Origin of the sequence: Mycobacterium sp. E3251, assembly GCF_001666835.1 — a bacterium.
GTDB lineage: Bacteria > Actinomycetota > Actinomycetes > Mycobacteriales > Mycobacteriaceae > Mycobacterium.
Genome location: NZ_LZJF01000122.1, coordinates 1 through 54,130 on the forward strand (window position 1 = coordinate 1; position 54,130 = coordinate 54,130).

62 protein-coding genes, 1 tRNA gene and 1 other RNA gene (1 of these 64 cut by a window edge) are annotated in these 54,130 nt (G+C 65.7%); 28 read left to right on the top strand and 36 right to left on the bottom strand.

Annotation, left to right across the window (positions count from 1 at the left end; genetic code table 11):
* Positions 1–1,076: iron-containing alcohol dehydrogenase (locus A5697_RS14825; protein ID WP_156673309.1), on the top strand; the 1,076-nt coding region annotated here is incomplete at its 5' end.
* Here A5697_RS14825 and A5697_RS14830 read toward each other — a convergent pair.
* The 3 genes from A5697_RS14830 to A5697_RS14840 all read right to left on the bottom strand — a co-directional run bounded on the left by A5697_RS14830 (position 1,061) and on the right by A5697_RS14840 (position 3,665).
* Entirely contained in the window at positions 1,061–2,017 is a 957-nt protein-coding gene (locus A5697_RS14830; protein ID WP_068011194.1) for an LLM class F420-dependent oxidoreductase, read from the bottom strand. The two genes, A5697_RS14825 and A5697_RS14830, sit on opposite strands and share 16 nt — an antisense overlap.
* A 135-nt stretch (positions 2,018–2,152) precedes the next feature.
* Positions 2,153–2,755, bottom strand: coding sequence for a sensor domain-containing protein (locus A5697_RS14835; RefSeq protein WP_231972072.1), 603 nt, complete (start codon positions 2,753–2,755; stop codon positions 2,153–2,155).
* A 211-nt stretch (positions 2,756–2,966) separates the two neighbouring features.
* Positions 2,967–3,665 carry an MspA family porin gene (locus tag A5697_RS14840; protein WP_197501014.1) on the bottom strand — a complete coding sequence of 233 codons (699 nt, stop codon included), beginning with the start codon at positions 3,663–3,665 and terminating at the stop codon, positions 2,967–2,969.
* A gap of 216 nt (positions 3,666–3,881) precedes the next feature.
* On the opposite strand from A5697_RS14840, the gene A5697_RS14845 reads away from it, so the two are divergent.
* Complete coding sequence (locus A5697_RS14845) at positions 3,882–4,097, top strand: hypothetical protein (protein WP_231972073.1); 216 nt, start codon at positions 3,882–3,884, stop codon at positions 4,095–4,097.
* A gap of 19 nt (positions 4,098–4,116) precedes the next feature.
* Here A5697_RS14845 and A5697_RS14850 read toward each other — a convergent pair whose 3' ends face one another.
* Both A5697_RS14850 and A5697_RS14855 read right to left on the bottom strand, forming a co-directional pair.
* A complete protein-coding gene (locus A5697_RS14850; RefSeq protein ID WP_068011198.1) occupies positions 4,117–4,545 on the bottom strand; it encodes a DoxX family protein in 429 nt (142 codons plus the stop codon).
* On the bottom strand, positions 4,542–5,465 hold the full coding sequence (locus A5697_RS14855) for an alpha/beta fold hydrolase (protein WP_082953404.1): 924 nt from the start codon (positions 5,463–5,465) through the stop codon (positions 4,542–4,544). Before A5697_RS14855 ends, A5697_RS14850 begins: the two co-directional genes overlap by 4 nt.
* Positions 5,466–5,532: 67 nt before the next feature.
* Between A5697_RS14855 and A5697_RS14860 the strand changes: the two genes are divergently transcribed.
* Positions 5,533–5,856, top strand: a complete 324-nt coding sequence (locus A5697_RS14860) for a multidrug efflux SMR transporter (protein WP_082953410.1) — start codon at positions 5,533–5,535, stop codon at positions 5,854–5,856.
* A 2-nt stretch (positions 5,857–5,858) separates the two neighbouring features.
* Here A5697_RS14860 and A5697_RS14865 read toward each other — a convergent pair whose 3' ends face one another.
* Positions 5,859–6,692, bottom strand: a complete 834-nt coding sequence (locus A5697_RS14865) for an alpha/beta fold hydrolase (RefSeq protein WP_068011201.1) — start codon at positions 6,690–6,692, stop codon at positions 5,859–5,861.
* A 241-nt stretch (positions 6,693–6,933) separates the two neighbouring features.
* Here A5697_RS14865 and A5697_RS14870 point away from each other — a divergent pair, with 241 nt between their 5' ends.
* The 6 genes from A5697_RS14870 (at position 6,934) to A5697_RS14895 (ending at position 15,668) form a co-directional block, all read left to right on the top strand.
* Positions 6,934–9,447, top strand: coding sequence for a glycogen/starch/alpha-glucan phosphorylase (locus A5697_RS14870; protein ID WP_068011203.1), 2,514 nt, complete (start codon positions 6,934–6,936; stop codon positions 9,445–9,447).
* 44 nt (positions 9,448–9,491) lie between these two features.
* Complete coding sequence (locus A5697_RS14875) at positions 9,492–10,109, top strand: hypothetical protein (RefSeq protein WP_068011204.1); 618 nt, start codon at positions 9,492–9,494, stop codon at positions 10,107–10,109.
* A 106-nt stretch (positions 10,110–10,215) separates the two neighbouring features.
* A complete protein-coding gene (locus tag A5697_RS14880; protein WP_068011205.1) occupies positions 10,216–11,688 on the top strand; it encodes a hypothetical protein in 1,473 nt (490 codons plus the stop codon).
* Positions 11,689–11,791: 103 nt separating this feature from the next.
* The gene (locus A5697_RS14885) at positions 11,792–12,226 is read left to right on the top strand and encodes a hypothetical protein (protein WP_068011206.1); all 435 of its coding nucleotides are present in this window, start codon (positions 11,792–11,794) and stop codon (positions 12,224–12,226) included.
* Between the two features lie 218 nt (positions 12,227–12,444).
* Complete coding sequence (locus tag A5697_RS14890; RefSeq protein ID WP_067945558.1) at positions 12,445–12,843, top strand: MmpS family transport accessory protein; 399 nt, start codon at positions 12,445–12,447, stop codon at positions 12,841–12,843.
* Complete coding sequence (locus A5697_RS14895) at positions 12,840–15,668, top strand: RND family transporter (protein WP_068011207.1); 2,829 nt, start codon at positions 12,840–12,842, stop codon at positions 15,666–15,668. Before A5697_RS14890 ends, A5697_RS14895 begins: the two co-directional genes overlap by 4 nt.
* Here the strand turns inward: A5697_RS14895 and A5697_RS14900 are convergent.
* The 3 genes from A5697_RS14900 to A5697_RS14910 form a co-directional block, all read right to left on the bottom strand.
* Entirely contained in the window at positions 15,665–16,405 is a 741-nt protein-coding gene (locus A5697_RS14900) for an SDR family NAD(P)-dependent oxidoreductase (RefSeq protein WP_068011209.1), read from the bottom strand. The two genes, A5697_RS14895 and A5697_RS14900, sit on opposite strands and share 4 nt — an antisense overlap.
* A gap of 9 nt (positions 16,406–16,414) precedes the next feature.
* Positions 16,415–16,657 carry a hypothetical protein gene (locus tag A5697_RS14905; protein WP_068011211.1) on the bottom strand — a complete coding sequence of 81 codons (243 nt, stop codon included), beginning with the start codon at positions 16,655–16,657 and terminating at the stop codon, positions 16,415–16,417.
* An 84-nt stretch (positions 16,658–16,741) separates the two neighbouring features.
* Positions 16,742–16,936, bottom strand: coding sequence for a long chain fatty acid-CoA synthetase Faa4p (locus A5697_RS14910; protein WP_067945713.1), 195 nt, complete (start codon positions 16,934–16,936; stop codon positions 16,742–16,744).
* Between the two features lie 224 nt (positions 16,937–17,160).
* On the opposite strand from A5697_RS14910, the gene A5697_RS14915 reads away from it, so the two are divergent.
* Entirely contained in the window at positions 17,161–17,490 is a 330-nt protein-coding gene (locus tag A5697_RS14915) for a hypothetical protein (protein WP_067945549.1), read from the top strand.
* A 2-nt stretch (positions 17,491–17,492) separates the two neighbouring features.
* On the opposite strand, the gene A5697_RS14920 is transcribed toward A5697_RS14915, so the two are convergent.
* Positions 17,493–17,978 carry a MarR family winged helix-turn-helix transcriptional regulator gene (locus A5697_RS14920; RefSeq protein ID WP_067945711.1) on the bottom strand — a complete coding sequence of 162 codons (486 nt, stop codon included), beginning with the start codon at positions 17,976–17,978 and terminating at the stop codon, positions 17,493–17,495.
* 135 nt (positions 17,979–18,113) lie between these two features.
* Here A5697_RS14920 and A5697_RS14925 point away from each other — a divergent pair, with 135 nt between their 5' ends.
* Positions 18,114–19,058 (top strand): NADP-dependent oxidoreductase, encoded by a 945-nt coding sequence (locus A5697_RS14925; protein ID WP_067945547.1) that lies wholly within the window; start codon positions 18,114–18,116, stop codon positions 19,056–19,058.
* A gap of 44 nt (positions 19,059–19,102) precedes the next feature.
* Here A5697_RS14925 and A5697_RS14930 read toward each other — a convergent pair whose 3' ends face one another.
* From A5697_RS14930 to A5697_RS14940, 3 genes are read right to left on the bottom strand one after another with little or no spacing between them, the layout of a single operon-like run.
* Positions 19,103–20,311: an NAD(P)/FAD-dependent oxidoreductase gene (locus A5697_RS14930; RefSeq protein ID WP_067945545.1), complete on the bottom strand. Its 1,209-nt coding sequence runs from the start codon at positions 20,309–20,311 to the stop codon at positions 19,103–19,105.
* A gap of 3 nt (positions 20,312–20,314) precedes the next feature.
* A complete protein-coding gene (locus A5697_RS14935) occupies positions 20,315–20,503 on the bottom strand; it encodes a ferredoxin (protein ID WP_067945543.1) in 189 nt (62 codons plus the stop codon).
* Positions 20,500–21,465 carry a metal-dependent hydrolase gene (locus A5697_RS14940; protein ID WP_068011213.1) on the bottom strand — a complete coding sequence of 322 codons (966 nt, stop codon included), beginning with the start codon at positions 21,463–21,465 and terminating at the stop codon, positions 20,500–20,502. The genes A5697_RS14935 and A5697_RS14940 overlap by 4 nt, the downstream gene beginning before the upstream one ends.
* Positions 21,466–21,717: 252 nt before the next feature.
* On the opposite strand from A5697_RS14940, the gene A5697_RS14945 reads away from it, so the two are divergent.
* Positions 21,718–22,545 (top strand): DUF1906 domain-containing protein, encoded by an 828-nt coding sequence (locus A5697_RS14945; protein ID WP_067945539.1) that lies wholly within the window; start codon positions 21,718–21,720, stop codon positions 22,543–22,545.
* Positions 22,546–22,576: 31 nt separating this feature from the next.
* On the opposite strand, the gene A5697_RS14950 is transcribed toward A5697_RS14945, so the two are convergent.
* From A5697_RS14950 to pgm, 3 genes are all read right to left on the bottom strand, one after another.
* Positions 22,577–22,649, bottom strand: a tRNA-Ala gene (locus A5697_RS14950).
* Between the two features lie 53 nt (positions 22,650–22,702).
* The gene (locus A5697_RS14955; protein ID WP_068011215.1) at positions 22,703–23,872 is read right to left on the bottom strand and encodes an MFS transporter; all 1,170 of its coding nucleotides are present in this window, start codon (positions 23,870–23,872) and stop codon (positions 22,703–22,705) included.
* 92 nt (positions 23,873–23,964) lie between these two features.
* Entirely contained in the window at positions 23,965–25,593 is a 1,629-nt protein-coding gene (gene pgm, locus A5697_RS14960; protein WP_068011217.1) for a phosphoglucomutase (alpha-D-glucose-1,6-bisphosphate-dependent), read from the bottom strand.
* 104 nt (positions 25,594–25,697) lie between these two features.
* On the opposite strand from pgm, the gene crcB (A5697_RS14965) reads away from it, so the two are divergent.
* Both crcB (A5697_RS14965) and crcB (A5697_RS14970) read left to right on the top strand, forming a co-directional pair.
* Complete coding sequence (crcB, locus tag A5697_RS14965; RefSeq protein ID WP_068011219.1) at positions 25,698–26,093, top strand: fluoride efflux transporter CrcB; 396 nt, start codon at positions 25,698–25,700, stop codon at positions 26,091–26,093.
* Positions 26,090–26,473: a fluoride efflux transporter CrcB gene (gene crcB / locus A5697_RS14970; RefSeq protein ID WP_067945532.1), complete on the top strand. Its 384-nt coding sequence runs from the start codon at positions 26,090–26,092 to the stop codon at positions 26,471–26,473. Before crcB (A5697_RS14965) ends, crcB (A5697_RS14970) begins: the two co-directional genes overlap by 4 nt.
* A gap of 1 nt (position 26,474) precedes the next feature.
* Here the strand turns inward: crcB (A5697_RS14970) and A5697_RS14975 are convergent, their stop codons facing one another.
* Genes A5697_RS14975 through A5697_RS14985 form a run of 3 tightly spaced genes read right to left on the bottom strand, consistent with a single transcriptional unit; the run spans position 26,475 to position 28,341 of the window.
* Positions 26,475–27,092 (bottom strand): GNAT family N-acetyltransferase, encoded by a 618-nt coding sequence (locus A5697_RS14975; RefSeq protein WP_067945709.1) that lies wholly within the window; start codon positions 27,090–27,092, stop codon positions 26,475–26,477.
* Positions 27,089–27,964: an LLM class F420-dependent oxidoreductase gene (locus A5697_RS14980; RefSeq protein ID WP_067945530.1), complete on the bottom strand. Its 876-nt coding sequence runs from the start codon at positions 27,962–27,964 to the stop codon at positions 27,089–27,091. Before A5697_RS14980 ends, A5697_RS14975 begins: the two co-directional genes overlap by 4 nt.
* A gap of 20 nt (positions 27,965–27,984) precedes the next feature.
* Positions 27,985–28,341, bottom strand: a complete 357-nt coding sequence (locus A5697_RS14985) for a DUF488 domain-containing protein (protein ID WP_067945528.1) — start codon at positions 28,339–28,341, stop codon at positions 27,985–27,987.
* Between the two features lie 55 nt (positions 28,342–28,396).
* On the opposite strand from A5697_RS14985, the gene A5697_RS14990 reads away from it, so the two are divergent.
* Entirely contained in the window at positions 28,397–29,671 is a 1,275-nt protein-coding gene (locus A5697_RS14990; RefSeq protein ID WP_067945526.1) for an HNH endonuclease signature motif containing protein, read from the top strand.
* Here the strand turns inward: A5697_RS14990 and A5697_RS14995 are convergent.
* The 3 genes from A5697_RS14995 to A5697_RS15005 all read right to left on the bottom strand — a co-directional run bounded on the left by A5697_RS14995 (position 29,668) and on the right by A5697_RS15005 (position 32,508).
* Entirely contained in the window at positions 29,668–30,366 is a 699-nt protein-coding gene (locus A5697_RS14995) for a DsbA family protein (protein WP_068011220.1), read from the bottom strand. The two genes, A5697_RS14990 and A5697_RS14995, sit on opposite strands and share 4 nt — an antisense overlap.
* Before the next feature lie 19 nt (positions 30,367–30,385).
* Positions 30,386–31,309: a CoA ester lyase gene (locus A5697_RS15000; protein ID WP_067945522.1), complete on the bottom strand. Its 924-nt coding sequence runs from the start codon at positions 31,307–31,309 to the stop codon at positions 30,386–30,388.
* Positions 31,310–31,545: 236 nt separating this feature from the next.
* On the bottom strand, positions 31,546–32,508 hold the full coding sequence (locus tag A5697_RS15005; protein ID WP_068011222.1) for a hypothetical protein: 963 nt from the start codon (positions 32,506–32,508) through the stop codon (positions 31,546–31,548).
* Positions 32,509–32,838: 330 nt separating this feature from the next.
* Between A5697_RS15005 and A5697_RS15010 the strand changes: the two genes are divergently transcribed.
* From A5697_RS15010 to A5697_RS15020, 3 genes are all read left to right on the top strand, one after another.
* Positions 32,839–33,117 (top strand): WGxxGxxG family protein, encoded by a 279-nt coding sequence (locus A5697_RS15010; protein ID WP_067945518.1) that lies wholly within the window; start codon positions 32,839–32,841, stop codon positions 33,115–33,117.
* 217 nt (positions 33,118–33,334) lie between these two features.
* Positions 33,335–33,904 (top strand): hemerythrin domain-containing protein, encoded by a 570-nt coding sequence (locus A5697_RS15015; protein WP_067945516.1) that lies wholly within the window; start codon positions 33,335–33,337, stop codon positions 33,902–33,904.
* 39 nt (positions 33,905–33,943) lie between these two features.
* Positions 33,944–35,389, top strand: coding sequence for a YdiU family protein (locus A5697_RS15020; protein ID WP_197501015.1), 1,446 nt, complete (start codon positions 33,944–33,946; stop codon positions 35,387–35,389).
* Positions 35,390–35,391: 2 nt separating this feature from the next.
* On the opposite strand, the gene A5697_RS15025 is transcribed toward A5697_RS15020, so the two are convergent.
* From A5697_RS15025 to A5697_RS15045, 5 genes are all read right to left on the bottom strand, one after another.
* Positions 35,392–36,219 carry an LLM class F420-dependent oxidoreductase gene (locus A5697_RS15025; protein ID WP_068011226.1) on the bottom strand — a complete coding sequence of 276 codons (828 nt, stop codon included), beginning with the start codon at positions 36,217–36,219 and terminating at the stop codon, positions 35,392–35,394.
* A gap of 4 nt (positions 36,220–36,223) precedes the next feature.
* Positions 36,224–36,628 carry a DUF4267 domain-containing protein gene (locus A5697_RS15030; protein WP_068011227.1) on the bottom strand — a complete coding sequence of 135 codons (405 nt, stop codon included), beginning with the start codon at positions 36,626–36,628 and terminating at the stop codon, positions 36,224–36,226.
* A 57-nt stretch (positions 36,629–36,685) separates the two neighbouring features.
* Positions 36,686–36,937: a hypothetical protein gene (locus tag A5697_RS15035; protein ID WP_067950054.1), complete on the bottom strand. Its 252-nt coding sequence runs from the start codon at positions 36,935–36,937 to the stop codon at positions 36,686–36,688.
* 24 nt (positions 36,938–36,961) lie between these two features.
* The gene (locus A5697_RS15040) at positions 36,962–37,363 is read right to left on the bottom strand and encodes a YkvA family protein (protein ID WP_231972074.1); all 402 of its coding nucleotides are present in this window, start codon (positions 37,361–37,363) and stop codon (positions 36,962–36,964) included.
* 69 nt (positions 37,364–37,432) lie between these two features.
* Complete coding sequence (locus A5697_RS15045) at positions 37,433–37,822, bottom strand: DUF732 domain-containing protein (protein ID WP_067950050.1); 390 nt, start codon at positions 37,820–37,822, stop codon at positions 37,433–37,435.
* Positions 37,823–37,912: 90 nt separating this feature from the next.
* On the opposite strand from A5697_RS15045, the gene A5697_RS15050 reads away from it, so the two are divergent.
* On the top strand, positions 37,913–38,770 hold the full coding sequence (locus A5697_RS15050) for a phytanoyl-CoA dioxygenase family protein (RefSeq protein ID WP_067950048.1): 858 nt from the start codon (positions 37,913–37,915) through the stop codon (positions 38,768–38,770).
* A 3-nt stretch (positions 38,771–38,773) separates the two neighbouring features.
* Here A5697_RS15050 and A5697_RS15055 read toward each other — a convergent pair whose 3' ends face one another.
* Positions 38,774–39,706: a DMT family transporter gene (locus A5697_RS15055; RefSeq protein WP_068011229.1), complete on the bottom strand. Its 933-nt coding sequence runs from the start codon at positions 39,704–39,706 to the stop codon at positions 38,774–38,776.
* A 139-nt stretch (positions 39,707–39,845) separates the two neighbouring features.
* Here A5697_RS15055 and A5697_RS15060 point away from each other — a divergent pair, with 139 nt between their 5' ends.
* Positions 39,846–40,061 carry a hypothetical protein gene (locus A5697_RS15060; RefSeq protein WP_067950044.1) on the top strand — a complete coding sequence of 72 codons (216 nt, stop codon included), beginning with the start codon at positions 39,846–39,848 and terminating at the stop codon, positions 40,059–40,061.
* 94 nt (positions 40,062–40,155) lie between these two features.
* Here A5697_RS15060 and A5697_RS15065 read toward each other — a convergent pair whose 3' ends face one another.
* Complete coding sequence (locus A5697_RS15065; protein WP_231972075.1) at positions 40,156–40,500, bottom strand: hypothetical protein; 345 nt, start codon at positions 40,498–40,500, stop codon at positions 40,156–40,158.
* A gap of 197 nt (positions 40,501–40,697) precedes the next feature.
* Here A5697_RS15065 and A5697_RS15070 point away from each other — a divergent pair, with 197 nt between their 5' ends.
* Both A5697_RS15070 and A5697_RS15075 read left to right on the top strand, forming a co-directional pair.
* Positions 40,698–41,651 carry a UDP-glucuronic acid decarboxylase family protein gene (locus tag A5697_RS15070; RefSeq protein ID WP_068011231.1) on the top strand — a complete coding sequence of 318 codons (954 nt, stop codon included), beginning with the start codon at positions 40,698–40,700 and terminating at the stop codon, positions 41,649–41,651.
* Positions 41,652–41,858: 207 nt separating this feature from the next.
* On the top strand, positions 41,859–43,082 hold the full coding sequence (locus tag A5697_RS15075) for a glycosyltransferase (protein ID WP_067950042.1): 1,224 nt from the start codon (positions 41,859–41,861) through the stop codon (positions 43,080–43,082).
* Here A5697_RS15075 and A5697_RS15080 read toward each other — a convergent pair.
* On the bottom strand, positions 43,065–43,823 hold the full coding sequence (locus A5697_RS15080) for a class I SAM-dependent methyltransferase (protein WP_068011232.1): 759 nt from the start codon (positions 43,821–43,823) through the stop codon (positions 43,065–43,067). The genes A5697_RS15075 and A5697_RS15080 overlap by 18 nt on opposite strands.
* 194 nt (positions 43,824–44,017) lie before the next feature.
* Between A5697_RS15080 and A5697_RS15085 the strand changes: the two genes are divergently transcribed.
* Entirely contained in the window at positions 44,018–44,911 is an 894-nt protein-coding gene (locus A5697_RS15085) for a universal stress protein (protein ID WP_067950038.1), read from the top strand.
* Between the two features lie 62 nt (positions 44,912–44,973).
* Entirely contained in the window at positions 44,974–45,690 is a 717-nt protein-coding gene (locus tag A5697_RS15090) for a M15 family metallopeptidase (RefSeq protein ID WP_067950036.1), read from the top strand.
* Here A5697_RS15090 and A5697_RS15095 read toward each other — a convergent pair.
* The gene (locus tag A5697_RS15095) at positions 45,687–47,189 is read right to left on the bottom strand and encodes a serine hydrolase (RefSeq protein WP_082953405.1); all 1,503 of its coding nucleotides are present in this window, start codon (positions 47,187–47,189) and stop codon (positions 45,687–45,689) included. The two genes, A5697_RS15090 and A5697_RS15095, sit on opposite strands and share 4 nt — an antisense overlap.
* 320 nt (positions 47,190–47,509) lie before the next feature.
* On the opposite strand from A5697_RS15095, the gene A5697_RS15100 reads away from it, so the two are divergent.
* The 3 genes from A5697_RS15100 (at position 47,510) to A5697_RS15105 (ending at position 48,859) form a co-directional block, all read left to right on the top strand.
* Positions 47,510–48,085, top strand: coding sequence for an N-acetylmuramoyl-L-alanine amidase (locus A5697_RS15100; RefSeq protein WP_255395914.1), 576 nt, complete (start codon positions 47,510–47,512; stop codon positions 48,083–48,085).
* A 337-nt stretch (positions 48,086–48,422) separates the two neighbouring features.
* Complete coding sequence (locus A5697_RS27775) at positions 48,423–48,575, top strand: hypothetical protein (RefSeq protein ID WP_156673310.1); 153 nt, start codon at positions 48,423–48,425, stop codon at positions 48,573–48,575.
* A 5-nt stretch (positions 48,576–48,580) separates the two neighbouring features.
* On the top strand, positions 48,581–48,859 hold the full coding sequence (locus tag A5697_RS15105) for an ANTAR domain-containing protein (RefSeq protein ID WP_068011237.1): 279 nt from the start codon (positions 48,581–48,583) through the stop codon (positions 48,857–48,859).
* A gap of 648 nt (positions 48,860–49,507) precedes the next feature.
* Here the strand turns inward: A5697_RS15105 and A5697_RS15110 are convergent.
* A complete protein-coding gene (locus tag A5697_RS15110; RefSeq protein ID WP_369806121.1) occupies positions 49,508–50,152 on the bottom strand; it encodes a cutinase family protein in 645 nt (214 codons plus the stop codon).
* Positions 50,153–50,358: 206 nt separating this feature from the next.
* Here A5697_RS15110 and A5697_RS27780 point away from each other — a divergent pair, with 206 nt between their 5' ends.
* On the top strand, positions 50,359–50,511 hold the full coding sequence (locus tag A5697_RS27780) for a hypothetical protein (RefSeq protein ID WP_156673311.1): 153 nt from the start codon (positions 50,359–50,361) through the stop codon (positions 50,509–50,511).
* 306 nt (positions 50,512–50,817) lie between these two features.
* Here A5697_RS27780 and A5697_RS15115 read toward each other — a convergent pair whose 3' ends face one another.
* The 4 genes from A5697_RS15115 to A5697_RS15130 form a co-directional block, all read right to left on the bottom strand.
* Positions 50,818–52,011 carry an aldose epimerase family protein gene (locus A5697_RS15115; RefSeq protein ID WP_068011242.1) on the bottom strand — a complete coding sequence of 398 codons (1,194 nt, stop codon included), beginning with the start codon at positions 52,009–52,011 and terminating at the stop codon, positions 50,818–50,820.
* Positions 52,012–52,162: 151 nt separating this feature from the next.
* Positions 52,163–52,530: a transfer-messenger RNA gene (gene ssrA / locus A5697_RS15120) on the bottom strand.
* 99 nt (positions 52,531–52,629) lie between these two features.
* The gene (locus A5697_RS15125) at positions 52,630–53,475 is read right to left on the bottom strand and encodes a maleylpyruvate isomerase family mycothiol-dependent enzyme (protein WP_068011246.1); all 846 of its coding nucleotides are present in this window, start codon (positions 53,473–53,475) and stop codon (positions 52,630–52,632) included.
* A 46-nt stretch (positions 53,476–53,521) separates the two neighbouring features.
* On the bottom strand, positions 53,522–54,130 hold the 3' portion of the coding sequence (locus A5697_RS15130; RefSeq protein WP_197501016.1) for an EamA family transporter. The gene runs 141 nt beyond the window's last position; only the last 609 of its 750 coding nucleotides appear in the window; its start codon lies off the right edge, out of view; the stop codon is at positions 53,522–53,524.

The following is a 54,130-nucleotide window of genomic DNA, read 5'->3' on the forward strand; positions in this document are numbered from 1 at the left end:
TGCAGGTGTTCAGCGAGGTGACACCGGAGCCCGACGAAAAGACCATCCGCCGCGGTGTCGCGATGCTGGCGCGGGTCCAACCCGATCTGCTGGTCGCCGTCGGCGGCGGCTCGGTGCTGGACGCCGGCAAGGCGATCCGCCTGTTCTACGAACACCCGGAGAAGAGCCTCGATGAGCTGACGATGCCGTTCCTCGACCCGCGCAAGCGCGTGGCCGACTATCCGGTCGACCGCCATCGCGTCCAATTGGTTGCCGTCCCAACCACATCGGGCACCGGATCAGAAGTCTCACCGGCGGCGGTGTTGACGGTGCGCGGCAAGAAGGAGACGCTCGTCGACTACAGCCTGGTGCCCGACCTCGCGGTCGTCGACCCGGTCCTCACCTCGTCGATGCCGCGGACACTGACCGCCGACACCGGCGTCGACGCGCTGACCCATGCCCTGGAGGCGGCCGTCTCGATCTTCGCGTCGCCGTATACGGACGCGTTGTGCGCCCAGGCGGCGCGACTGATCTTCGATGCGTTGCCGAGGGCGTACGACGATCCCAACGACCTATCGGCGCGCACTGACATGTCCAATGCGGCAACGCTTGCCGGACTTGCCTTTTCGAATGCGTTCGTCGGGACCAATCATGCGCTCGCCCATGCGGTCGGCGCTAGATTCGGGATTCCGCACGGCCGGGCGAACGGTATCTTCCTGCCGCACGTGCTGCGTTACAACGCAAGTCTGCCCAGCAAGTTCATGCCCGCGCCGGGTTATTCCGCCTACGTCGCCCCGGACAAATACGCACAGCTCGGTCAACTGATCTTCGGCGGCCATGAGCCAGACGAGTGCCGCGCCCGGTTGTTCCATGGGGTCGATGATCTGCTGAACCGACTGAACATGCCCCGATCGGTGCGCGAGTGCGGCATCGACGAGAAGCAATACCTGGGGGCGCTCCCGGCGTTGGCGATGACGGCGTTCGAGGACCTCAGCAACCGCACAAATCCGCGGATGCCCTTGGTGAGCGAGATCTCCGCTTTGCTTCGGGCGGCCTTCTACGGCGACGCCGAAGCTCAACCTCAACCCCGCAGCTGAGGCAGCACATCACGCTCGTACGCCGCGAAGAACCCGTCCATGTCCGGGCCCACCTGCTGGACATACACCTCGTCGATGTCGGCGTCGAGGTACTCCCGCACCTTCGCGACGTGCGTGTCGGGGTCCGGTCCGCACGTGACCGCCTCGGCAACCTGGTCCGGCGTGACGAGAGACATCAGGGCGGCGAAGTCCTTGGGGCGCGGCAGGGTCTGCGCGGTTTGCCCGGGCAGCGCGTCGTTGCCCCACAGCCGGTGTGCCGCCTTCAGTGCGGTGTCGGCGTCCTTGTCCCAGCTGACTTTGGCGCCGGCCTGCACGGGTTTGTCACCGCCGCCGGACTCGCGGAACGTCTTGACGAGGTCGGCCTCCGGCATCACCAGGACGAAGCCGTCCCCGATGCGTCCGGCCAGCTCCGCCCCCTGCGGGCCGAAACCGGAAACGTAGATCGGCACCGGCTGCTCGGGCCGTGTGTAGATGCGCGCTTCCTGCACCTCATAGTGCTTGCCGTGGTGACTCACCTCGTCGCCGCGGTGCAACAGGCGGATGACGTCGACCGCCTCCTCCAGCATCTCCTGGCGCACGCCGACCGACGGCCAAGGGTCGCCGAGGATGTGTTCGTTCAGCGCCTCGCCGCTGCCCACCCCGAGCACGAAGCGGCCGTCGAGTTGAACGGCGGCGGTGGCGGATGCCTGCGCGATGATCGCCGGGTGCGTCCGGACCGTCGGGCACGTGACGGCGGTGCTGACGGGCAGCGACGTCACCTCGGAGAGCGCCCCGATGACGCCCCACACGAAGGGGCTCTGGCCCTGCTCGTCGTTCCAAGGGTGGAAATGATCGGAGATCCACAGCGCGTCAAACCCGGCCGCTTCCGCACGCTTAGCCTGGTCCACGAGTTCCTTGGGGCTGTACTGCTCGCAGGACAGAAAGTATCCGATCTTGGTCATGCCGTGCGGGCTACCCGCTGCGCGCCCCGTTATGCACCGTCTTCGCCGTTATTCGGCGCCGAACGGCACGCTTCTCCAAAACCTTTGTGCCGCAAACACTTTCCGAAGCGTTGTCGCCGAGGGTGGCTCTGCCCACTACGGGATCTTCTTTGCGATCCGTTTGGCGATCTCAATTCCCCGATCGTCGATGTGGTCGGCGCAGGCGCTTACATCGACGACAACGTTGTTCGCGGTTGTCAACGCCCGCTGGCACGCCCAGCCCTCCACGCCTTCCTCTTGGACCCGAGTGATCGCCAAAACGCCATCCGCGACGCTGGCCTTACTCAGCGACCAGTAATGGGGGCTCGCGTCGCCCGGGTCATGCAGATCGACACGCCGGTTATCGCAATTGGCCCAGCCGGTCACCTGGCTTGCGTAGAAGTCATGGGCGGCCATAGCCCCCGGAAACGACACCACCGCCTGGTAGGCGATGTGGTCCGCACGATCGCGGTGGTCCTTGAGTTCCTGAACGCGCACAGCTGTCCAGCCGCTGCCTTGGTATGAGTATTCCTGCGCTTCGGCCCAAACCAAGCATCCATCCTCGAGGGGACGATTGGTGTACATCGTGTCGGCGGAAGCCACGACCTCCATGTGAGCATCCATGATGGAGCCGACATCGCCGGTATCGAGCAGCAATCCGGACAGCGCACCGGGCGGCAGCGGTTGCGGCGCATGACCCAACGTCGGAGCCGCAACCACCCTTCCGCCGGTAGTCACGGTGCATCCCGCTGTTAGCGCGGACAACACCAGGATCGACAGCGCATGCCGCTTGCCCGCTAACCTCATCGGCCTATTTCACCGCACTGCCGCATGGTCACCAAGCCTGTGCCGGGGCGCGCGCGAATCGCTTCACTGACTTGGAGACTGGAATTCTCCAGAGCTCCCGCCCAGACCTGTCGATCCCGTGCGATTAAACGGATTTGGTGACTCCGACGTACGACAGCACCACGTCGGACAGGTCGCTCATCCGGGTCAACACCGCATAGGAACGGATGAACGACTGGCCCACGCATCCGTCGATCTTGATGTGGAAGTTGCTGATCATGACCCAGGGGTTCGCTCCCTTGAATTGCTTCTTTATCACCGGCACCGTGAGGACGAGGCCGGGTTTCATTCCGATGCTCATCACGCCATTCATCGGGGTCGAAACAAACGGCAGCAGGGGCGGCAATGTACCGGTGGTGTCGAAGGTGGGGCTGACGCCCGGAATGATGCCGGCACCGCCCTCCATGATCACGCCGTTGGATGTACTCATATCGATGCCACAACCGATCTGGTAACCGACTTCCAGGATGCCGTGAGGCTCTTCCGGTCCCTTCAGCGAGCCGACGTAGATACCGCTGGCCATGTATTCGCGCGACGCTACAGAGGTGGTCAGCGGTGCCACGGGGACCTGCGCCTCGTCCTTCGCGCCCAGACCCAAGACCCAGCCGTCGGGAGTGTTGAGGATCACCGGGGGATTCGAGGGCACCGCTCCCCCGGCCGGCGCCGAAGTCGCAGCGGCAGGCTCGATCTCGGGACCGTCATCGGGATCGGCGATCGCCGTCGGCGTCGTGACCACAGACAAAACGAGGCAAGCGGCGACCACCAGCGCGCGACGAACGACCACGGCAACCGGCCTCACGCACGACAACGTACGCACTTGCCATTTCGAGTCGCGAAATTTGCTGGGCGGCCAATCGAAGTTGTTGTGTGTTTGTGACGCTTATGCGATATCGACACCGAAGGTAGAATTAAATTCTGTTAGCCGGCAGTCGAGGCAAACAATGGAAGGGTCACGATGATGAATCGTAGGTGGGCGACTCTAATTGTCGCAGGTTCGGTCGTGGCCGCAGCTTTGACCGGTGGAGCCGGAATGGCGGTCGGGGTAGCGCTCGCGTCTCCGGATCCGGGCCAGGTTGACGACATCCCGACGATCGACGAATGGCAGATCCAGTATCCGACCACCATGACGAACCCATATGAAGATTCGGTCGGTTCGTCAGGCGACTGGGGTGGCGTCGGGATGTGGTGCCAGAATCTCCACGCCAACTGCAGCTGATTAGCTACGCCCAATGCCATTATCCCCCGGCGAGGGGAAGTGCCGTCCTGCGCAAGGCGTCGATCGAGTAGTTCCCGCCGCCCGTGAAGACCAGCAGCAGGAACGCGAAGCAGAACAGGATCGCCAACCCGCCGCCGTTGCCCGCCGGCGGATCGGCGACGGGCCAGAGCGCTTGCGGCTGATGGATCCAGAAATAGGCGACCGCCATTTCGCCCGAGGCCACGAACGCGACGGCCCGGGTGAACAGGCCGGTCGCGATCAACAAGCCCGCGACGACTTCGATCAAACCGGCGTACCACCCGGGCCAGGACCCGAACTCGACGCGAACGGGCGAAGGGACGGGCCAATCGAACAGGCTCCTCGAGCCGTAGGCGGCGAACAGCAACCCGTAGACGGCCCGAAACACACTCAGCACGGCCGGGGCGTAGCGGCTCAGATCCTTTGTCACGATCCAAAGGTTACGGTCGCGGCCCAGTCGAGCAGGCGCCGCCAAAGCCGATGCCGACCCGACGCCATGTTGTGGCAGTGTGCGCTGTCGCCCAGCACCAGGGTGGTGATGTCCGGGCAGCTGCGATAGAGACCGGCCTCGGCGCGTGGGTCCGGTGAGACGTCGACGACGCCATACCCGAGCAACACGGGGACGTCGATCAGCGCGGCGTCTTCCGCGACGACCCCGGGAATCATGGCGGTGCCGAACACGCGCGGCACCATCGATTTTGCGACGACGCAGTCCGCGGCCACGACGTCGGCGGGGACATCGGCAAGGTGGAACCAACTCTGCAAGTGCTCGCGCGGACCCTCGAAGTAGGGCTGCTCCAAGGCGGACAGGATCTCCCGGGCGAGCTCGGCGCGTCCCTGCGCGGTCGCCGACCGGGCGATGAATACGGGATCGAGGTTCAGTGGTGCCACGTGTTGGTTGGTGCACCCGAGTAGGGCCAATGCGGCGAAGCTGGAGAACAGCGCTTGTTGGGTTATCGCGAGATAGCCGCCGAGGGAATGGGCCATTGCCACGGGGCGTGCGTGGATTCCGGTTACTTCGGGCAACGCGGAGACCGCATGGGCGAGCGCGGCGGCGATGTCGGCGAAGCCGAAATCGCTTGCGGGCTGGGAGCTTTCGCCGGTACCCAGGGGGTCGACGGTGACGACGGCGTAGCCGTTCGCGGTGGCGAAATCGGCGAAGCTGTACCCGTGCTGGCCGGGGATGTGCAGGTCCCAATAGTCGCGACTGTAGGTACCACCAGGCAGACAGACCAATAGTGCCTGCGCCTCCGCGCCGGTGCGCGTGGGATAGTACGTCGCCGCCAGCGACGCTTCCTCGCCGATAACGTCGCCGACATCGAACTTCACTGGCCGCGCGGGAAACGTCATACGCCGCAATCCTTCCACGACATGTCCTGTACACACATACATGTACGTCCGCACGCAAGGAGGCGCCTTGACTTATGTGTTTCTCCTCTGCGCCATCTTCGCAGAGGTGATAGCGACCAGCCTGCTCAAGAGCACGGAAGGCTTCACCCGCCTGTGGCCGACCGTGATATGCCTGAGCGGCTATGCCGTCTCTTTCGCGCTCTTGGCGGTGTCCATTTCACGCGGCATGCAGACCGACGTCGCCTACGCGTTGTGGTCGGCAATCGGCACCGCGCTCATCGTGCTGATCGCCGTGCTGTTTCTCGGCTCAACGGTGTCGGTCGCCAAGGTGGTCGGGGTCGGGTTGATCATCGCCGGCGTGGTCACGCTGAACTTGTCCGGTGCCCATTGAGGCTATGCGCTGGCCACCAGCGGTGCACTCAGCAGATCGAGTAGCGCGGCGGTCACCTCGCGCGGGCGTTCCTCCATGACATAGTGGTCGGCGCCGCGCAGCCGGGTCAGGTTGGCGTTCGGAATGGACGCGGCCAACTCGCGTGCGGAGCTGAACGGGATATAGGGATCGCGGTCACCCCAAATTACCGCGGCCGGGCACCGAATCGTCCCGAGTCCGTCCGCGAGCCACGGGACGGCCGCGACCGGGTAATGAGCGAAGAAATTCCAGAACGTGCGCTTTCCCTCGGGCGAATTCATCCAGCCCAGATACTCGGCTTCCAGCGCGGTGTCGAAACAGCCGAGTCTTCGGTAGCGGGCAAGAGCTAGATGGTGCAGCGTGGCCAACGGAAGGTGTTGCGCGGCACGAGACAGCGGCGGGCGGGTGGCTATCCAGTGTTGGCCCCGCGAGAAGCGGTAGAACCACGGGCGAAAGATGCCATGTGCGCGGGTGTTCAACAGTGCGAGTCGCAGCACCCGCTCGGGATGACGGATGGCATAGCCGAGTCCGATGAAGCCACCGTAGTCGTGGGCGCACAGGTTGAACCGTTGCCACCCCAACTCCTCCACGAATCGTTCGATCCGCTCTACTTCGTTGTCGTAGGTCGGTCCGGTCGCCGGCGGATCGGACCGGCCGAAGCCTGGCCAGTCCGGCGCTACGACAAGATGGCTGTCGGACAGCGCCTTGATCTGATGGCGCCAGCAGGACGCGCTCTGCGGATATCCGTGCAGCAGTAGCACCGGCTCTCCCCTGCCAACGGCCTCGCCGAACACGTTGCATCCATCGATGTTCCACATGGTCGAAACGTATTCGGATCCATGCTCGCGCTACCCCTCGCATCAAGACACGCGGCGCTCCATTCCCGCCACCGCAGGCTCTCCTACGGCCAACGCCGTTTCGTCGCCGGCCCGTGAGCTGGTGTTTACGCAACAGCCTTCAACTGCGCGCCCGGTGTGCAAGCATCGCTGCCAGACTGACGGTCTGCCGCCCGCGGGCGATCAGGTTGATTGCGGCAACCTCGAGGAAGTAGGACCCACCATGACCGATGTCGAGCAGACGCCCTCCGACGGGCTCGCCCCCGCCAGGGCCGATCTGGTTGAGCACTCCCGCACCGGGATGAGTGCGGCCGCGCTGCAGCGGGCCATCAACGATCACCTGCGCTACTCGATCGGCCGCCCGGCGGCGGCCCGGCGGCCCGAGCACTACTACCGGGCGCTGGCACTGGCCGTGCGCGACCGCATGCAGGACCGCCGCGTGGTCTCGACGCAGACCTCACTCGATCTCGGCCGCAAGGTGACCTGCTACCTGTCGGCCGAGTTCCTGATGGGTCCGCAGCTGGGCAACAACCTGCTGAATCTCGGCATGGAGCGGGCGGCCCGTGAAGCGCTGTCGGCGATGGGTCAGAACCTCGACACGGTCCTGGCCTGCGAAGAGGAGCCGGGCCTTGGCAACGGCGGCCTCGGCCGGCTGGCCGCGTGCTACCTGGATTCGCTGGCCACCCTGGAGCGACCAGCGATCGGCTACGGAATCCGTTATGAGTTCGGCATTTTCGACCAGGAGATCCACGACGGCTGGCAGGTTGAGCAGACCGACAACTGGCTGGACCACGGAAACCCTTGGGAGATAGCAAAACCCGACGTTAACTACCTGGTCAAGTGGGGCGGCTACGCCGCTCACTACACGGACAACGCCGGCCACGACCGCGTCCAGTGGATACCGGGGCGGGTGCTCAAGGGCGTCGCCTATGACACGCCCATCCAGGGTTACGGCGTCAACACCTGCAACGTGCTGACGTTGTGGAGCGCGCGGGCCGTCAAGTCATTCGCCCTGGAGGCCTTCAACACCGGCGACTACTACGGGGCGGTCGAGGACGAGGTCATGTCGGAGACCGTCACCAAAGTGCTCTATCCGAACGACGAGCCGGAGGCCGGTAAACAGCTGCGCCTGCTGCAGCAGTACTTCTTCGTGTCCTGCTCCTTGCAGCACGTGCTGCACATCATGGACGATCTGGCCGACGTTTCCGTCAAGGAGCTCCCCCAGCGTTTTGCCATGCAGCTCAACGACACCCATCCATCGATCGGCGTCGCCGAGCTCATGCGGTTGCTGGTCGACGAACGCCACCTGGACTGGGATGAGGCGTGGGAAATCACGGTGGCGACGTTCGGCTACACCAACCACACCCTGCTGCCCGAGGCACTGGAGACCTGGCCGCTGGAACTGTTCGCCGAGTCACTGCCGCGCCATCTCGAGATCATCTACGAGATCAACCGCCGATTCCTCGACGAGGTGCGCGCCCGATTCCCGGGTGACGAGGACCGAGTCAGCCGGATGTCGCTCATCGGCGAGAACGGCGGCAAGAACGTCCGGATGGCGCACCTGGCCACCGTCGGCAGCCACGCCATCAACGGTGTCGCCGCGTTACACTCCGAGTTGCTGAAAAGCAGTGTGCTCAAAGACTTCTACCAGATGTGGCCGGAGCGGTTCAGCAACAAGACCAACGGTGTGACGCCGCGCCGCTTCCTGGCGCTGGCCAATCCCGGGCTGCGGGAATTGCTGGACCGCACCGTCGGGGACGGGTGGCTGACCGACCTGGGCCGCCTGCGCGGACTCGAGCCATTCGTCGACGACGCCGCCTTCCGCCGGGAATGGCGCGACATCAAGCGCAACAACAAAGCGCGCCTCGCCAAATACATCCACTCGGTGGCAGGCGTCGACCTCAACCCCGACTGGATGTTCGACGTACAGGTCAAACGCATCCACGAGTACAAGCGTCAGCATCTCAACGTCCTGCACATCGTGGCCCTGTATCACCGGCTCAAGCAGGATCCGGGCCTGTCGGTTCCGCAGCGCGCCTTCATCTTCGGCGGCAAGGCGGCGCCCGGGTACTTCATGGCCAAGCGGATCATCAAGTTGATCACCGCCGTTGGGGAAACCGTCAACGCCGACCCGGATGTCAGCCGGTTCCTCAAGGTGGCGTTCGTGCCGAACTTCAACGTGCAGAACGCCCACATGATTTACCCGGCAGCCGACCTGTCCGAGCAGATCTCCACCGCGGGCAAGGAAGCGTCCGGGACCGGCAACATGAAGTTCATGATCAACGGCGCCCTGACCGTCGGCACGCTCGACGGCGCGAACGTGGAGATGCGCGACGAGGTGGGCCCGGAGAACTTCTTCCTGTTCGGGCTGACCGAGCAGGAGGTCGAGGCGGTCAAGGCGGGCGGGTACCGCCCGGCCGACTACATCGAAGGCAACGACGAACTGCGCGCGGTGCTCGACCTGATTGCCGGCGGTACGTTCTCACGAGGCGACACCGAGGTGTTCCGGCCGCTGGTGGACAACCTGCGCCATGAAGACCCGTTCCTGGTGTGCGCCGACTATGCGGCCTACGTGAAGTGCCAGGAGCAGGTGAGCGCCGCGTGGCAGGACAGGGAGTCGTGGACGAAGATGTCCATCCTGAACACCGCCCGCAGCGGCAAGTTCTCATCGGATCGCGCCATCGCCGAGTACTGCGACGACATCTGGAACGTGTGGCCGCTGACCGTCAAGATGTGAGAAAAGCGGCTGATAATCGCGGTGCCCGGGCCTAGGATCTCGCCATGCCGATTCTGGGCAATGCAACGGTCGTCGTCGCGCGCGTGACGAGGTCGACATCCAACGCGTTGCGCGTCGCGCTCGCCACCCCCGATGGCACCGAACTGGCGCATGCCCAGCAAAAGGGCGGCGCCGCAGTGCTGTTCGGTTTCAAGAACGGGGGCAAGAGCGACTACACGTTGTCCGCGGCCAGCGGTGACGAACTCAAGATCGCGGTGGCCGCAACGACCACCATCACCAGCGGCGGCGTGCCCGTGGGAAAAATCGTCCCAGCCGACGGCGCGGCACGCCTGGAAGACGGTGGCGGCACCGTGCTGGCGGTGGTGCGGCCGCACACCGGGCACAAGGCCGACGGCGCCTGGCATCATCGCTTGTTCTCGCCGTCCGGCGAGGCGCTCGGCGTGCTCACGCTGATGACCGTTCACACCGGTTGGAGTGACATTGAATCCGATGCGATCCAGCTGCTGACCAACCGCAACGTCGCCACCCTGAAGGCACCATCGGCCGGCGCGATGCTGACCCTCGCCGCACCGGTCGAGCCGCACCTGGGCGACGTCCTGACCGCAGCATGCGTTGACTTCTCGGTGCTCCCCCGCGGGTACATCGATCAAAGCCAGACCTAGCGACGGCCGAGGAGGTCCGCCCAGAACGGCACCAGACCGGGGGCGACAGTGGACGTTTTCAAGGTCCACAGCAAGGATCGACACCGTGACCCCTGGCAGGAGGAAAGTGACCCGACGATTCCGTGGGCTTGTCCTGGCCGCGCTAACCGCGATGCTGGCGGTGCTCCTCGCGCCGGCCGCCTCGGCCGACACCTACACAGATCAGCTGGTGGGCAAGTTCAACGCCCAGACCCACGTGGTGGCCGACCCGGCGGCGAATCCGCCGTTGCGGGACCCGGACCGGCTCAACGACCAGATCCTCACCAGCCGCTGGACGTGGAGTTCCACGCCACCGATCTGGGTGGCGTCGGTGGCGCCCCGTCAGACCGGGGTGACCACCCCGGATGCCATCCACAACGTCGTCCTAGGGCGCAATCCGGCTTTCAGCGGGATCATTCTGGTCATCGACTCCAAGGGCTATCACGTGCGCGCCTACAACGTGCCCAAGGCGGTCGCAGACAGCGTCGACCCGTTCATGAGCCAGTCGGCCAGGATCCACCGGAACGACCCGCAGGGCGCGACGAGTGAATTCGTCAACAAATTGACCAGGTTGGACGTGTCTTCTGGGGGGCCGGCGGCCACCACCTCCCCCGTCGTGCACCAGAACCCCGACCGCTGGGCATGGCTGTGGACCATGCTCGTCTTCATTGCCGTCGCATTGAGCGTGGTCGCCTTGGTCTCATTCGCTGTCAGCCGAAATCGCAAGCGCCGCAAGGCTGCACAGGAGCGTGAACAGATCAAACAAGAATTGATCACCGCCGAATCCGGTGTCGGGGACATCGACAACGCGGTGCTCACCAACAGCGAAACGGACGTCAGCGCGGAGTCGACCAAGGCCAACGCCAGCCTCTACGACGCCCGAAAGGCTTACGAGACAGGCGACTACGGCGCGGCGCGGGCACACCTGCGAGTAGTGGAGTCCACGGTGGCCAGGGCCAACCAGAAGCTCGGACGCCCCGCGCCCAATGTTGCCGCTGTCGGCTCGGTGCCCGAGGACGAGCGCAAACAGGCCTCGGTGCGGGCGAAGAATCCCGACACCGGTGAGTACGTGACGATCAACAACAACAACTACAGCACCACCCCGCAGCCCGGCTATCCGCACTACTACGGCGGCGGCTACTACAACGGAATGTTCTTCTACCCCGGCTATTACCCATACGCGTTCTGGGGGGCGGGTTGGGGTTGGGCGCTCACCGACGTCCTGCTGATGGATGCGCTGCTGGACGACCATTGGGGTGGCAGCTACGACCGCGGCTTCGAGGCCGGCCGTGACTCGGCGTATGCGGACGCGAACTACGACGGCGGCCAAAGCGCCGGCTACGACAGCCAGCAAGGCGACGTCGGGTTCGGCGGCGGCTATGACTCCGGCGGCGACACCAGCTTCGCGGGTAGCGACGGCTCGTATTCCGGCGGTGGCGACGTGGACTTCGGCGGCGGCTGGGACTCCGGCGGCGGATCCGACTTCGGCGGCGGATCCGATTTCGGCGGCTCCGATTTCGGCGGTGGGTCGGACTCCAGCGGCGGCGACTTCGGGTTCTGATGCCCCAGAAGTAAGGTTTCCCGATGAGTACCGACAAGGTCAACCGCGGCATCCTGCCCGCCACGGTGACGATCGGAAGCGGTGACTCAGAAGGGATTCGATCGTGACTGAGAGTTTGTTCGGTCTGCTGACCGTAGTCGCGTTAGGGCTGGCGTTGACGCTGGCCGGCATCGCCACCGTATTCGTACGGCGGATGGAGAGGCGACCAACCACCCCGGTGAGCGAGCAAATCGGGAGCGCCAAAGAGGTCGTGCGCAAACTGCGCAAGCGCGAACCGATGTCGTCCGAAGAACTGGATTACGCGAAGCAAATCGTCGCCGATCGCAGCTCCTTCATGGCGCTCTGCATCCCGGGCGCGTTGTTCATGTTGGGCTGCTTCTACGTATTCGGCAGCCTTTACCACCTGCACGGAGCGACGCCGTCCGAGCGCACATTTCTCGGGGTGATCCCGATGCTGACCTCCACTAACCTGGCCCTTCGCCTGCTCGGCAGCGCACGGTTGAAAAGGCGCCTGCGCAGCGCGACCACCGCATCGTAAGCGGTCCGCATGACGAGATCCGGCACGCCGGGATCGCGCCTGCGGCCCGGTTGCAGTAGTCTCTTTACCGTGACATATCAAGCAGGTTGATATGTCATCTGGTCTTGCCGCACGCGGACGGCGGTCGGGGATGGCACGAACACAAGGTCAGGAGGGGTCGGGGAGATGAACGAGTGAGTCCTCGTTCAGTCAGCAGGACTGTCTTGGAGCGAGCCTGGATGCCGTTGGTCACCGTGGTAGCGGTCGGTGTCGGTCTGCTCTGCATGTACAAGGTGCACCAGTTCTCGGAACCTGAGCCGGTCATCACCGTCAACGGCCCACAGGCGCCCGAGCAGTTCAACGTCAAACGGATCACCTATGAGGTGTTCGGCTCCGCCGCTCAGGGCGGAAAACTCGTCTACATCGACATCGACGGCCATCCGCATCAGGTCGAAATCACGACTCTGCCGTGGTCCCACACGGAGACCACCACGCTCTCGGTAGCCTCCGGCAGCATCTCGGTGCATGTCCACGGCGGTCAGGTGGGTTGCCGAATGCTCGTGGACGGCGTGATCCGCGACGAACAGACGGACGACCATCAGGACGCCGACGTCGAGTGCAGGGTCAAGTCGGCATGAGCGAGCATCGTTTTGACGAGCCCCGGGTCAAGCGCCCGTTCATCCCCAGGATGGTCCGGGCTTTCGCGATACCGATCATCTTGTTCTGGGGCCTGCTCGCGGTCAGCACGAACACCTTTATGCCCCAAGTGGAACGGGTCGCCGAAGAGCTCGCCGGACCGATGGTCCCGCACTACGCGCCCTCACAACGGGCGCTGCTGCACATCGGCGAAAAGTTCCACGAATCCAACTCGACCAACCTGACCATGGTGGTGTTCGAGGCGAATCGACCACTGGGAGACCAAGACCACCGGTACTACGACGATCTGATGCGCCGCCTCCAGCACGACACCCGGCACGTGCAATACGTGATGGATCTGTGGGGCAAGCCTTTCACCGCGGCGGGGGCACAGAGCGTGGACGGCAAGTGCACGTATGTGCTGCTGCGACTCGCCGGCGACATCGGCCAGATTCAAGCCAACCAATCCGTGGACGCGGTCCGCGACATCATCAAAAAGGACCCGCCGCCGCCCGGCCTCAAGGTCTACGTCAGCGGCGCGGCTCCGCTGGCCTCCGACACGCTTTCCATCGCCAATGCCAGCCTGAACAACGTCACGATCGTCACGATCTGCCTCATCGTGGTGATGCTGCTGCTGGTGTATCGCGCTCCTTCAACCCTGTTGGTGCCTTTGCTCGGGGTGCTCATCGAGATGCTCGTCGCCAAGGGTGTCGTGTCAACGCTCGGTCACCTCGGGTACATCGAACTCTCGTCGTTCGCGGTGAACATCGTCATCGCGCTGACCCTGGGAGCGGGAACCGATTACGGCATCTTCCTGATGGGTCGATATCACGAGGCGCGACAGGCGGGCGAAAGCCGGGAGGACAGTTTCTACATCGCGTACAAGGGTGTCGCGCCGATCATCATCGGCTCGGGCCTGACGATCGCCGGTGCGTGTTATTGCTTGACGTTCGCGCGCCTCAACTACTTCCACACCATGGGGCCGGCCGTCGCGATCACCATGCTGTTCACCATCGCGGCGGCGATGACGCTGGGCCCGGCGGCGCTGACCGTCGGCAGTCTGTTCGGGATGTTCGATCCGAGAACCGAGGCCAAAGGGCGTCTCTATCGCCGCATCGGGGCGAGCGTGGTGCGCTGGCCGGTGCCGATCCTGGCGGCCAGTTCTGCCGTCGTCATGATCGGGGCGATCTTCGTACCGACGTACCGGCAGAACTACGACGATCGCCAGTACCAGCCGGCCAGTGCGCCCGCCAATCTCGGTTTCCAGGCGGCGGATCGGCACTTTCCCAAGAGCAAGCTGTTCTCCGAGATGCTGATGGTCGAAACCGATCACGACATGCGCAACTCGGCCGACTTCATCTCGCTGGACCGCGTCGCGAAGGCTCTGATTCGCCTGCACGGTGTGGCGATGGTGCAAGGCATGACGCGGCCCTTGGGCCGGGCGCTCGAGCACGCCAGCATTCCGTACCTATTCACCACGCAGGGCAGCGGCAACGGTCAACAACTCCCGTTCAACAGGGAGCAGAACGCCAACACCGACGCGCAGGCCGAGATCCAGGCGCACTCCGTCGCGGTCTTGCGCAAAGAGGTCGGCTTCTTCCAAAAGGTTTCCGACGAACTGCATCAGACGGTACTCACCGTCGAGGACCTGCAAAGGGTCAGCGACGACATCAGGGACGAGGTCTCGAACGTCGACGATTTCTTCCGTCCGATCAAGAGCTACTTCTATTGGGAGAGGCACTGTTTCGACATCCCGATCTGCTGGACGTTTCGGTCGCTGTTCGAGACCATCGATCAAATCGACAAGTTGGCCGACGACATTGCGGACGCGAAGGTGTCTCTGCAGGAGGTGGACAAAACCTTCCCGCAGATCATCGCCCAACTGAAAGCCACCGCCGACGATACCGAGGCACTGCAGTCGAAGTTGGTCAACAGTTACGGATCCGCTGATCTGCAATCCGTGCAAACGGAGCAGACTTTCGATGATCTGATCAACGTCGGGAACGACTTCGACAAGTCCCGCAGCGACGACTTCTTCTACATCCCGCACGAGGGCTTCGACAACGAGGACGTCAAGACGGGCATGAAGTTGATGATGTCGCCGGACGGCAAGGCGGCCCGGTTCATCGTCACCCACGAGGGCGATGCGATGGGCCCCGAGGGCGTGGAACACGTCGAACAGTTCCCCGACGCGATAAAGACGATCCTGAAAGAGACCTCGTTGGCCGGCGCGCGAATCTACATCGGCGGTTCGGGCTCCAACGACAAGGACATCAAGCAATACGCGATGTCCGATCTCATGATCGCCGCGATCGCCGCCTTCGTGCTGATCTTCTTGATCATGATGTTCATCACGCGAAGTCTGGTGGCGGCCTTGGTGATTCCCGGCACCGTGGCCTTCTCCTACGCCGGCGCGTTCGGCCTGTCCATACTTGTCTGGCAGCACCTGATCGGCCTGCACCTGCACTGGCTCGTGCTACCGCTGACGTTCATCATCCTGGTGGCGGTCGGGTCGGACTACAACCTGCTGCTGATCAACAGGGTCAAAGAGGAGCTGCACGGCGGGATCCACACCGGTCTGATCCGCGCGCTGGGCAGCACGGGCGGCGTGGTGACATCCGCGGGTCTGGTCTTCGCGTTCACCATGCTGGCCATGCTCACCAGTGATCTCAGGACGATCGGCCAGGTGGGTTCGACCGTGTGCATCGGCCTGCTGCTCGACACGCTGATCGTGCGTTCATTCGTCGTACCGTGCATCCTGCGAATCCTCGGGCCGTGGTTCTGGTGGCCCACGCTGGTCCGCAGCCGCCCGGCGGTCGCGCGCTAGCCGGCGCCCTTGCCGTTGTCGACGCGATAGACGGCGCCGTGCACGGCGGCCGCGGCATCGCTGGCCAGGAAGGCGATCACGTTCGCCACATCGAGGGGCTGCATCATCCCGCGCGGGGAGGCGGTGCGCATGATCAGTTCGTAGTTGGGATTGTCCGGCGCACTGAAATGTTCGATCTGCGGCGTGAGCATGCCGCCCGGGCAGATCGCGTTGACGCGCAAGCGATCCGCGGTGTACTCCACCGCCAGAGCGCGGGTGAGTCCGATCAGGCCATGCTTGGCGGCGCAGTAGCCGGCCGAGTACGCCTGGCCCTCAACACCGGCGATGGAGCCCACGTTGACGATGTTGCCGCCCCGCTCCAGCAGGTGCGGCAGCGCGGCCCGGCACAGGTAGAACGGCCCGTTCAGATTCACCGCGAGGTCATGCGCCCAGTCCTCATCGGTCATCGACTCCGTCCGGCGCATCTGGTGGTGGCCCGCCACGTTGACCAGGACGTCAAGCCCGCCCAACTCGCGCACGCACTGCTCGACCGCGCCGCGGCAGGCCTGCGCGGAGGAAACGTCGACCGATGCGTAAGAACCATTCTGGACATCCGCGAACACCTCGGCCAAGCGTGCGGTACCCCGGCCGATGCCGAAAACCGTTGCGCCCTCACGGGAAAAGAGCCGGGCCGTCTCGGCGCCCAGGCCTGACGACGCTCCGGTCACCAGGGCGACCTTGCCCTCTAGCGTTGCCATATCAGTCGCTCAATACCGCATCCGCGCAACGCCACCCCGCAGCAGCCCGAGGGGAGCACCGAATCTGGGCCCCCACAAGGTCATCGCACGGCGCGCGGTCAACAACACGACCAGACTGATCGCGAGCCGCCCCAACGCCACCCGGCTCGTTCGCCCCTTCCAGCTTCGCGGCCTCGCCCCAGCGCGCCGGCCGAGGCAGTAGCCGACACACACCGCCACCGTCAACGCGGCGACTGCCGTGAGCACCGTCATGATGATGAGCGTTGTGCGTCACCGTCGCGGCGCGATCACGCGCGGGATACACCTTGGCCAACATGAGGCCGAGGCCTGCCGCGGCTAACCGGTCTCGCTGACGACATAGACGGCGACATAGCCGATGGGGATGCCGGTCCAGGTCGCAATGCATTCGCGCGCCGCCAACTCCACCGCACCCCGGCGGCTGGTCCGCGTGATCCTGCTGATCTCGGGAATCCGGATCATCCACCCGTCAGCGTCGCGCGTGATTTCGATATCGAAGCACTGGCCGACCATGGGGCACTTCACGCGGGGAGCGGCCCGATGTGCACGGGCGCTGCGCAGTGATTGTCGGCGCAACAGGGTTGGCTGAATGGGCATGGCTGCTTTCGGAGAGTCGCAATCGAACCGCGGGAAAGATTAATGCGCATCGTGGCGAAAACCTAATCGGCCAGTCAGACTGGCACGCAACTGATGCGCACTCTCCACCAGGTCGTCGCCGGGACTTAATGTTTGCGCTTATGCGACCGGTCCAGCCGCCCGGACTCGCGGCGAGCGCCGTGTCCGCGTTGATCATCGGCAGTCTTGCCGTCCCGTCGGCGCATGCGGACGGAGGCTACGGGCCCGGTTCCTACGCGGTGCCCGCCCAGCTCCCCTACGGCACCTACGTCGCCCATGCCGAACCGGGCGACTATTCGGCCGCGTGCATCTTCACAACGTGGACGGGCGACGGGAAATTGATCGCTTCCGACAGCGGGACCCAGAAAAACCCGGTGGTCGCGCGAATTCAGGCTCCCGAGGTGGCGAAGTTCATCACGCACGGCTGCACACCGTTGACGAAGGTCGGATGAGATCAGCGCCGGCGTTTGCGCGAGGCGGCCGAACGCCCTGGTCGAGCACGCATGTGATCGCGGGCGCGACCCATGATGTCGGCCAGCGCGCGCACGTCCTCGCCCGAAAGGGCATCGAACAGCAAGTCGCGGACCACGCCGATGTGGCCGGGCAGGACTTTGGCGAGGCGCGCGTGGCCGGCCCGCGTGATGCGGACGACCGTGGCGCGCTGGTCAGCGTCGCTGGTTTCGCGGGCGATGAGGCCCGCCTGCTCCAACAGGCCCGCCTGATGGGTCAGACCGCTGCGGCTGTAGACCACACCGTCGGCCAGCTCGGTCATGGTGAGGTGACGCTGGGCGTCGGCAAGCTTCGCCAGGATCTCGAACTGCACATAGCTGAGATCGCCCTCGGCCCGTAACTGTCGTTGCACGGCGTACTGGAGCAGGCTTACTCCCTCCATCAGGGCGAAGTACGCGCGCATCTGCGGGGGCTTTAGCGACTCCGTCATGACGCGATCATAATGCTTCGACATTGAAGCAATGTGGTGGTCATCACGCCGCCCTCCGGGATCGCTTCGACTTCGAAGCAAGTTGTACGGACTGCAACCGCTTCGATCTCGAAGCACCTACGAACGGAGAAGATCATGAAGGCTGTGCAGTATCACCGTTACGGCGGCAGCGACGTGCTGCGGTATGAGGAGGTTCGGCGGCCGGCGCCCGGCCCGGGCCAGGTCCTGGTGAAGGTGGCGGCCACCTCCTTCAACCCGGTCGATGCCGGCATCCGCGGCGGCTACCTGTCCGAGGTGTACGCCATCTCCTTCCCCCACACCCCGGGCGTCGACGTGGCGGGAATCGTCGCCGGTCTCGGCGAGGGGGTGACCGGCTGGAAAGTTGGCGACGCCGTCGTCGGGATGCTTCCGCTGGACGCCCCGGGCGCTGCCGCCGAGTACGCGCTCGCACCGGCCGGGGTGCTGACCGCCGCGCCGAAGTCGGTGCCGCTGGCCGATGCCGCCGCACTGCCGACCGTCGGTTTGACGGCTTTGCAGGCGCTGTTCGAGGTCGCCGAGTTGAGGGCCGGTCAGTCCGTTCTGATCAACGGAGCGGGTGGAGCGGTCGGCGGCTACGCGGTTCAACTGGCCCAGCAGGCCGGAGGCGTTGTCACCGCGACCGCCTCGGCCCGCAGCGAGAACCGCCTGCGGCGCTACGGGGCCGACCGGATCATCGACTACATCGACTACACGTCCACGCCGCTCGCCGTCGCCGGGCAGCCGTTCGACGTGGTGCTGAATCTGGTCAGTACCTCACCGGAGCAGACCGCGGCCCTCGTCGGTCTGGTCGCCGACGGTGGGTTCTATATCGGCACCATGACATCGGGAGCCGAGGACCCGGCACGGGGGGTGCGGGCGCAGCGCGTCTTCGTCCGCAGCGACGCCGCGCAGCTGGGCGAACTCGTCAACCGGGTCGATGCCGGGCAACTGGCGATCGACGTCGCCGGCCGCCGCCCGCTGACCGACGTCGCCGCCGTGCACGATGACTCCGACGCCAATCGCCTGCCGGGAAAGACCATTCTCGTTCCTGCGAGTGAGTGACGTTCGGCCAGAACCGGATACGCAGTAGCGGATGCCCGCATTCGCTAATCCGGTCGGCTCGGCGGAAATTCGGCTCGCTTCTCGATGGCTTCGCGATAGGCATATACCCGGCCCGGGATAGTCCCGAGCACAGCGATGGTGCGACCGCCCCGCCCGTACGCGGCGACGAACTCCCAGGTGCCCGGATCGCCTTCGACGACCTCGACCGCATCGTAATCGGTTGGCACGCCGAGCATTTGCAGCTTGACGTCGTACTGATCGGACCAGAAGTACGGCACCTCGTCATAGGACTCCGCGCCGTCCGGCCCCGCCAGCAGGGTCCTGGCCGCAGCCGCGCCTTGACGGCCCGCGTCGTCCCAGTGCTCGGTGCGCAGATGCCGTTCGTACAGCGGGTGCCACCACCGCGCGACATCGCCGGCGGCAACAACGGCGTCCCCGCCCTCGGCCGCGCCCGTCGCGTCGCAAATCACGCCGTCGTCGACACGCAATCCGGAGCCGTCCAGCCAGTCGGTGGCCGGGATGACCCCGAGCCCAACGATGACGAGGTCGGCCGGAACCCGTGAGCCGTCGGTGAGCCGGACGCCCTCCACCCGGCCGTTACCCTCGAATCCCTCGACGCCCACGCCCACTCGCAGCTCCACGCCATGTTGACGATGGAGGTCGGCCCAGCGCGACCCCAGTTCCTCACCCAGCGCGGAAAGCAATAAGCTGCCGGCCTTCTCGACCAGCACCACGTCCAAACCCATCGCCCGGCAACTCGCGGCGACCTCGGCGCCGATGAACCCGCCGCCGACGACCACCACCCGCGGTCGCGAACTTAGTCGGTCCCGGATGGTCAGGCAGTCCTCGACCGTGCGCAGCATCAGCACCCCGTCCGCGACCGGGCCACCGGGCCATTCGCGTGGGACCGCGCCGCTGGCGATCACCAGCCCGTCGAACGGCAAGGCGAATTCCTGGCCGTCGTCGCGCATATGAACGGTGCGTGAGGACAGGTCCAACCTGAGGGCCGATGCGCCGCGCACGACGCGCGCTTCCATGTCGAATTGCGGCGCCAGGTCGACGCCGGCCCGGTGCACCTTGCCGGTGAGGAACTTCTTCGACAGCGGCGGGCGATGGTAAGGGGCGTGCCGCTCGGCGCCGACGATGGTCAGGGCGCCGTCATAGCCCTCCTGCCGCAGCGTTTCCGCCGCGCGCGTGCCCGCCACGCCGGCACCGACGACGACGATCTCTTTCAGGTCTCTTCCCCTCGGCATCGCTCAATCCTTCACCGTGATCGCCTGCGTGGGACACGACACTTGGGCGCCGATCAACTGCTGGCGCAGCTCGTCGGGTGCATCCTCCTGCAGTACGTGGAGACCGTCCTCGCGCACGTCGAACACCTCGTGGCAGATGCTCATGCACACGCCGTTGCCATCGCAGGTGTCAAGATCTACCGAAACCTTCATCGCGCCTTCGCCTTTCGTGCTCCGTTGCCGGAAGTCTCGATCCCTTGGGTTTGATCCGGTGACTTCCCCTGGGCTCGCGCCCGCTCCCGGGCGGCCTTCGCCACCGGCGAATAGTCCAGGTAGTCGATCGCCATCTGCGTGTCCGCCTCGTCGTTGGGATGATGGCTGGGCCGCATGTACCTGACGGGCGTCGTCACCATGAGCTTCCACGGGCCCGGCAACCGGTACTCGCGGGCGGCCCATAACCAGTCCCGCCAGCGCCACTTGTCATCGATGGTCGGGTCTTGGGCCATCAGGTAACGAGCCCCCGCGACCCACCAACCGATGAACAGCGGCGAGACGAACAGCATCGAGAACGCCCTGATCAGGTAGCTCCCAGAGACGTGCTGGTAGACGTCGTACACCAGCGAACGGTGCTCGACCTCCTCCGCGCCGTGCCAACGCAGCAGGTCAAGCATCATGGGGTCGGCCTTCGCGTAGTCCAGACCCCGGTTCGTCAGCACCCACTGGCCCAACATCGCGGTGTAATGTTCCAGCGCGGCCACATCGGCCAGCCGCCGGTACAGCCACCACCGCTTCATGGCAGGCGGAAACCACTTGGGCGCGTCGCCCAGCGTCATCGACAACAGCCTGCCGAGCCGATCGGTATACGGCTTGGTCTCGATGCCCTGCTCGGCCAGGTGGTCCAGCACCACCTGATGCGCCCACGCATGCCAGGACTCCTGCTGGATGAACGGCTTGATGGCCGCCTCCAACTCCGGGTCCTCGACCAGCGACGACGCTTCGAGCACGGCCTTGATGAAGTGCCGCTCGCCCTCCGGCAGCAACAGATGCAGGACGTTGATCATGTGCGTCGAGAACGGGTCGTCGGGCACCCAGTGCACCGGCGTCTCCGACCAATCGAACCGGACCATCCTGCGATATGTGGGGTGTCCATCGTGATGAAGTTCGACCTCGGGCATCAGAAGCTCCCTCCCGCCGACAGGCTGTGCGGGCATAGATTCTCGCGAACAAGCGTTCACTCGGCCGCGTACCCACACGAGTGGCGGGTTATGCGTACCAGGGGTACCGGGATGCTGAGAGTTCCCTGCCGACGGAATCGTCGCTGACGCTTCCAGCCATTGACTCAGGTCGGTGAACGACACGGGATCGATTTGATATCGACTACAGCACGACACTTCTGTTAACAAAAATCACAAACTTAACATCACGCGATGCAGGACTTGTCGGTGACCGTGCGCTTGCCCCGGTCGCGCCCTCTCCCCCGACGCGACGTATTGCGCTACGCCATCGCTATATCTGCACTGCCGGCGTTGTATGCGGCATCAGCCAGTGTCGCCATCCCTACGGCGGATGCCGTTCCTACGACGGCTGCCACCACTCCCAAACTGATCGACTTCGCCATGCGCCAAATTCCAGCGGAGCAGATTCGAGCTGCCGGCTACGCCGGGGTCATCAACTACGTGTCGCTATCGCGTCCCGGCTCGTCCATGGGCGCCAAGCCGATCACCCGGCCTTACGCCGAGCAGCTGACCGCTGCCGGGCTGATGATCGTCAGCAATTACCAATACGGTAAGCCGGGCGGGACGGCACCATCGGACTTCAGGCGCGGGTTCGAGGGCGGTGTTGCCGATGCGCGCACCGCCTGGGGCCTGCACACCGCGGCGGGTGGCGGTCAGAGCGCCCCGATCTTCTTCAGCGTCGACGAGGACATAGACCACGACACTTGGAACAACTTGGCGGTCAAGTGGTTTCGCGGAATCAATTCGGTGCTGGGAGTGCAGCGCACCGGTGTCTACGGCGGTCTCGATGTGTGCCGATGGGCCGCCGCCGACGGCGTTATCGGCAATTCGCGCACCCCCGGCCACCGGTGGGCCTGGCAGACCAAGGCCTGGTCCCACGGCCAGGTCGACCCTGCCGCGGTTCTCTACCAACGCGTGGTGAGTACGGCAGCGAATCCCGGCCCAAGAGTCGGAGGGCTCGAAGTCGACGTCAACGACGTCCTCGCCGGCGATTGCGGCCAGTGGAACCTACATCCTTAAGCCCACGTTTCGTCGCACTGCCGAATTTCGGTGGAGCTAAGGGGACTCGAACCCCTGACCCCCACACTGCCAGTGTGGTGCGCTACCAGCTGCGCCATAGCCCCAAGTCGTGCCAATCGAAGCTACACCAAGCGCCACCCTGGTTCAAAGTTGCTGTTCAGGCCGCCTCGCCGTCCTCCTGGGGCTCCGCCAAGCCGTGCTCGGGATGGATCAGCGTCCGCGTCTCCGGCGCCAGCACCCAGCCAAAGGCGGCGATCACCAGGACAATCCCGCTGATGCCGAAGCCCCAACCGAAGCTCAATTCCTCGGCGGCCCAACCGACCGTCACGGAGCCGACGATGGCACCTAGATCGGACAGCATCTGCACCGCCGCCACCGGCATTCCAGCGCGCGCCTCGCTGCCGAGAATGTCCGCCACCGCGGCCTGCATCGGCGACATGAAAATGCCTGTGGTCGCACCGGATACCGCCGCAGCGATCATGAACGCCGGCAACGACGACACGACTCCCAGCGCGGCGGTCGCCACACCGGACGCCGCCAGGCCGATGATCAACAACGTGCGCCGTCCCATCCGGTCGGACAGGTACCCGCTGGGAACGACGGCCACAGCGTTGCCGGCCGCAAAGGCCGCCAGCGCCACCCCGATCATTCCGACGCTTTCGCCCATGACGTCGGAGAGAAACAGCGGCACCAGCGCGACGCGCAGCCCAAACGCCGCCCAGCCGGTCGCGAAATTGGCCAACAGCGCTGCCCAATAGGCGCGGAATCGCAGCGCCTGGCGCATCGTCACCGTGGACCGTGTCGGCGGACGGGGCGCGGCGAGCTCCGAATGCCGCAGGCCATAAAACAACACAGTCGCAACCCCCAGCATCGCGACGCCGTACACGATGAATGGCGCGGTCAACCCCCACCCCGCGGTCAGGCCGCCGACGGCCGGGCCGCCGACCGCGCCAACCATGAACGACGTGGTGAACAACCCGGCGATCCGTCCGCGCGCATCGGGCGGGCTGATGTGGATCATCAGCCCCAACGCCGAGACGTAAAACATCGTCGAGCCGATGCCGCTGATGGCCCGGAAAGCCAGTAGTTGCCAATAGGCCTGCGAATACGCGCACGCGATGGTGGACAACGCCACGATCAGCAAACCACCGATGTAAATCCGGCGCTCGCCCAACCGCTGCACCAGCACCCCGCTCACCGGGGCAAAACACAACCGGCTCAAGGAAAAGACGGTGACCAAGAAAGTCACCGCCTTGATGCTGACGCCAAAGGTATGGGCGAAAGCGGGCATCGCCGGCGAGATGACGCCATAGCCCAGCGCGACCATGACATTCGCCCAGCTCAGAATCCAGACTTCGCGCGGCAGCCGCGGGGGACGGGAACCACGTTCTCCCGAACGGGTAAGCCTGAGCGAAATCGTCACCCAATGACTTTATTAACCACCTCGCGCGCGGCTTCCTGCACCTCCGCCAAATGCTCGGGACCGTTGAAGGATTCCGCGTAAATCTTGTAGACATCCTCGGTGCCCGACGGCCGCGCGGCAAACCATGCGTTGGCGGTCGTCACCTTCAATCCGCCCAGCGCGGCACCGTTGCCGGGCGCGGCGGTGAGTTTCGCGGTGATCGGCTCGCCGGCCACCTCGGTCGCGGTCACCTGCTCGGGCGAGAGCTTGGCCAGCCGGGCTTTTTGGTCACGATCGGCGGGCGCGTCGACCCGCGCGTAGAAGGGTGTGCCGTATTCGGCGGTCAGTTCCCGGTACCGCTGCGACGGCGTGGACCCCGTGACGGCCAGGATCTCGGAGGCCAGCAGCGCGAGGATGATGCCGTCCTTGTCGGTGGTCCAGACCGAGCCGTCGCGCCGCAGGAACGACGCCCCCGCCGACTCCTCGCCACCGAAGCCGATGGTGCCGCCGATCAGGCCGTCGACGAACCACTTGAACCCGACCGGCGCCTCGACGAGCTTGCGGCCGATGCCGGCGACAACCCGGTCGATGATCGACGAACTGACCGCGGTCTTGCCGACGGCGATGCCCTCCGGCCACGACGGTCGGTGCGTGTAGAGGTAATCGATGGCCACCGCCAGGTAGTGGTTGGGGTTGAGCAGCCCTTCGTCGGGCGTGACGATGCCGTGGCGGTCGGAGTCCGCGTCGTTGCCGGTGGCGATCTGATAGCGGTCGCGATTGGCGATGAGGCCGGCCATCGCGTCCGGCGAGCTGCAGTCCATACGGATCTTGCCGTCGTGATCGAGCGTCATGAACCGCCAGGTCGCATCGACCAGCGGGTTGACCACGGTCAGGTCCAGACGGTGCCGCTGCGCGATCTCACCCCAGTAGTCGACGCTCGCCCCGCCGAGCGGGTCCGCCCCGATCCGCACCCCGGCCGCGCGGATGGCGTCGATGTCGATCACGCCTGCCAGGTCGTCGACGTAGTTGCCGAGGTAGTCGTGGCGCTGGACGGTCCGCAGCGCCCGGGCCAGCGGCACCCGCTTCACCCCGGCACCATCACGCAGAATCTCGTTGGCGCGCTTGGCGATTGCGTTGGTCGCGTCGGTGTCGGCCGGGCCGCCGTTGGGCGGGTTGTACTTGAAGCCGCCGTCCGGCGGTGGGTTGTGCGACGGCGTCACGACGATCCCGTCGGCCAGCGCCTCGGTGCGGCCGCGGTTGTAGCTGAGGATCGCGTGGCTGACGGCCGGCGTCGGGGTGTAGCGGTCGCGGGAGTCGACCATCGTGACCACATCGTTGGCCGCGAGGACCTCCAGCGCCGACACCCAGGCCGGCTCGGAAAGGCCGTGTGTGTCACGGCCGATGAACAACGGTCCGGTGGCGCCGTGGGCGGCGCGGTATTCGACGATGGCCTGGGTGATGGCCAGGATGTGGGCCTCGTTGAACGCCCCGTTGAGCGCGGACCCGCGGTGGCCCGACGTGCCGAACACCACCTGCTGGGCGACGTCGTCGGGATCGGGCTGGATCGAGTAGTAGGCCGTCACCAGGTGGGGCAGGTCGACGAGGTCTTGGGGCTGGGCCGGCTGACCGGCGCGGGGGTGGGCCATGGTTCTCAATTCTGCCCGTGGCGCAGCTCGCTGACTTGTCAGGTACTTTTCTGACGTCCCGGATTCACCCACCCGTAAGTCCTGGAGAGGGGAAGGGATTACGCGTGGCACACGACTATCGCGAGTTGGCCGCGGTTTTTGCCGGCGGGGCGCTGGGCTCCCTCGCCCGTGCCGGCCTGGGCACGCTCGCCGCCGGTGACCCAGCGAAATGGCCGTGGCCGACGTTGACGGTGAACATCGTCGGCGCATTCCTCTTGGGCTACTTCACCACCCGGCTGCTAGAGCGGTTGCCGTTGTCGAGTTACCGGCGTCCCCTGCTCGGCACCGGGTTGTGCGGTGGACTCACCACGTTCTCCACGATGCAAGTCGAGACGCTGAGGATGGTCGAGCACGGGCATTGGACCCTGGCCGCGTGCTACACCGTGACCAGCATCGTGCTGGGCTTGCTGGCAGTGCACTTGGCCACCAAATTGGTGCGCAGGGTACGGATCCGCGCATGACGGCCGGCGCGCTCACGACGGCTGCGGTATGGACTGGCGTCGCGCTGATCGGCGGCGTCGGGTCGGTGCTGCGGTTCGTGGTCGACCGCGCGGTGGCCCGCAGGGCCGCCCAATCCTTCCCGTTCGGCACGCTCGTCGTGAACGTCAGCGGCGCGGCGCTGCTGGGATTTCTTGGCGGCCTGGTGCTGAACAAGGAGGCGGCCCTGTTGGCCGGCACCGCCTTCGTCGGCGCCTACACCACGTTTTCCACCTGGATGTTGGAAACTCAGCGGCTCGGCGAGGAGCGACAGGTGCGCGCGGCGGTCGCCAACATCGTCATCAGCGTCGCGCTGGGTGAGGCGGCGGCGCTCCTCGCGCAGTCCATTGCCGAGCGGCTCTGAGTCAACTGCGCGGAACGTCCTCGGGCGTCCGGGGCAGCATGTAGAGCGCCATCCGCCGATTCGACATGTCGTGCTCGCCGAGGAAGACACAGCCGCCCCGCTCGCAGAACGTGCGCGCCAAGACGTTGCGGTGGTCGGGGTCGAACATGATGCGCCGACATCGCGGATCGAGGCCCAAGATGCTGCCCACCAGGTAAGGCAGCAGGTAACTGACGTGTCCCCGCTTGATGTAATCCAGGTCGGCTACCGCGACATGCAGACCCAGATCGTGGGGATCGTAGTCATATCGGTTCGCAATGGAATCCTTTGCCGCCCGGTACAACTCGATGTAGGCGCGGGGTATGGCATCGAGCGTGGCAATGAACGGGCGGGAGAAGCCGCCTTCGAGTTGCGCGGCCAGATAACGACGCCAGCGCGCCAAAGGCCAGGCGGACTCCCACGCTTCCACCAGATGCGGCCGGCTCATCCACTCGGTGATCATCTCGGCGTCGGCCTCCGGGTCGGCAAGACGCAACCCATACGGCTCGGGCAATGCGGGTATCGGCGGCGGCGGCACGGCGCGCACCTCGTCGGGGATGTCGGTCAACTCCCGCGGCAGTATCGGATCGGCCTCGCTCATGCCGGTGTCGCCATCGTCCACTGCTCAGCCAGCGCCGAGACCCATTCGGCGGCCGCGTCGGGCCGGTCCGGCGGCGCCGCGACAAGAACCAATTCGTCAACGCCCAACTCGGCGAGGGCGCCGACATCCGCAACGCCCGGATCGCGCAACGCCACCGACAGCCAAAGCTGCCCATGATCACGCCCCGCCTCGGCACACAGTTGCTCCAGCTTGGCGATGCGTTCCCGGACGGCCTCAACGCCGTCGATGTTGAACCCATACCAGCCGTCTCCCCACGTCGCCACCCGGCGCAGGGCCGAATCGCTATTGCCCCCAATCACGATCGGGATCCGACGATCGCGCACCGGCTTAGGGTTCACGCGAATGCCATCGAAGCAGACGAAATCACCGTCGAACGAAGCGACGTCGTCACGCCATAACGCTCGCATCGCCGCAACGTATTCGGCGGTCCGCGCGCCGCGATGGGCGAAAGGGACTGACAGCGCGGCGAATTCCTCCTTCGACCACCCGACACCGATGCCCAATGTCAGCCGGCCACCGCTGAGCCGATCCAGGCTGGCGGCCTGCTTGGCCACCACGACCGGATTGTGTTCGGGCAGCAGGAGCACGCCCGTCGCCAGCCCGATCCGGGACGAGGCGGCGGCGGCGAAGCTCAGCGTGATCATCGGATCAAGCCAATCCGCTTGTGCGGGAACAGCGATGACGCCGTCATCCGAATAGGGATAGCGAGACGCGGGCCGGTCGACCATGACGACGTGTTCGCCGACCCACAGCGTGGCGAAGCCGCAGTCGTCCGCTGCTGACGCGACGGCATCGATCACCGCGCGGTCGGCGCCGGCACCGATCCCCAGGGCGTGCAATCCCAGCTGCATCGCCCGATCGTCTCACGCGTTCAGCGGCTTTTCAGCAGCTCAGCGAGAACGGCCGCCTGGCTGATGTCCGTATCGCGGGTCGCCGTCACCAGGGTGACCACGCCGCGGCCGGCCAGCTTTCGCAGCTCCTCCAGCGCCGGGTTGCCCCGCAGTTCCGCCTTGTACCGCGAGGCGAATTCGTCGAACCGTTCGGGCCGGTGCTGATACCACTCGCGCAGATCCTTCGATGGCGCGACCTCCTTGCACCAGCTACCCACCCGCGGGTCCTCCTTGCGGAGTCCTCGCGGCCAGACTCGGTCGACCAGCACGCGCTGGCCTTCCTCTGGGATGACGTCGTCGTAGACTCGCGCCACCCGGATCCGACTCTTGGCGCTCATACTCGCCAGCGTAGCGACGCGCGCGTTGTCGGTGCCCCCGTTTACTATCGAACCTATGTTCGAAGAATTGACGGAGGGTGACCCGCCGGCCGACGAATCGGCGCTGATAGAGCGCATCGCGGAGCTGGAGACGGTCAAATGCGCGGCCGCCGCGGAACAGGCCCGAGCGGCTGCCGCCCTGGACGCGGCCCGTCGTGCCTCCGAAGCGGCGGCAGGGGTGCCCGCCGCGCGGCGAGGCCGCGGCGTGGCCGCCGAGGTCGCACTGGCGCGGCGCGACTCCCCCGCGCGGGGCAGCCGGCATCTCGGCTTCGCCAAGGCCCTCGTCTACGAGATGCCGCACACCCTGGCGGCGCTGGAATGCGGGGCGCTGTCGGAGTGGCGCGCCACGCTGATCGTGCGCGAGAGCGCCTGCCTGGACGTCGAGGACCGCCGCGCACTGGACGCGGAGTTGTGCGCCGACCCGGCGAGCCTGGCCGGCATGGGCGACGCGCGAGTGGCCGCGGCCGCGAAAGCGATCGCCTACCGGCTGGATCCGCACGCGGTCGTCGAGCGGGCGGCCAAGGCGGAGCAGGAGCGCACGGTCACCATTCGGCCGGCGCCGGACACGATGACGTATCTCACCGCGTTACTTCCTGTGGCCCAGGGCGTTTCGGTCTACGCTGCGCTGCGCCGCGAAGCGGATACCCGCGGTGATGGGCGCTCGCGCGGCCAGGTGATGGCAGACACCTTGGTCGAAAGGGTCACCGGCCGCAGCGCCACGGTCCCGACTCCGATCGCGGTCAACTTGGTGCTATCCGACGAGACGCTGCTCGGCGGTGACGATGCGCCGGCCGACATCTCCGGCTACGGTCCCATCCCCGCGGCGGTCGCGCGCGCGATGGTCAACAGCGCTGTCACCGACCGACGCTCGCGCGCGACGCTGCGCAGGCTCTATACGCACCCCCGGGCCGGGGCGCTGGTGGCGATGGAGTCCCGGGCACGCATCTTTCCCCGCGGGCTGGCCGCATTCATCGGGCTGCGCGATCAGCGTTGCCGCACACCGTACTGCGACGCGCCGATCAGGCACCGCGACCACGCACAGCCGTGGGCGGGCGGCGGCCCGACCACCGCGGACAACGGTCTGGGCTCGTGCGAGAGCTGCAACTACACGAAGGAAGCCGCGGGCTGGCGGGTCAGCACCGGGGTCGACGAAAACCACACCCACATAGCACTATTCACGACGCCGACCGGCAAGAGCTACCGATCGATGGCCCCGCCGCGCGCCCCAGCGATCACGGTCAGCAAGTTGGAAATCCGCATCGGGGTGTCACTCGCACGCCACGCGGCCTAGGTGGCTTGGTCGGTGAACCGCGAAACATCGACGACCTCACCGCGATTGATGCTGACCCAGTCGCGCCCATCCAGGTAGGGACGCAGCGTGCGGCCAATCAGCTCGACATCGGCGCTCGACTTTGGCCGCTGCAGCTCGTACACGTGGGGCAGCTCGGCCATGCCGGTGACGACGTTCCACAGCGTCAGGGCCTTCGGCCCGGTCGGCGGGTCCACCAGGACGGGGCCAAACAGGCACTGTCCCAACAGGAACAGCGTCGGCACTCCGTATCCGCCGGCATCGATCACCCGTTGATGGTCATCGCGTATCTCGTCGTGGGTCGTCGGATCGCTCAGCGCCGCGTCGAAAACCGATGCCTCGACGCCGATCTCGCTCAGCAAGCGGCGGGCGACGGCGGGGTCGTGCGGTTTGCCGCCGAGCGTGTGCAGTTCATGCCCGGTGGCGGCGTACCACCGATCCAGCAGCGACATGTCCGTTCGGCGCAGCAGCGCCCCGATGCGCATCAACGACCATCCATAGGACCACTCGCGTTCCCACGGATGCTTCTGGCCCTCTGAGCGGTTGATTTCCTCGAGGCTGAAGAATCGCCAGTCGACGGTGATGCCGAGTTGCTCGCGAACTTCGCGGATCCACAGCGAGGTCTGATAGGCGAACGGGCACATCGGGTCGAAATGAAAATCCACCACACCGCTCATGCCGGACCTGCTTTGCCGCTCAGTAGTGATAGGTGTCCGACGGCGCGGGTGAATGATCCCGTTCTTCGTCGTCGAAGTCCGACGATTCTATGTCGTAGGCGCGAGCAAGCTCGAGGATTTTGGTGGCCCTGGCAATCCGCGGCAGGTCCGACCCGTTGCGGATCTCTCCCCCGTCGCGTTCGAATTCGGCGAAAAACTCTTTGGCCCAAGAGATTTCGTCCTGCGACGGGGACAGGCCCTCGTTCACCACGGCGCATTGGTCCGGGGTCAGGCAGATCTTGCCCGTCATCCCGAACTCCACCGACACGGCGGTCGCTTCGATGAGTTTCAACGCGTTGGAGCCGATCGTCGGTCCGTCGATCGCGCTGGGCAGGCTGGCCGCCTTGGCGGCGATCGTGAAGCGCGACCGGGCGTAGGCCAGCGTGCTCGGGTCTTCCCCGAAACCGGTATCGCGGCGGAAATCGCCGATGCCGAAGGCGAGCCGGAAGGTGCCCTTGGCCGCGGCTATTTCGGTGATGCGTTCCAGCCCGCGGGCCGTTTCCACCAGCGCCACGATCGGCACGTTCGGCAGCCGTTGCGCGGTCTCGGTGACGTGGTCCACCGATTCGACCATCGCCAGCATCACCCCGCCGACCGGTGTGCCGGCCAGCGCGGCGAGGTCGTCCGCCCACCACGGGGTGCCGAAGCCGTTGACGCGCACCCAGTCGGTGTTGCCCGCTCCCAGCCAACTCACCACGTTGTCGCGGGCGGTGTGCTTGTCTTTCGGCGCGACGGCGTCCTCGATGTCGAGTACGACGATGTCGGCCCGGGAATGCGCCGCGGACTGGAACCGGTCGGCGTGGGCACCGTTCACCAGGAGCCAACTCCGGGCCAACACGGGATCGATGCGGTAGCCGATGACGTCGTCGGGCTCCGTCGCGCTGCTATTGACCTGGTCGTACATTTTTAGCTGATCTGCCGTCTTTCGTAGCTCGTCGATGTGGGGTTAGTGCCTTAACCGTAGCGATATCCCGAAACGGGCGGTCGGGCATGCCCCGGGAAAGCCGAGACGCCCGGGGCGAGCGACACCCCCGACGACGCCCAGCGGCGGGAGAACCCTCGCTTTACTGCGTATTCGCCTCGACGGACGAAGGCCGCCCGGGCGGAGGGAACTCGCCCGGGCGGCCTTACGGATTCCGGCTAGTTGATGCCGACTACCTCTTGCGCGATCGCGGCGACACGCGTCTGCGCGGCCGACACGACCCGCTGGCGGTTCTTGTTCGCCTCTTCGTAGGCGATGATCGCCCGCACGTCGCTCGGGTTGGTGAGGTCCTTCACCTCGGCGACGGCCTCGCTGACGTTGAGCTCGTCGTAGTTGGCGATGGGCAGCTCGTCGGCGTCGAGCACTCCCACAGCAGCACGCGCCGCGTGCAGGGCGTCGGCGGTCTGCCGGGCCCCCTCGTTGCGGGTAACCCTCTCGGCCGCCTCGAGAGCGGCGTTCCGCGACGCGGCGAGCGCACGGGTAGCCACGTCACCGGCGTACGCGCCCCGGCTCACCAGCTCGTTGAACGTCGGCCGGGCCGAGCGCAGCGCGTCCGCGGCCCTGTCGACGCCCCTAACCGACCACTCGACCGGCAGGTTCACCAGTTTCACCGCTGTACCGGCCGCCGCCTGCAACGGCGTGCGGCGCAGCGCGGCGGGGCCGCCCAGCGCATCTTCTGCAAGCACGGTCGTCAGCCAATCGACGGTCGCCGAGTGGGCCGTGATCAGCCGAGTCGCCAGGCTCTCAACTTCGGGGAGCTCGGCCGCGACGGCCAGGGCTTTGAGGTAACGGGCGCGGTCCAGCAACTGGTCCTCCAGCGCCAGGTCACCCAGCAGCGCCTCGTCGAACGGCTGGGCCTGTTCGGTCAGGGCCTTGACCGCGGCGGCGGCGCGGCCCAGGAAGGGGCCGACGATGTCGGGGACGCCGCCAAGCTCGCGGATCGCCTTCTCGATGGCCTCGGACCGCTCGCGGGCGTTCGACGCGTTCTGCGTCAGCTCACGCTCGACCGCCTCGGTACGCGCTTGTGCGATGCGGGTTTCGGCGACCTGGACCTCTGTGTTCGTCAGCTGGTGAAGCGCACGCAACTGCGCCAGCACCGTCGTCTTGTCCGATGAAGTCATGGAAATTCGCCTCCTGCGTTGATTGTTTGGATCGGCACGAAAGCGCCTTTTTAGCGGCTACCCATTCGGGCGCCGACAGATAACATCGACCTCCGCCGTGTGATCCAGATCGCTTTTGCGGGGGCGAGGGCATCCCGGCGCAGCGACCGGACAGCAAACAAGTCGATATCCCCGCGCAAGTTTCACGCCCGCCCTCCCGGGTAGCCATGCCTTGCCACGCCGCCGCTTCGGCGGAGCGTCGCTTTCCGCGAGGACTAGAGCACCCTGGTCCTTCACATGCGTCCCGGCACCCTTCAGGGTTCCGACCGGGGCAAACCACTAGGAGTACACATGCGTAGGACCATTGCGATCGTTTCGGCCACCGGGGCGCTGTTGTTCGGTGGGGCAGGCGTCGCCAACGCCGCCAGTGCGGCCTCTCCCGCGCCGTCGTCCACCACAACCACGTTGGCGGACAACGACAACAACAACAGCCAACACAACGACAACACCGGGCTGTGGGGCCTCCTCGGCCTGCTCGGCTTGGGCGGACTCGCCGGACTGAAGCGCCGCAAGGACGCCGTCACCGGCACCGGTGTCGGACCAGCCGCCACCGGCGACCGTCGCGTCTAGTTCCTTCGCTCGGCTTCAGATCCCCGTCAGGCGCCGCGCCTGGCGGGGATCTGGCCCGGCGCCCGAACAGGAAAAAGGCTTGTGCGTCAAACGATTCCCCGAGCCACCCGCGCCCGCGAGGCCTCGTTTAGGGGCTTGTACAGCGGGTATGCCTCGTCAAGCCGCACACAGCCCATAGTGCGAGTCCTAATCCCCGAGAGAACAGTGAGGTACGGCGATGGCCGACATGATTGTCCAATCGCCCGACGAAGTCGTCGCGTTTCTGAAAGCGCAGCACAACCTCATCGAGGACATGTTCGACGAGGTGCTGCACGCGTCAGATCCGCAGGCGCGCGAGAAGCCGTTCTCGACGCTGCGTCAGCTGCTGGCCGTCCACGAGACAGCCGAAGAAATGGTGGTGCACCCGCGCGTGCGCCGCGAGGCCGACGCCGGTGACGCGATCGTCGACGCCCGGCTCAAGGAAGAGCACGAAGCCAAGGAGCTGCTGTCGAGCATCGAGAAGCTCGACGTCACCTCGAAGGAGTTCATCGACGAGGTCACCAAGCTCCGGGAGGCCGTGCTCGACCACGCCAAGCAGGAGGAGAGCGAAGAGTTTCCCGTGCTGCAACGCGAGGTCGACGACGCCGACCTCAAGCGGATGGGTGCGGCGGTGCGGGCGGCCCAGGCCATCGCGCCTACCCACCCGCATCCCGGCGTGGAATCGGCCAAGCTGAACTTCGCTCTGGGGCCGTTCGCGTCGATGCTCGATCGCGCCCGCGACCTCATCGGGCAGGCCCTGGGCTCGTAGGAATTCCGTAGGCTCGTTGAGGTGAGTGCCGCCCCGGATATGACCGTTGCCCTACAGGACCGGTTTTTCCGCGAATTGCCGGAGATGGCCGTCCGCTGGAAAGCTGAGGCGCCCGCCGACTTGCGGCTGCTTGCCCTCAACGAGCGGCTTGCCGCCGAACTCGGCCTGGACGCCGGCTGGCTGCGAAGTCCCGATGGGATGCGCTTCTTGGTGGGCGACTTGGTCCCCAGCAGCGCCGTTCCGGTGGCGCAGGCCTATTCGGGGCATCAGTTCGGCGGCTTCGTCCCCCGGCTTGGCGACGGGCGCGCACTGTTGCTCGGGGAGCTCGTCGACGACGATGGTCGGCTGCGCGACATCCACCTGAAAGGCTCGGGGCCCACGCCGTTCGCCCGCGGCGGGGACGGCCTGGCGGCCGTCGGGCCCATGCTGCGCGAGTACATCGTCAGCGAGGCGATGCATGCGCTCGGGGTGCCGACGACGCGATCGCTGGCCGTCGTGGGCACCGGGCGCCCGGTGCTTCGTGAGGCGGAGCTGCCCGGCGCCGTGCTGACCCGCGTGGCCAGCAGCCACCTGCGGGTGGGCAGCTTCCAGTTCGCCGCGTCCACCGGCGACGGGGGCCTGCTGCGCCGCCTCGCCGACCATGCGATCGCCCGCCACCACCCCAGTGCCGCGGACGCCGAACGCCCTTACCTCGCGCTGTTCGAAGGGGTGGTCGCAGTCCAGGCATCGCTCGTCGCGCGCTGGATGCTGATCGGATTCGTCCATGGGGTGATGAACACCGACAACATGACGATCTCCGGCGAAACGATCGACTACGGACCGTGCGCCTTCATGGAGGCGTACGACCCCGACACGGTGTTCAGTTCCATCGACTTCTGGGGGCGCTACGCCTACGGCAACCAGCCGCTCGTCGCCGGCTGGAACCTCGCCCGTTTCGCCGAGACGCTGCTTCCGCTGCTGTCCGACGATGTCGAGGAGGGGGTCGCGCTCGCGGAGAATTCGTTCGGGGTCTTCCAGCGCGAATACGACGCCGTGTGGTTGTCCGGAATGCGGGCCAAGTTGGGTTTGCCCGCGGACGTGGAAAGCCAAGAGCTGAAAACACTTTCCGACGAGCTGCTCGTCCTGCTCAAGGACAGCCACGTCGACTACACGTCGTTTTTCCGCCACCTCGGCCGCGCGGCACGAGGCGATGCCGAACCGGCGCGCGGCTTGTTCATCGACCTCGCCGGGTTCGACGCGTGGCTGTCGCGGTGGCAAACCCTGCGCCCCGATGCCGACGCCATGGAGCGGGCCAACCCGATCTACATTCCGCGCAACCACCTGGTCGAGGAAGCCCTGACAGCCGCCACGGCGGGCGACCTCGGCCCACTCGACCAGCTCCTCGCCGCGGTCACCGCACCCTATGACGTACGCGCGGGCCTGGAACGTTACGCCAATCCAGCCCCTGAGGACTTCGGTAAGTACCAAACGTTCTGCGGCACTTAGCTTTACATGAGATTCGCGAACTCAGCCTGCAGCTCATCGAGGCGCCGAAGGGTTTCGTCGCGAGGCTCGGTGGGCAGCTCCACCAACAGGTGCTGCACCCCGAGAGCGCGGTAGCCCTCGAGCTCCTCTGCCGTCGGCGCGCCGCCGTGAAAGCTGATCACTGGTACGTCCTGACCTGCCATGCCGCGCAGTTGCTCCAGTTGCGGCGCCAGGGCCCGCGCCGACGGTGTCATCGATAGCCACCCGGCATGCAGCCTGGCGATGCGTTTGAAGCCGGCGGGTCCGCCGCCGAAGTACATCGGCGGATAGGGCTTCTGCATAGGCTTAGGCCAACTGTAGATAGGGCCAAAGTCTACGAATTCGCCGTGGAATTCCGCCTTTTCGTGCGTCCAGATCTCGACCATCGCGCCCAGCCGTTCGTCGACCACTCGCCCTCGAACGCCCGGATCGACACCGTGGTTGGCGATTTCTTCGCGCAGCCAGCCCACCCCGACACCGAACCGGAATCGTCCTCGCGACACCAGATCCAGCGACGCCACTTCTTTGGCCGTGTGAATCGGATCGCGCTGGGGCACCAGCGCGATGCCGGTGCCCAGGACCAGCCGCTCGGTCACGGCGGCCGCGGCGGTCAGCGCAACGAACGGATCCAAGGTGCGGTAGTACTTCGGCGGGATGGGACCCCCGGCCGGATAGGAGGTTACGTCGCCCGCCGGGATGTGCGTGTGCTCGGCGAGGAACAGCGACTCGAATCCACGGTGCTCGAGCGCCTGGCCCAGCTCCATCGGGCCAATGCCCTCATCGGTTACGAATGTCAGTACGCCTACGCCCATGGTCTCAGTCAACCGCATCGGGCTCGTTCCGGCGACCGCGTGACTGCGATCGGGCCGCGCCCCATAGCCCGACGCCGACGCCGACGACGGCGCCGCCCAAGCCGATGATCCGTTGCGAGGGTTTCAGCTCATCGTGGACACTGATGCCGCCGAGCAGGTCGGCCGCGTCGGCGCCGCCGGATGCCAGGAACCAGCCGCGGGTGTTCTTGCTGCGCAACGCCGCCGCCGCGAGCATGCCACCGATTAACGCGTCGCGATATCCCATGGACCGCAACAACAGTCGAGCGGTCGGCGCCGGCTCCCCGGGATCTCCCCAGAACCGGTTTGCGCTCAAGGGGTCGACGAGGAACCATACGCCGGAGGTGAGTCGGATGCTGCCCGCGAGAAGTGCAGCTCGGTCAATTGACATGCTCGGCAGCCTAGGAGCAAACCGCGTTCCTGCGCACGGCTTCGCCCCAAGAGCCCGTCACGGCTCGGGGCAGGCGTGGGCGATTTGTATGGAGGCCGGCCACAGCGCCGTGGTCAAGCCGAAGGCCAGGGCGTCGGCTCCGGTGGGGAACACGGCCTCCACCCGGCTCTGTATCAGTCGAGCCTCCTCAGCGTGAAAAAGGGTCCACACGAACCCGATACACAGGTACGGGATCGCCAGCCACAACGCCAATTCGATCAGTGCGCCGACCCTGACCTTGTATCGCATGCTGCGCCGAAGTACGTCCATCACCGCAGCCTCCTAGATTGCCGGTCAATCGAGCGCGGGGTCGGGCAGGCGGCACAGCTTGCACAGGGTGGCGAGGCCGTCGGGCGTGCCGGGCCAGTGCTTGGCAAGTGCACCGGGTCCCGCTGTGCGGCTGATCCAGCGCAACACCAGACCAACGATGATCACATCGTCGGCGAATCCGATGACGGGGATGGCGTCGGGTATCAGGTCGATGGGCGACACGACAAAGGCGATCAGTGCGACCAATGCGATTCGGATCCGCCGCGGCAGGTCGGTATCCGCGGCGAGGCGTTTCAGCAGCCGGAGCACGTCGGGCAGGAGGCGCACCAGGTCCTGCATTTTGACCTGGGGTCGCGTCAACCAGAAGGTGACCGCCAGAGCCAGCCAGATCACCGCGAACGCACTGACGATGCCGATCGCGATCATCCACCAGTCAGGCCACACCGTCTACATCTTGGTCGGTCGGGCTCAGGCATGCCAGCCCCGGCAGCTTTTCTAAGCAGCCCCCGGTGGTGGGAACGGAATCCAGGGAATCATCCAGATGTCGGGCGAACGAGGCGGCGGCTCGGTGTTCGGTTCCCCGATGTGTTGGGGGCAGTAGGCATTCACCGCACTGGTCGTGAAACTGGTGGCTTGCGACACGGTGAAGCCCGCGTTTTCCGAGGACACACTCTGGATGACCGCGGCTTTGGAGTGACCCTGGTCCATCAGCTCGCAGGCCTTCTTCCCGACCTGAATGGCGACGGCGCCGTTCTTGTAGGGAACGCCGGCCTGATCGAGCGCCGCCAAGAAGCTCGCGTCGGGGTTGCCGGCCGGGTCCGCCTGCGCGGGCGTGGCCGCACCAATGGCGGCGGCGAAGCTCGCCAGCAAGAGAAGCACCCGCACCGCATCATCCTCGTACAGACGGCGCGAATTGTCCTGTCCGCCCCCGCGAACTCGGCTTAGTGTGGTTGACGGGATGAAGGACGAGTGCCAATGAACATCGATGACGAATCCGTCACGACGCTGGAAGACCTCAGAGGCGATCTGGCGCAGCGGTACAAGCGGACGGCGAGCGGTGGAGGCTCCGTCGACAGCGCGATCGTCGACGCCGACATGGCGGCCCTCGACCGCGACGGCTACGTCATTTGGACGGACCTGCTCACACCGGAGCAGTGCGAGCAGATCCGCGAGGTCGTGCGGCCTTGGCTCGGGCACACCGGGCGTAACTCGTTCGAGGGGCGGAGCACTCAGCGCATCTACAGCCTGCTGAGCCGGACGCGGGTGTGCGACGGGCTCGTCGGCAATCCCCGGGTGCTGGCGGTGCTGGATCGGTTGCTGATGCCCAACTACCTGCTTTCTGCGTTGCAGGCCATCAACATTCAGCCCGGAGAGGCCGCCCAGCTGGCACACCACGACGATGGGTTCTACCCGATCCCGCGTCCGCGAGAACCTCTTGCGGCGGCGACGATCTGGGCCATCGACGACTTCACCGCCGACAACGGGGCCACGGTGCTCTACCCCGGCAGCCACCGCTGGGGTAAGCGCCGGCCGGGGCCCGACGATCAGGCGATGCCGGTCGTCATGCCCGCCGGCTCGTGCGTCTTCTTCGTGGGCACCCTGTGGCACGGCGGTGGCGCCAACAACACCGGTCGCGACCGCCTTGCCGTCACCGCCCAGTACTGCCAACCGTGGCTGCGCCCGATGGAAGCCTTCACGTTGTCGATATCGCGCGACATCGCCCGCTCGGTGTCCGACGACATTCGCCGCATGCTCGGCTACAGCATCCACCCACCGTTCGTCGGCGCGGTCGACGGTCTGCACCCGCTCCGGCTGTTGGAAGCCGATTCGTAGGTCCTACTCCCGTCGTCCGCTGACACCGGCCAACCGCGCGGCATCGGCGGGCGTGGGCTGTCGCGGGCTGCCCACTTCGACCGCCTGGCTGCGGCTCAGCGCGATCGCGGCGGCCACCATGCCCCAGACGGCGACTGCCAGTGCCAGCGCCGCCGAGCGGCCCACCGCCAGGTGTTCACCGAGCACCCCCATGCCGAGCACGACCGCGACAACCGGCTCCCCGACCAACATGATCGGTACCGACGCCTGCAACGCGCCGGCATGAAAGGCCGAGTTCTGCACCACCGTTACCGCGACCGCTAGGCCGACCAGAACGTACGGAGCCGGGACGGTGAGGAGCGCATGCCAGCCGCCGACGGCGTAGCGGTGCGTGCAGATCTTCGTCAGCACCGCGATCATGCCGAGCATGACCGCCACGGCCACGCCCAGCAGCATGGCGCGCGCACGACCGACGACGCGACCGGCCGCCGTAACGCAGACCACCAGCAACGGCACCGTCACCAACAACGCCAGTGTCCACGCCGGTACCGCAGGGCGGACCTGGCCTTCGCGCGGCTGACCGACGAGCACGAAAACCGTTAGCGCGCCCGTCAACAGCGTCGCCCAGCCCCACTGGACCGCGCTGATGCGTTGATGGCAGAGCCGCGCGCTCAAGGGCAACGCGAACAACAGCGACGAAACCAGCAGCGGCTGGATGAGCAGCAGGGATCCGTGCGCCAGCGCCACCGCCTGAAACACGTAGCCGGCGACGGCGGCGACGGTGCCCGCCCACCACAGCGGTCGCGCCGCCAGGGTCGTCACCATCGTTCCCGACATGCCCTCATCAGCCGGAACGTCCTGGGCGGCTCGCTGCCGAACGACGATTCCGACCGCGGCCCAGAACGCCGACAGCAATGCCGAGACGATCGCGACCGCGTGCGATGTGACCCACCCCATGTCCGTGCGGATACCCGGGACGTGAGGGCGGCTAACTGAGCTCTGCGCGAACAGGCGCGCAGCGCCAACAGTTTGTTTGTGACTCACCGCACATTTATGCTGATGCTGTATCCCAGGTCACAACTTGGTAGGAGCTTTAATGGCCGCAGCCCATGGCTCGAGCAAGCACGTTGTCGTCGCGCCCCGTCCCAGCGGGGCGATCCATTCGCACCGGATACTGCTGGCCGTGGTCGTGGTCCTGGCCCTCATCGCTGCGATCACAGGCATCGTCGTCGCCGCGTCGACGGGGCACACCACCGCGGCGCTAGTCATCGCCCTGGTGGCCGGCGGGTGGTTCTCCGCCGCCCTCTGCTAGAGGTCGCGACTGCCGACAAGAAAAGTCGGCGCGCTCGAATACCTCCGGATGGCAACGGCTTTGATGGCGGTGGGAGTCGCCGGACGGCTAGCGATCAGCTGGCGACCGCACCGGGGCAGTACTTGATTCGTCCCAGGTCGACCCACATGTTGGCGCGCCTGGCGGCTTGATCGGGGTTCAGCCCGGTCACAGCCTGGTTGTTCGCCTGTTGCATCGCGCCGACGATCTGCGCGCGCGACCAGCCCTGCGCCATCGCATTGCACATGGTCTGTTCGGTCTGCATCTCGTAGAAGGGCCAATCCGGCGGCCAGCCGATCGGGTCGGCGTTCGCCGTGGCGAACGCGCCCGGCAGGGCAGCCGGAGCGATCAACGCGATGACGAACGTCAGGGCGAGAAGCAGCTTTCTCGTGACGGACAGGGGTGAAAGCGACTGTTGCACGGGCACTTCTCCTCGACTCGGCACCTCGATGACCTGGAGGTCGACAAGCTTGACCCCGCCCACCAATGGTAGAGCCTCGGCGCCGTACGCCGTTCGAGATGTCGGATCTGGATAGACTCCCTACGATCTGCCGTCTCGCGACGCTTCCAGTCGGACATGCGATCCGTCGTCTTCGGTACCGGCCGAAACTAGGGAGAATGAACGTGAGAGCCCTCGTTGCGGGCGCCGCCGGGTTCTTGGGGTCGCATCTGTGCGACCGTCTTCGCCGCGACGGCCTCGAGGTTGTCGGGCTCGACAACTTCTACACCGGTAGCCGCGACAACATCGGGCGGTTCGAGAAAGACCCGGGATTTTCTTTCTTCGAGCACGACATCACCCGGCCGGTAGACGCGGCCGGTGTCCGTCCGCTGGATGTCATCTTCAACATGGCCTGCCCCGGGTCGCCGCGCGCCTACCAGCGCGATCCGCTGTTTACCCTGGAAACGAACTACGTCGGCACCAGGAACCTGCTGGAACTGGCTCGCGAGCAGCAGGCGACAATTCTCCAAGCTTCCACCAGCGAGGTTTACGGCGATCCCGTCATCCATCCTCAAGTCGAGAGCTACTGGGGCAACGTCAACTGCTTCGGGATGCGGAGCTGTTACGAAGAAGGCAAGCGGGTCTCGGAGACGCTGATGCTCGAGTACGCCCGTCGCTACGGCGTGCGGATAAAGGTCGTCCGCATTTTCAATACCTACGGCCCGAGGATGGACGTGGAGGACGGCCGCATCATCCCCTCGTTCATCGTCCAGGCGCTGCGGGGAGAACCGATCACCGTCTTCGGGGATGGCAGCCAGACCCGCTCTTTCTGCTATGTCGACGATCTGATCGAGGGCCTGGTGAGGATGGCGGCGAGCGAGCCCTCGTTCACGGGGCCCGTGAATCTCGGCAGTCCGACCGAACTCACCGTCCTGCAGACAGCGAGCATTATCGGCGAGCTGACCGGGTCGGCGTCGGGAACCGTATTTAGGCCCCTGCCGGCCGACGACCCCAAGAGACGCCAACCGGATATCAGCCTTGCCGAGTCCGGGCTCGCCTGGCGTCCACGAGTCCCTTTTGAAGAAGGCGTCGCGCGAACTATCGAATACTTCAGGGGAATCGTGGAGGCATGACCGTTCAGGCGGTCGATGGCGTTAGCATCGGGAAGCCCCACACGCAACGAACCGACCCCACCGACCACGATCAACGAAGGGGAGGGTGATGGCTCATCAAGCCCCTGACGGCAGCCGTTATCCCATTGCCGCCGTTCGTTTCCGGTGTTCTTGGGGCCACGGCCGCACTGCACAACACTTCACGGCACCGGGCGATGGGCTCCGGCGATGAGATTTGTGTTGGCAACCTTGGGAACTCGGGGTGATATCGAGCCATGCGCCGCCATCGGTCGGGAACTGCAGCGTAGGGGCCACGATGTGCGAATGGCGGTTCCGCCGAACTACATTGGCTTCATCGAGTCGGCCGGTCTTGCCGCCGTCGCACACGGCCCAGACCAGGAGCGGCAGAACGCCGATATCGAACTCAAATACGGGACAACGCCGAGCCCGATGCTCATGGCGTGGGAGATTTATCAGGGAATCACTCGACTCTGGCCGGAGCTGGGTGCGGCGCTCACCTCACTGGCCGACGGGGCCGACCTGCTGTTGACGGACGCAAGCCAGCAGGGGCTGGCCGCCAATGTCGCGGAATACCACGACATTCCGCAAGCAGCCGTGCACATCTACCCGATCGCCGACAATGCGCATTCGCAGATAACCAAAGCCGCTGAAGACGCCCAGCGCCGGGAATTGGGCCTGCCAGAACAAACGGGACCGTCGACGCGACAACCGCTGGAAATCCAGGCCTACGACGAACTCTTCTTCCCCGAAATGGCGGCCGCATGGGCGGGTCACGGGTTCCGGCGGCCTTTCGTAGGTGGGCTGACATTGGAGCTGCCGACGGACGCCGACGACGAGGTCTCGTCGTGGATTGCCGCGGGAACGCCGCCGATCTATTTCGGATTCGGCAGCAGCGCACGAGTCGCATCGCCGCGCGACGTGATCGCCATGATCACTGCGGCTTGTGCGCAGCTAGGCGAGCGGGCGTTGATTTGCAGCGGCGTGAGTGACCTCGCCGGCCTTCCGGATTCGAACCACGTAAAGGTGGTGAACTCGGTGAACCACGCAACCGTGTTTCCCGCTTGCCGCGCGGTCGTCCATCACGGTGGTCCGGGCACCACGTTCGCAGGCATCCGGGCCGGAATCCCCACGTTGGCCCTTGCCGTATCGGTCGATCAACCGATGTGGGCAGCCGCGGTCAATCAACTCGAAGTCGGCATCGGACGGCGCTTCATCGAAACCACCCTCGATTCGCTGATTGCGGATTTGCGGTCCATCCTCACCCCGCGCTGCGTCACTCGAACCCGTGAGGTCGCGGCTCAGATGGCGACGCCCGCGCAAAGCGCCGCCAACGCCGCCGATCTCTTGGAAGATGCCGTCCGTGTCGGCGCGCCGGCTGATCGGCAAACGCCGCGGACCGCGATGAAAAGTCGGTCAGCCCAACGGTTCTGACTCGGGCCTGTCGTCCCGCGGCGATCCTGCGGCGAGTTGCGTGGCCGAGACGCTGCGATAGGACGGCAAGTCAAAGTCGGGCAAGGCGCAGATGTCAGCACAATCTCGGACCCGCTCCAGCCAGTAACTCTGATCGGCCGCCGACGTGCAGGCGTAAATCTTCATAAACGTCGCCGCGAAGGGGAACAAGAAGCCATTGCCGACAGCCTGCCAAACGGCTGCGGCCACTCCGGGGGTTTCGACTCCGCGATAGTCGTCGATCGCAATCAAGCCCCGCTTAGTCGTGTGCGTGACGGCGAGGTTGATGTCGTTAGCGACGCACCGGTAGCTGTGACAACCGTCGACGTGGGTGAAGCGGAGTAACCGTTCTCCAAGGTTGAGCTCCGATGATTCGCAGACTTCAAGCGTTGGCCGGCGAGGGTGGAAACGATCCCAGTTGGCCAAGAACTGCTTCTGGTCGAGGCCCGAATACTGCTGGCGTGGGATCCGCGGCATGTGCGCGTGATCCATCACGGCGTCGAACAAATCGCAGATCACCAGTTCTTCATCGTCGCGGAGGCTGTAACCCATCATGATGGCGGACTTGCCTTGATAGGTGCCGATCTCCAGCATGTCGCCCTTGATGCCTTCGGCCGTCTGGCAGGCGAGCAACTTGCTGAACAGTGAGACGTCGGCCTCAAAGAACCAGCCGTCGACCTCATCCATCTGCTCGGCATAGAGGGTCCAGGCGGCATCGGTCATGGCGCGCTCCTGCGCATCAACTCCTCCAGAGAGGTATTCCCGACGTTCGAAATGTGCGCCCGCGTTTGAAGGGTATCAACCCGCGCCGCATCGGTGCCTTTGGTCCTTCGCCTTGCATCGCTTCGGCCCTGACAATCGCGACCGCCCTGGACGATCCTGCCCATGGGCGGGCGGCGGATCAGAAGCGAGCTGAAATGTGGGAGCCACCACGTGGCGCGATCTTGGTAGGCATTGACGGCTCGGCAGCGGCGCTGGGCGCCGTCCGATGGGCGGCTCGTGATGCCGCGCTGCGGAATGCGCCGCTGACCCTGGTGCATGTCGTCGACGCCCCCTTGCCGGGGTGGTTCCAGGTCGCCGCGCGGACGGACTTCAGGCGAGGGCGCGGGCAGCGGGCACGCGGACTCATCAAGACGGCGATCCGGGTGGCCGAAGAGAGCGCTGGTGCACGCCGTCCGGCGAAGGTCGAGACCAAGGTGCTTTATTCGACCGCCGTCCCGACGCTGGTCGCCCTCTCCAAAGAGGTGGAGATGGTCGTGGTGGGCGACCGGGGACACCGCGGTGCCCTGGGTGCCCGCAGTGCGCTTGGCTCGGTGAGTTCGGGGTTGGTTTACCACGCGCACTGCCCAGTCGCCGTGATCCCCAGCGAGCAACCGCAGGTCGGCAAGGCGGAGGCGCCGGTGCTGGTGGGCATCGACGGCTCGCGGGCATCGGAAGCAGCGACTGAGATCGCCTTCGAGGAAGCCTCGCGACGGAGAGTGGGCCTAGTGGCTTTACACGCCTGGGCTGATCCCCGGGCGGCCACCTCGAGAACGGTGTACCAGGACGCGAAATGGGACGCCCGGCTATCCGAGGAGGAAGAGGTGCTGGCCGAACGACTGGCGGGTTGGCATGACCGCTATCCCGACGTGGGGGTCCATCGCAGGATCGAGATTGGCGAGCCGGTGCGCTGGCTCCTCGAGGCGTCCGAAAAGGCGCAACTGCTTGTGGTCGGCAGCCACGGCCGTGGCGGGTTCGCCGGCAGGGTGCTGGGCTCGGTCGGTGCGTCGGTGGTCAATAGGGCCAAGCTCCCGGTGATTGTGGCGCGGTAGACACTGGCAGTCTGAGCAACCCATTCTCAGTGGAGCGAGCGGTGAGAACGCAATTCCAGTTGATGCCCTTCGGGCGGCGGGGTGCCGCGGTGGCCGGAATGATCGCGGCTTGTCTTGTGCTGGTGCAGTGCACCGCTGCGCAGCGACCGCCGGCGGCGACACCATCAGGGTCCGCGACACCGCCACCATCGGCGGCGCCGCCCAATGCGCCATCAGCGGCTCCCGGTGACAGCGTCGAGCCGGTCACCGCCGCCGAACTCGGCGAGACCTGGCGACCGGGTTGCCCGGTCGAGCCGGAGCAACTGCGACGGGTCAACGTCGGCTACATCGGTTTCGACGGCCAGGTGCACCGCGGTGAGCTGATCGTGAATCAAGACCTGGCACCGGAGGTCATCGCCATCTTCGAGCGGCTTCAGCGGCTCGGTTACCCGGTCGAGAAGATGCGTACGGTCGACCACTACGCGGGCGCCGACGACGAGTTGTCCATGGAGGACAACAACACTTCGGCGTTCAACTGCCGACACATCCCTGGAACCAACGAATGGTCTCCGCACGCCTACGGTCGGGCTATCGATCTCAACCCGCTCATCAACCCGTGCCTGTATGCGAGCGGCTATTTCGAACCGCAGAACGCGGCCGCCTACCTGGACCGCAGCCGCAGCGACCCGGGACTCTTACACAACGGCGACCCTGCGGTGCGCGCCTTCACAGATCGTGGCTGGCGGTGGGGTGGCGAGTGGACGGGTCCGCTCGACTACCAACACTTCGAGCGGCCCTAGAGACGCAGGGCCTGCGCCGTTGCCGTTGCGACCTCGCCCCGCAGATCCGAGATCGGTGGACTGCCCCGGGTGTGAATCGAATTCGAGAGCAGCACGACGTAGGTATCCGAGCGTGGGTCCATCCAGACCGAGGTTCCGGTGAAGCCGGTGTGGCCGAAGCTGCCGATGGGGAAGATCGCGCCTCGCGGCATGGACTGGCCCGTATCGATGTCCCAGCCGAAGCCGCGCAGGTTCTGCCCCGGGATCGCCGGATAGCGCGGAGCGAGCAGCGAATCCGTTTTGTTCGGCCGTTTTGCGACGGCTTCTTGTGCCGCATCGTTGGCCGCCTTGAGTTGCGCAAGCGCATGTCCCGGCTGCTGCGGACTCGTCATCAACTCGAGAGTTGTTTGCGCCAAAGGGAATTGGCTGGGACGGCCCGCGAGCCGGTCAAGTAATGCCTGCGCAAAGAGGCTGACATCGTGGGCCGTCGAGAACACCCCCGCATGCCCGGCCACCCCACCCATGCGCCGCGCCGTCGTGTCCTGCACGGTGCCCCGAAGCAGATGATCGAGATCGGGATTCCTAACCGGATCGGCTCGGCCCTCCTCGTCACGTGCTGTCGGTGCGATGCGCGGCAACAGACCGGTGCTCCAGGTACCTGCGGGACAGGGGTCCGGCGTCCGGCCTTGCGGCGCGGGGGCCCACGCGATCGCAGCGCCCAACGTCGTGTGCGAACCACACGCTTGCGCCGGGGGAAGGTAGCGGGCGTCTTCCATGCCGAGCGGCTCGAATACGTGTCGCTGAACGTACGCGTCCAGCGCCTCGCCGGTGACCTTCTCGATCAGCGCCCCAAGCAGGATGAAGTTGATATCGGAATACCGGAAGCCCGCACCGGGGCCCGACTCCAGCGGCGTGGTGAGCGCACGGCGAATTCCCTCCCCTTTGTCGGCATGGTCCAGTCCCCACGGGTCTCCCAGGTTGACATCCCCGGTTTCGCCGGAGGTGTGCGTAAGGAGCATCCGAACAGTCACCTTTGCGCGGCGCGGATCGTTCGCGGCGTTGAAGTCCGGCAGGTACTGCTGCACGGGATCGTCGAAGACAACCTTGCCCTGCTCGTAAAGCTGCATGACGGCGGTCGCCGTTGCGAGGCTCTTCGTTAAGGACGCCAGGTCGAAGATCGTGTCCTCGGTCATCGGCTCGGCGGGGGCAGGCAAGCCGTCCAGTCCGGGTTCGCCTGCGAGCTTGCGCGAACCGTAGGCCTGGTGGAAGACGACCTTGCCGCCGTGCCCGACGACAACCACCGCGCCCGGCAGCCTGTTTGCCGCAATCGCGCCGTTGATCAGCTTGGAGACCCTTGCGAAATCAACCGCGGGCGCCGGATCGGGCGGTTTGACGACGGTCGCGACGTCGGGTCTGGGAGCGGGCGGGCTTGCACCCAATACCGGGCGTCCCGCGTCGCCCCTCGAACAAGCCGTGGTTATCGCGAGGAAGGCAGTCCCGGCGGCGATGGCGGTACGCATCGCACCGCGGAAGCCTGCGGCGACCGGTCGATTCATTGAGGAGCTCATCTCGTTACCTGCGATCTTGTTTTCGGATCTTGGCGGCGTCAAGAGAGGACGACGAAACGCATCCCGCGCCCCCGCATCACGCCCGTATCGTGAGGGCGGTGTGCGAGCCCGCGCCCGGCCGGACCCACGAACCGCCAGCCGTTCTCAGCCGTCGCCAGCTTTTAGGGGTGGCCGGCAGCCTGGGGGCGGCGTCCCTGATCGGCGCGTGCTCGACGTCTCATCCCCCGCCATCGGCGACCGGCGTCAGCCTGACCGCGACCAGTCCGGCATTGTTGCTCTGCCGGGACGCCTGGGGCGCGCGACCGGCCCGTTCCGGAGGGAAGCGCCACACCATCACGCGGATGACCCTCCACCATGAGGCCGTCGTCCTTGGCGACAACCGCAATGCCCCAGCGCACCTCCGACAGGATCAGCGCTACCACCAGGATCAGCACGGGTGGATCGACATCGCCTATCACGTCGGCGTCGACCGCAACGGCAACATCTACGAACTTCGGAGCACCGAGATCGCGGGCGACACCGCAACGGACTACGACACGACAGGTCACTTCCTGGTCCTTTGCGAAGGAGACTTCGATCAAGAGCCTGTGTCGGAGGCGCAGCTTCAGGGGGCAGCTCGCGCGTTCGCATGGGCCGCCCAGAATTTTCATGTCGCGACCGCCACATTGGCCGGCCATCGCGACCTGGCCCAGACGTCTTGCCCCGGCGGAAACTTGTACGCCCATCTTTCGTCGGGTGACTTGAGACGCCGCATCGACGATCTGCTGGCCGCGGGCGGAGTGGACCTTCAGCGCTTCTGCGGACCCGAAGCGGCCGCACGAGTCGCGGCGATCGAGGCGGGAAACTGACCAGCTCTGCCCGCCGTTGGTCCCGAATTCCGCGACAGCAGCGCGAAATCACGCTGGCGACAGGGTCTTTGGGGCGAGGGTGACTGAACGCCAGGAGTTGACCGCTGGCAAATCGAGCGCAGCGGAATTTCTACAGACGCAGTAGTGCAAAGCCGCTGCGCAGGTATAGGATCTAGGGCATTACTACCCCAATTCGGCTGGACGCAGGCGTCCGGAATTGGGTCTAAGTCGGACTGGACGTGGGCGTCCGCGACATATATGGCTATGTGAAGCCCTGTCAGAGCCAGAAGGCCCCATGAAACAACTTTGTGATGACCTAACCCAATTCGCTATTCAGGTGCGCCAAATCGCATATTCCGTCAATGGCGGCGTCGGAGAGCGGGAATGCCTGGATCTGAGCGCGCGCATGCTCGCCGCGGTGAAGCGGGCACAGGCCAGGGCGCTCACCGAACTTGCGGAATTACCCGGCGACTGCGGACAGGCCGGCTAGAAGCAATGACCGACAGCGCCAATTCGAAACAATTCTGGCCCGGAGAAGTCATCGCGCAAGCCACCGACATCATCGGCGAGCGCTTCAAACTCGACGCCGCGCAATCCTTGGCAGTGCTCCGCGGAATCTCACGCAATACCAGGACGCAAATGTGCGTGGTCGCCGAACAGGTGATCAACCGCGAGTTGCCGGTGGAAGCCCTGCATCGGCCGGGGCCGCCGGGCTCGTGGGACTCGTCGAGGTCGCAGGAGTCGTGGGACTCGTCGAGGTCGCAGAACTCGTAGGACTCGTCGGGGTCGTAGAACTGGTCGGACTGGTCGAGGTCGCACTACTCGTAGGCCGCGTTGGGCTCGTCGGGCTCGTCGGGCTCGTCGGGCTCGTCGGAGTCGTAGGAGTCGTAGGCGTCGTACTCGCAAGGCCCGGGCCTTCGCCACACCAGTCCGCCACATCTTTCGGGTACTGCTCGAGCGGCGGAGGACAACGCTGCCCGGGCGGGAAATTGGCGCCGGCGTTGAGTAGATCGCAGGGCACGTAGACCTGCTTGCCCTTGGGAGTGTTGGTCAGACACTTCGTCGGCGGCTCGCCATGGGCCTGGACGGGAATGATGGCCGCCGCCACCACCGCCACCGCGCCGAGCACCCAAGCAAGACGGCGATAGGTCATGAGAGCCCCTCCCTCGCTCATCTGTTACGCGTTTCGTACTGCGGTGTCGGGCGTGCCCTACGTGACATCGCGTCGTATGACGATTAAAGCCGCTCACCTCGGGCGTAATCCAACCCAGGTGTCTTGACCTAGTTGCGGCGCGTCCCCCATCTACCGCTCTGAACAGCACATTCTCAGTGGAGCTGCCGGCAATCGAATCGCCAGAAACTGGTTGTGACCTGCAGATGCTTCAGTCTCGAAGCGCATCGGCGAAGACGACTGATTCGTCCCTACAACCGGCCCGCGACGAATGTCGCCGCCTGGTTTGTCATACCCGACTGGATGTACTGACCATGCGGTGCCATGGTCACACCACCCGTGCAAATCGGATCCCCGGGCATACACATGTCGATCGTTTTCGGGGCGTATAGCGGACCAATGGTGGGAAGCGCGCCGGCTGCCATCGTCCGTGCAAATGTGCCCGATGCCGACGGATTTCCGAAGACAGCGACGGCGGCGACATGATTGGCGACACCGGGTGGCATCTGCGTGGTGATGACGTCGACCACGGCCGCACCCTGGGAGTACCCACCGAGGACCATCCTGGTGTTCGAACAGTTTGCCGCCATGGACTGGACATGAGCGCTCGCGTCATTGGCGCCGGCAGCGATGGAAGTACGGAAATTGTTGGTGGCGGGGTAGTTGACCGGGTAGACGCTGACAGTCCTCGGTCCGACTCGCGAACGCAGCGAATCCACAAATGACTGTCCGACCCCCCCGACGCCAGGGGGCTCGGATGTGCCCCGGGCGAAAACCACGTCGACGTCGGAGCAGGGAGCCGCGGTAGCGGATGGCAGGGACGAGGCGGCGGTCAGCGACGCCCACGCTGCAACGACAGCCGCGCCGAGCGGACCAGAAATCGGGTGTGCGGTCACGGCTTGCATGTCATGTCGTCGCTTCGAAGTCGATTTCGGAACGACCCTGTGGGCCGCCTTGACGGCCTCGGCGCGCCGGTCCGGCGATGAAAGCTCATGGTGGTTGTCCTTGGTGTGGTCGCCGCCCTGTTGGCAGCTGTAACAAGTAGGAGCACCGACGCCGGTCCTAGGGGACACTTTTTCCGCCGCCTACGACGGGGCGACGTATGCAAGCCGGCACTGTTGCATGCGGCATCGGCGAAGGCGATTACGCGGTCGTGTTGTGGACGACAGACTCCGGTCCAATGCTCGCCTGGGCCGAAGGCCACGATCTGGCCCCGCTGTTCAAGTGGTTGTCAACGGTGGTGGAGCCGGGCTGAGGCGCCGACAAAGGTTCCCGTCCCATATCTAATGAGACGAATCATGACTCAAGTTTGAGAACTGAGCGTCCGATGCCCGAGGCTCGGAAACCACCTGCGCGAGGCCGACCACATGGCATGCCATCACCCGCGAGGCAACTTCAGCACCCGTTTGTAGTCGGTGACGTAGACGTTGCCGCCGCCGTCTACCGGCCACATTCGCGGTCACAGCCCCGATGCTTGGTTGGCCGGCGAACGGCAGCACGGTCGTGGGCAAAAGGTGGGTTCGGGTGAGGCCCGATCGCAGATAGGCGCCCGCACAGGCGCCTATACGGTGCCGAAGGCGAAAACGGTTGTCGAATCGTAGGTCTGGCCCGGGTTGAGCGTGGTGGTCGGGAAGTTCGGGTGATTCGGCGAGTCCGGGTAGTGCTGAGTCTCCATCGTGAATCCCGCGCCCTGCCGGTAGATGTGCCCGCTGGCGCCCGTGAACGCGCCCGCGATGAAGTTGGACGTGTAGAACTGCACGCCGGGCTCGGTTGTGGAGACGGTCAGGGTGCGCCCCGTCTGCGGGTCCTCGGCCCTGGCCGCTAGCACCAGACCCGTGGTGTTGCCGCGGTTGATCACCCAGTTGTGGTCGTAACCGTGGGCCAGCAACAGCTGCGGGTCGTTCGCGGTGATGTGCGCGCCGATCGCGGTCGGCAAGGTGAAGTCGAACGGTGTGCCCCGCACCGGGGCTACCTGCCCGGTCGGGATCTGAGTGGGGTCAGTCGGCGTGTAATTGTCGGCGTGGATGGTGACCTTCTGGTCATACACGTCGCGCGTGTCCTCACCCGCCAGGTTGAAGTAGCTGTGGTTGGTCAGGTTGATCACGGTCGGCGCATCGGTGGTCGCGTGGTAGTTGATGCGCAGTTCGTTTTTCTCGGTCACGGTGTAAGTGACGGTTGTCGTCAGCGTCCCCGGATAGCCCATTTCGCCTGCGGGACTGACATATTGAAGCTTCAAGCCCACGCTGCCGCTGTCGTTCTGCTGGTCGGTCTGCCATACCTTGGTATCGAAACCCGCGGTGCCGCCGTGCAGGCTGTTGCCGTTATTGTTTATCGGCAAGTGATACTCGTTGCCGTTCAACGAGAATGCCCCCTTGGCGATCCGGTTGCCATAGCGGCCGACGATCGCGCCGAAGTAGGTCTTGGCGGATCCGGTGTTGTTCAGGTAGCCGTCCAGGGTCGGAAAACCCAGTACCACATTGCCCATACCTCCGGTGCGATCCGGGACCTCGATCGACTGAACGATGCCGCCGTAGGTCAGGATTCGCACCCTCACGCCGTGCCCGCTGGTGAGCGTATAGCGGCGCACGGGCGTCTCACCCACCTGACCGAACGGCTCGCTGGTGATCGACAGCGGCCCTGCGGGTATCGATGCGTTACCGCTGCCCGTGGTGGAGTTGGTCGTCGTGTTGCTACATGCCGCCAAGCCCGCTACACCGGCGATGGCGATCCGTCGAAGCAATCGTTCGCCGCGCATGGGCGCTCCTCGTACTCGTACCGATCCCACCTGTGCGCCAGAATTACTGCTCATGATGAGGTAAGGATCGTCCATTGGACGCACCGGGTCGAAGCATTCGATCCAGGGCCATCGGTTGGCACATGAAAAGGGCCGCATCTCTGCGGCCCTTTGGTGGAGCTGCCGGGAATCGAACCCGGGTCCAACGGCATTCCCTCAAGACTTCTCCGTGCGCAGTTCGCTATGCCTCTGCTCGGATCTCCCGGTCACGCGAACCAGCCAGGATGACGATCCCAGTCGCTGTTGGTGTCCCGATGAGTCCCGCGACCGAACTCATCGGTTGATCCCTCTAGCTGACGCCAGGCTCCGGGTCGAGGGCTTTCCCGGTCTGACGGACTAGCTGTCGCTTAGGCAGCGAGAGCGTAGTCGCGCTGATGTGAATCGGCGCTTATATGGTTGCAACGACGCTTACGGTGGTCTCTTGCCTGCACCGGCACGCTTCCCTTGATTCGATGCGCGATGTCGAAACCTTTCAGCCCCATGTCTATCGCTCATCCCCGCCGATTTTCGGCAGGACAATCTATGGTACGCCGCTATCAACGCGCGGCAACGGAGTTATGTTCCGGTCCCGAGCTGCGATCAGATCACGAAGTTCAGCCGCTCGACGACCTGGGCGGCCACCTCTTTGTCGCCGCCGAGGTCGATGTCCTGCGACCGGGACGGGCACATCGGCCGCCCGCCGGCGAGCCGGGTGAACTGCAACCCGTCCAGCCGAATCGTCACCGTCGGCTCCTGGCCGCCGAAGTCGTCGACCAGCTGGGCCCGGCCATCGACGCTGATGCGGATGGTGCGGGAAAGCGGGCCGGTCAGCTCGAACAAGACCCGCGAACCCTCCGGCGCTTTGGCCCGCTTGCCGACCACGTAGCCCATCGTGCCGGCGATCTCGTCGAGCGAGAGTGCCGACGCGGCCCCAACGAGCTGGTCGTCGGACGGCGGCCACCGCAGCGCCTCGCGGATGTCCTGCTCGTGCATCCAGCAGTCGAACACCCGGACCCGCATGAACCGCCCGTAGCTTTCGGGACCCACCGGCGTCAGCGTCACGGCGTCCCACTCCTCGGCCGACATGCCCGTCAGCGCCTTGCGCCGGTCGTCGGTGATGTCCTTGAAGCGTTTGAGGACGTCCGCGCCGGATTCGGCGGCCAGGTGACGCACCCAGCACTCGTTCATCACGCCGATGTCGTTGTGGACGTGCTCGAGCGATGAGACGTCGATGTCGGGCTGGGGCGCGGGGACACCGGCGAGGAAGGATTCGGTGCCGATCATGTGCGCCACCAGCGCCTTGACGTCCCAGCCGGGCAGCGGACTGGCCGCCTGCCATTCCGCTTCCGGCAGCCCGTCCAGCAGCGCGGTGATGTCGTCCCACACCGCGAACAAACCAGCGAGCACCTCGGACTTGTCAAGCTTGGTGACAGGGCGATCGGCCATGCTCGGATCGTAGGCCGATGGGCTACCTCATCGACAGGCGCCGCCGTCAGCTGGCGGCGATCATGGCCACGGACCCCATAGCCATCACCATGCCGAACCCCTGCCAGCGGGTCAGCCGCTCGCGCAGCACCACCATCGCCAGCACGACCGTGGCCGCCGGGTAAAGCGAGATCATGATGCTGGCCAGCGACAGCAACCAGGTGTGCAGCGCCAGCAGCATGGTCACGTTGGCGCAGATGTCCAGCACCGCCACGGCCCAGGCCAACTTCAGCGGCTTCCCGCGCGGCGCCCGCAGATTCTTGCTGGCCGCGGCCATCACGAAGATCACCACGGTGGCCGAGAGCCGGGCGAACACCAGCGGCCAAAGTTTGCACGCGTGCGGCGCCTGGTGGAGAAAGACCAGGTTCAGCCCCATCGCGGAGCCGGCCAGCAGCGTCAGCCACGCGACCTTAGGGGTGAACCGATACGGCGTGACACCGTCGGCAGTGGCCTCGCGGCTCACCAGCATGACCGCGACCAGAGCCAGCACGACGCCCACCGAGGCCCCCGGGCCCGGCCGCTCCCCCAGCGCCACACCGACCGCCACCGGCACGGCGGCGTTGAGGACCGCCGCCAACGGCGAGACGACCGAGATGGGGCCGGCGCCCAGCGCGGC

Bases quoted from the DNA above. Each gene is read 5' to 3' on its own strand.
- A5697_RS14830 (WP_068011194.1), bottom strand. From the start codon at position 2,017: ATGACCAAGATCGGATACTTTCTGTCCTGCGAGCAGTACAGCCCCAAG.
- A5697_RS14855 (WP_082953404.1), bottom strand. From the start codon at position 5,465: ATGACGTTTCCCGCGCGGCCAGTGAAGTTCGATGTCGGCGACGTTATC.
- A5697_RS14865 (WP_068011201.1), bottom strand. From the start codon at position 6,692: ATGTGGAACATCGATGGATGCAACGTGTTCGGCGAGGCCGTTGGCAGG.
- A5697_RS14870 (WP_068011203.1), top strand. From the start codon at position 6,934: ATGACCGATGTCGAGCAGACGCCCTCCGACGGGCTCGCCCCCGCCAGG.
- A5697_RS14875 (WP_068011204.1), top strand. From the start codon at position 9,492: ATGCCGATTCTGGGCAATGCAACGGTCGTCGTCGCGCGCGTGACGAGG.
- A5697_RS14890 (WP_067945558.1), top strand. From the start codon at position 12,445: ATGCCGTTGGTCACCGTGGTAGCGGTCGGTGTCGGTCTGCTCTGCATG.
- A5697_RS14895 (WP_068011207.1), top strand. From the start codon at position 12,840: ATGAGCGAGCATCGTTTTGACGAGCCCCGGGTCAAGCGCCCGTTCATC.
- A5697_RS14900 (WP_068011209.1), bottom strand. From the start codon at position 16,405: ATGGCAACGCTAGAGGGCAAGGTCGCCCTGGTGACCGGAGCGTCGTCA.
- A5697_RS14905 (WP_068011211.1), bottom strand. From the start codon at position 16,657: ATGACGGTGCTCACGGCAGTCGCCGCGTTGACGGTGGCGGTGTGTGTC.
- A5697_RS14910 (WP_067945713.1), bottom strand. From the start codon at position 16,936: ATGGTCGGCCAGTGCTTCGATATCGAAATCACGCGCGACGCTGACGGG.
- A5697_RS14915 (WP_067945549.1), top strand. From the start codon at position 17,161: ATGCGACCGGTCCAGCCGCCCGGACTCGCGGCGAGCGCCGTGTCCGCG.
- A5697_RS14920 (WP_067945711.1), bottom strand. From the start codon at position 17,978: ATGACGGAGTCGCTAAAGCCCCCGCAGATGCGCGCGTACTTCGCCCTG.
- A5697_RS14925 (WP_067945547.1), top strand. From the start codon at position 18,114: ATGAAGGCTGTGCAGTATCACCGTTACGGCGGCAGCGACGTGCTGCGG.
- A5697_RS14930 (WP_067945545.1), bottom strand. From the start codon at position 20,311: ATGCCGAGGGGAAGAGACCTGAAAGAGATCGTCGTCGTCGGTGCCGGC.
- A5697_RS14935 (WP_067945543.1), bottom strand. From the start codon at position 20,503: ATGAAGGTTTCGGTAGATCTTGACACCTGCGATGGCAACGGCGTGTGC.
- A5697_RS14940 (WP_068011213.1), bottom strand. From the start codon at position 21,465: ATGCCCGAGGTCGAACTTCATCACGATGGACACCCCACATATCGCAGG.
- A5697_RS14945 (WP_067945539.1), top strand. From the start codon at position 21,718: ATGCAGGACTTGTCGGTGACCGTGCGCTTGCCCCGGTCGCGCCCTCTC.
- A5697_RS14955 (WP_068011215.1), bottom strand. From the start codon at position 23,872: ATGGTCGCGCTGGGCTATGGCGTCATCTCGCCGGCGATGCCCGCTTTC.
- pgm (WP_068011217.1), bottom strand. From the start codon at position 25,593: ATGGCCCACCCCCGCGCCGGTCAGCCGGCCCAGCCCCAAGACCTCGTC.
- crcB (WP_067945532.1), top strand. From the start codon at position 26,090: ATGACGGCCGGCGCGCTCACGACGGCTGCGGTATGGACTGGCGTCGCG.
- A5697_RS14975 (WP_067945709.1), bottom strand. From the start codon at position 27,092: ATGAGCGAGGCCGATCCGATACTGCCGCGGGAGTTGACCGACATCCCC.
- A5697_RS14980 (WP_067945530.1), bottom strand. From the start codon at position 27,964: ATGCAGCTGGGATTGCACGCCCTGGGGATCGGTGCCGGCGCCGACCGC.
- A5697_RS14985 (WP_067945528.1), bottom strand. From the start codon at position 28,341: ATGAGCGCCAAGAGTCGGATCCGGGTGGCGCGAGTCTACGACGACGTC.
- A5697_RS14990 (WP_067945526.1), top strand. From the start codon at position 28,397: ATGTTCGAAGAATTGACGGAGGGTGACCCGCCGGCCGACGAATCGGCG.
- A5697_RS14995 (WP_068011220.1), bottom strand. From the start codon at position 30,366: ATGAGCGGTGTGGTGGATTTTCATTTCGACCCGATGTGCCCGTTCGCC.
- A5697_RS15000 (WP_067945522.1), bottom strand. From the start codon at position 31,309: ATGTACGACCAGGTCAATAGCAGCGCGACGGAGCCCGACGACGTCATC.
- A5697_RS15005 (WP_068011222.1), bottom strand. From the start codon at position 32,508: ATGACTTCATCGGACAAGACGACGGTGCTGGCGCAGTTGCGTGCGCTT.
- A5697_RS15010 (WP_067945518.1), top strand. From the start codon at position 32,839: ATGCGTAGGACCATTGCGATCGTTTCGGCCACCGGGGCGCTGTTGTTC.
- A5697_RS15015 (WP_067945516.1), top strand. From the start codon at position 33,335: ATGGCCGACATGATTGTCCAATCGCCCGACGAAGTCGTCGCGTTTCTG.
- A5697_RS15020 (WP_197501015.1), top strand. From the start codon at position 33,944: ATGACCGTTGCCCTACAGGACCGGTTTTTCCGCGAATTGCCGGAGATG.
- A5697_RS15025 (WP_068011226.1), bottom strand. From the start codon at position 36,219: ATGGGCGTAGGCGTACTGACATTCGTAACCGATGAGGGCATTGGCCCG.
- A5697_RS15030 (WP_068011227.1), bottom strand. From the start codon at position 36,628: ATGTCAATTGACCGAGCTGCACTTCTCGCGGGCAGCATCCGACTCACC.
- A5697_RS15035 (WP_067950054.1), bottom strand. From the start codon at position 36,937: ATGGACGTACTTCGGCGCAGCATGCGATACAAGGTCAGGGTCGGCGCA.
- A5697_RS15040 (WP_231972074.1), bottom strand. From the start codon at position 37,363: ATGATCGCGATCGGCATCGTCAGTGCGTTCGCGGTGATCTGGCTGGCT.
- A5697_RS15050 (WP_067950048.1), top strand. From the start codon at position 37,913: ATGAACATCGATGACGAATCCGTCACGACGCTGGAAGACCTCAGAGGC.
- A5697_RS15055 (WP_068011229.1), bottom strand. From the start codon at position 39,706: ATGGGGTGGGTCACATCGCACGCGGTCGCGATCGTCTCGGCATTGCTG.
- A5697_RS15060 (WP_067950044.1), top strand. From the start codon at position 39,846: ATGGCCGCAGCCCATGGCTCGAGCAAGCACGTTGTCGTCGCGCCCCGT.
- A5697_RS15070 (WP_068011231.1), top strand. From the start codon at position 40,698: ATGAACGTGAGAGCCCTCGTTGCGGGCGCCGCCGGGTTCTTGGGGTCG.
- A5697_RS15075 (WP_067950042.1), top strand. From the start codon at position 41,859: ATGAGATTTGTGTTGGCAACCTTGGGAACTCGGGGTGATATCGAGCCA.
- A5697_RS15080 (WP_068011232.1), bottom strand. From the start codon at position 43,823: ATGACCGATGCCGCCTGGACCCTCTATGCCGAGCAGATGGATGAGGTC.
- A5697_RS15085 (WP_067950038.1), top strand. From the start codon at position 44,018: ATGTGGGAGCCACCACGTGGCGCGATCTTGGTAGGCATTGACGGCTCG.
- A5697_RS15090 (WP_067950036.1), top strand. From the start codon at position 44,974: ATGCCCTTCGGGCGGCGGGGTGCCGCGGTGGCCGGAATGATCGCGGCT.
- A5697_RS15095 (WP_082953405.1), bottom strand. From the start codon at position 47,189: ATGCGTACCGCCATCGCCGCCGGGACTGCCTTCCTCGCGATAACCACG.
- A5697_RS15105 (WP_068011237.1), top strand. From the start codon at position 48,581: ATGACCGACAGCGCCAATTCGAAACAATTCTGGCCCGGAGAAGTCATC.
- A5697_RS27780 (WP_156673311.1), top strand. From the start codon at position 50,359: ATGCAAGCCGGCACTGTTGCATGCGGCATCGGCGAAGGCGATTACGCG.
- A5697_RS15115 (WP_068011242.1), bottom strand. From the start codon at position 52,011: ATGCGCGGCGAACGATTGCTTCGACGGATCGCCATCGCCGGTGTAGCG.
- A5697_RS15125 (WP_068011246.1), bottom strand. From the start codon at position 53,475: ATGGCCGATCGCCCTGTCACCAAGCTTGACAAGTCCGAGGTGCTCGCT.